The organism is Campylobacter sp. CH186 (genome assembly GCF_004378925.1).
Lineage (GTDB): Bacteria > Campylobacterota > Campylobacteria > Campylobacterales > Campylobacteraceae > Campylobacter_D > Campylobacter_D jejuni.
Window position 1 is genome coordinate 115,344 of sequence record NZ_RYYB01000003.1, and the last position, 50,572, is coordinate 165,915.

Sequence of the window (50,572 nt, forward strand, 5' to 3'; positions counted from 1 at the left end):
TAAACAATCTTTCTCGTAGACTTAATGAAAGCTTGAAAGAACTTGAACCCTATACTCAAAATGCCAAGCTTAATCAAGCAGAACTTAAAAATCTCGAACACAAACTCAATCTTTCTACCAAAGATCTAGCGCAAATTAAACCAAAAACAGAACAAGATATAGCTGAATCTTTACATCATGATGTAAAATCAACACTTTTGCAAATTTCAAATTTGGCTAAAAATGAAGGCAATGAAGCTGTATATAATCAAGCTAATCGTCTTTTAGCACAAATTGAAATCAATCAGCTTATGTCTTTAGCTAATGATTCTATCAATACTTATCTGCCTTTTTCTTGGGATGATTTAAATGATTCTAAAATTATGTTTAGACGCGGAAAAAAGGATAAATTTTTTGCTCAGATTAAACTCGAATTTGCAAAACTTGGGGATTTGGAAATTCTTATTTCTTTAAATAATGAAAAATATATAGATATTAATATTATGGCAGAAAATATTGAATTTAGAAAAACCATCTATGAAAATGCCCATGAGCTTAAAAGAAATATCAATAAAGCAGGACTTTTAAGTGCAAATTTCTTTGTAGGTGATATCATAAGAAGTAAATTTGATACTAGAAATATGAAAAATTTAGATCTTGAAATGGGTATGGATAAAAAAGTATGAGCAAAATCAAAAGATCGATTAAAAAAGCTGTAGCTCTAGGCTATCAAAAAGAAAAAAACTCTGCCCCAAAAGTGCTTGCAAGTGGCAAAGGTGAAAGCGCTGCTAAAATTATTTCTTTAGCCAAGGAACACGGAGTTCCCATTAAAGAAGATGAAGATTTAATAGAAATTTTAAGCAAACTTGACTTAGGCGATGAAATTCCACCTAATATGTACAAAGCTGTAGCTGAAGTTTTTGCCTTTATCTATCAAATGGCAAATAAAACTCCTAAAAACTAATCCGCTATTTTTTCTCCAAATTTAATGCCCTGCCCTGCTTTTAAATTAAAATTTAAAATCCCTTTTTGAGAGATTAAAACTATAGTAGAACCCAGTTCAAAATTTCCTAGTTCTTCGCCTTTTTTGAAATTTAAATTTTCATATTTTCTAGTAAAATTATGAGAAATTTTAGCATTGGTTTGTATGCTTGTATCAAAATTAAAACGCATTTTTCCTACATTTTGCGCTCCTACAAAAACAAGCCAAAAAATACCTTTTTCATTTTGACATTTTAAACTCACTCTTTCATTTTTTACATACAAATTACTAATGCGTTCTAAATACTTTTCATTTACACTATAAAGGGCGCCGCTTGTGTAAGTTGCACTTAAAATTTGCATATCACAAGGGCTGTGATAACGATGATAATCTTTTGGAGAAAGATAGATATTGACATAATCAAGCCCATTTTTAAGCTCATCTTTTTCAAAGCTATCTTTTAAAAGCTCCTCAACGCTATAAGTATGCCCTTTTATAGAAAAAGCAAAATGTTCTTCATTTGCCAAAAAAGTACTTCCACACTCTAAAATTTTACCATCACTTGGACTGATAAAACCTTCTTCAAGTTTTCTTGGAATGTGCAAAGTTCTTGTAAAAAGAGCATTTAAACTCTCGTATTCACAAGGAGATTTAAATTCACTCATATCGATATTAAAATACTTAACATAATTTTCATTAATAACTTTTTGTATCATTTTAGGAAATTTAATCCCTGCTACAAAACCAAAAAGCCTCGAACTTTCTTTTGAAAAACTCATTTTTTTCCTTTTAAATTTAAAATCACTATTTCACTCGGAGCAAAAACTCTAAGACTTGGCCCCCAAAATCCTGCGCCACTACTCACATAAAGCTTAGTTTTTTCTCCTAAATTATAAAGCCCATGAACAAAACCTTGCTGAAGTTTAACTAAAAACATAAAAGGAAAAATTTGCCCTCCATGCGTATGCCCACTTAAAACAAGGTCAAAATCACTTAAATCATAAAGCAAAGCTGTTTTAGGTTGATGTGTGAGTAAAATACTAGCTTTACTTGTATTTAAATCCACTTTTATTCTTGCTAAATCAGGAGCATATAAACCCTTATCAAGTCCGGCTAAATCTCCAAGTCCAGCAATATTTATAAAACCTAAATCTAAATTTTGATTGACTAAAATTTTCATATTAGTATGTTTTCTAAGTAAATCCAAAACTTCATTGATACCATGATAATACTCATGATTTCCCAAAGCATAAAAAGTTCCGTAAGTGGAGTTAAAATCATTAAGTTTTGAGATGTAATTTTTTAAATCTTTAGGATTAGCATCAATCAGATCTCCTACTATTACAACCATATCAGGACTTTGCAAATTCACTTTAGTGATGAGCTTATCTAAAAAATTTTCATGCAAATTTTTACCCAAATGTATATCGGTAAGCATGGCAATTTTTAGATCTTGTTTAAGATTTGGTATTTCAACATCAACACTCTTTACTTCAGGTATTTTTAGAGCATTATTTATACTTATATAAATTAAAAACACACTTAAAACTATAAGAGAAAGCTCAAAAATCAAACGCAAAATAAGATTATATTTTTTATCTCTTTTACCCATAAGAGCTAAAATCAATTTAATAAAATCCCAAGCTAAAGTCATAAAAAACAAACAATAAGTCGGCGCATAAAGCATGGCTAAAATTTCATACCAAGTATCACTTAAATATTCATCTCTACGAAATATTAAAAACACAGCTTGGGCTAAAAAAAGCACAATAAAAATAAAGGCAAAAATTTTATAAAAATACTTAAAAAGAGTAATTTTCTTGATTAATCTTTTATAAATATAAACATTTGCTAAGCCAAAAATCAATAATACAATGAAAGAAAAAATTAAAAATATCATAAAAGTATTATAACCAAGTAAAATTAAATATCCGTATAAATTTTTCTGTTATAATAAGCTTTTAAATAATTTTAAAGGCTATAAAATGTACCGTTTTGCACCTTCTCCCACAGGTGATATGCACATAGGAAATTTACGCGCAGCAATTTTTAATTATATCTGTGCAAGACAAAAAAATATGGATTTTATCTTACGTATTGAAGATACTGATAAGGCTAGAAATATAGCAGGAAAAGAAGAAGAAATCAAAGAAATTTTAAATCTTTTTGGTATTTCATGGCAGCATTACTATATACAAAGTGAAAATTTAAAATTCCATCGCCAAATGGCTTTAAAACTTGTAAGCGAAAAAAAAGCTTTTGCTTGTTTTTGTACTGAAGAAGAACTTGAAGCAAAAAAAGAGTTAGCCAAAAAACAAGGTAAAGCTTATCGCTACGATGGCACTTGTGAAAAACTAGCCGATATTGATGTTTTAGAATGTGAAAAACCCTTTGTTATCCGTCTTAAAAAACCTACTCATACTATGAAATTTACTGATTTTATCAAAGGCGAGCTTAGTTTTGAGCCTGAAAACATAGACTCTTTTGTCATCATGAGAACAGATAAAACTCCAACTTATAATTTTGCTTGTGCGGTTGATGATATGCTTGAAAATGTCACTTGTATTATACGCGGAGAAGATCATGTTTCAAACACTCCAAAACAAGAACATATCCGCGCAAGCTTAGATTATAATAAAGCTATGACTTATGCACACTTGCCTATCATTTTAAACGAAGAAGGTGTTAAAATGAGTAAGAGAGAAGCACATTCTTCTGTAAAATGGCTACTTGAAAGTGGAATTTTACCTAGCGCAATCGCAAATTATCTGATCATGCTAGGCAATAAAACTCCTTGTGAAATTTTTACCTTAGAAGAAGCTATAAAATGGTTTGATATTTCTAAAGTTTCAAAAGCTCCCGCAAGATTTGATCTTAAAAAACTCTTACAAATCAATCGTGAACATATCAAAATGATCAAAGATGATGAGCTTAATAAAATTTTAGATTTAAACAAAGATCTTGCACAGCTTGCTAAATTTTACACTCAAGAAGCAAGCACCATAAAAGAACTTAAAGAAAAAATGCAAGCTATTTTTAGCACAAAAGACTTTGGAGAGTTTGAAACAGAATGTAAAATTTTAAAAGAACTCTTAAAAGGTATTGAACTTTTTGAAAACTATGAAGATTTTAAAAATGAACTTTTAAGCAAAAGCGACTTAAAAGGTAAAAAATTTTTCATGCCTTTAAGGATAATTTTAACAGGAAATATCCACGGACCTGAGCTTAGTGATCTTTATCCTTATATTAAAAATTTTATTCACGAATTAGCAAGGATTTAATTATGGTTATAGACTCTTTTATTATTTCTATTTTTCAAGTACTACAAATTGTCATTAACATTTATACTTGGATTATTATCATCACAGCACTTTTAAGCTGGGTAAACCCTGATCCTTATAATCCCATAGTGCAAATTTTATATAAATTAAGTTATCCTGCTTACGCCTTAGTTAGAAAAATTCCAACACGCATTGGTAATATTGATCTTGCGCCTTTGATTATAGTCTTAGCATTGCAGTTTCTTGGCATTTTTCTTGGGAATATCTCAAGGAGTATATTGTGATAAAAAAAATACTCGTTTTTTTATTTATTTTTTCAAGTTTAAATGCTACACAATATAGCATAGAAAAACTCAAAAAGGAAGAAAATTCACTTGCTAAGGATTATTATATTTATAGGCTTTTAGAAAAAAATAAAATCAGTAAAAAAGATGCACAAGATTTAAATTCTCATATTTTTCGCTATATAGGAAAAATTAAATCCGAACTTGAAAAAATCATCCCTTTAAAGCCTTATATCAACCCAAAATATGCTAAATGCTATACCTATACAGCAAATACTATCTTAGATGCAAATTTAACTTGTCAAAGTGTGCGCTTAAATTCATTAGTTTTTATAGCGAGTTTAAATTCCAAAGACCGAACCACTTTAGCTCAAACCTTTAAAAATCAAAGACCTGATTTGACAAATTTATTGCTAGCTTTTAATACTTCTGATCCTATGAGTTATATAGTACAAAAAGAAGATATTAATGGTTTTTTTAAACTTTATAATTATTCTAAAAAATACGACTTAGACTTAAATACAAGTTTAGTCAATAAACTACCAAACCACATTGGTTTTAAAGATTTTGCGCAAAATATTATTATTAAAAAAGAAAATCCAAAATTTAGACATTCTATGCTAGAAATAAATCCTGAAAATGTAAGTGAAGATTCTGCTTTCTATTTAGGAGTTAATGCCTTAACTTATGATAAAACAGAGCTTGCTTATGACTTTTTTAAAAAGGCGGTTCAAAGTTTTAAATCGCAAAATAATAAAGACAATGCTATATTTTGGATGTGGTTGATTAAAAACGATGAAGAAGATTTAAAAACTTTATCGCAAAGTTCTTCTTTAAATATTTATAGTCTTTACGCAAAAGAACTTACTAACACACCTTTTCCAAAGATAGAAAGCCTTAATCCAAGCAAGAAAAAAAATAATTTTAATATGCAAGATCCTTTTGCTTGGCAAAAAATAAACAAACAAATTCGCGATGCTAACGCAAGTCAACTAGATGTCTTGGCAAAAGAATTTGACACGCAAGAAACCTTGCCTATTTATGCTTACATATTAGAACGCAAAAATAATTTTAAAAAACATTATTTTATAATGCCTTATTATGACAATATAAAAGACTATAACAAAACAAGACAAGCTTTAATTTTAGCTATTGCCAGACAAGAAAGTCGTTTTATTCCAACTGCTATTTCAGTTTCTTATGCTTTAGGCATGATGCAATTTATGCCATTTTTGGCCAATCACATAGGGGAAAAAGAATTAAAAATTCCAAATTTCGATCAAGATTTTATGTTTAAACCTGAAATAGCATATTACTTTGGAAACTATCATCTAAATTACCTTGAATCACGTTTAAAATCTCCACTTTTTGTCGCTTATGCTTATAATGGCGGTATAGGATTTACTAACCGTATGCTTGCAAGAAATGATATGTTTAAGACGGGCAAATTTGAACCTTTCTTGTCTATGGAGCTAGTTCCTTATCAAGAAAGCCGAATTTACGGAAAAAAAGTTCTAGCTAATTATATTGTGTATCGACATCTTCTGAACGATAGTATAAAGATTTCGGATATTTTTGAAAATTTAATTCAAAACAAGGCAAATGATCTAAACAAATCTTAGCTACAAGCCTAGTCTCTTCCTTGACACTAGGAAGAGATACTTTAAAATAATCAGTATAGTTGTTTTGTATTATATATTTTAAATACTCATCATCCAGTTTTTCAATATTGGCTTTTTTATTATTGATAAAAACTTCTAAATTTTGAATTTTTAATGTATTTGGAGTAAAAGATAAAGCTAATATATCATCTTTACTTGTCTTCTCTAGAATTGGGTTTAAATAAGACATGGTTATAATGGCATTAATCTTATCTTGTGTGATTTTATATTTTTGAGTAAACATTAAAGTTTGAGATTTTAAATTTGTATCCACAATCGCCTGATCTTTTAAAGAACAAGCTCCAAGCAAAAAAGCACCTAAAATTACACTATAAATTTTCATTCTTTTTCCATATTTTTTAGCATTATTGTAACCTTTTAACCCTATTTTTTGGTTTAAAAAGATATAATTTTACAAAAAAATTAAGAGTATATTTTATGAAACAACTTATTATAGCTTTTAGCGGGCCTTCAAATTCAGGAAAAACCACACTCATCACCAAAATAGCTGATAACTTTTTGCAACAAAATTTAAAAGTTTTAATCATCAAACATGATCCTGCTGATAAAGCTCAATTTGATTTTAACGGTAAAGATAGTTTTAAATTTTTTCAAAGTGGAGCTGAAGTCATGGTTTTAAGCCCTACAAGAACAACTTTTTTCTCTCATGAAAATAGAGATATTTTAAAAGCTTTAAAATTAAGCCCTGATTTTGACATTTGTTTGGTTGAAGGATTAAAAACTCTTGATTTACCACGCATTAGCGTATTTTGCAAAGAAATTGATGAAAGTTATTTTACTTTCTCAAACGCCATTGCAAGCTATGAAAAAATTTCTCACCCTTATCTTACTTGGCTTGATTTAAACGATATACAAGCTATTTGCCAATACATACTTAAAAATGCTAAAAATTTACAAGGAGAATTATAAAATGCAAGAAGTGATTTCTTATATACAAAAAGCGGTTTTAGAAATTTCTAACGCTTTAAAATTTCCCGATACAAGCTACAGTCAAAATCAAAATTTTACAGGCGATACCCAACTCAAATTTGATGTTTTAAGCGATGAAATCATCACAAAAACTCTAAGTCAATGTTCAAGCATTAAAGCCATCATAAGTGAAGAAAAAGACGAAATTTTAACGCTTAATGAAAAAGCAAATTTTATCGTAGCTTATGATCCTTTAGATGGTTCTAGCTTAATGGATGTTAATTTTGCCATAGGTTCTATTTTTGCTATCTATGAAGAAAAAGCAAATGCTAAAAATTTAAGAGCTGCACTTTATAGTATGTATGGAGCGCGCTTAGAACTTGTGATTTGCAAAGATCAGCCAAAACTTTATCGCTTAAATGCAAATAATGAATTTATTTTTATAAAAGATCTTAAAATGAATGAAAAAGGCAAGATTAATGCTACAGGTGGAACGCAAAAATTTTGGGAAGAAAAACACGCTAAATTTATCAAAAGTCTTTTTGATGAAGGCTATCGCTTAAGATATTCTGGAGCCATGGTAAGCGATATCAATCAAATTTTATTAAAAGGGGGTGGCATTTTTAGCTATCCTGCAACACAAGATGCGCCTAATGGCAAACTTCGTGCCTTTTTTGAAGTCTTTCCTCTAGCCTTTATCATAGAAAAAGCAGGCGGAAAAACTACAAATGGAAAAAACCACTCCTTACTTGAACTTGAATTTGATAAAATCCATGCGACAACTCCTTGTTTTTTTGGCTCAGGATATGAAATTTCAAAACTTTTAAAGGCTTACAATGAATGAAGCTAGAGATGAATTTGAGCAAGATATGGATAAAAAAAAAGAAATTTTACTTTCATGTCAAAACTCAAAAAACCTAAACTCTTGTTATAATTGCGATGAAATTTTTAACTGCCAAACTAGAAAAAATTATGTTGATGCAGTCTATAACAGTATGTCTAAGGGTAAAACCGAAGGCGGATTTGACTTTTAAAGGAAAAAAATGCGTTATATTACAACACCAATTTATTATGTAAATGATGTGCCTCATTTAGGTCATGCTTATACTACCATCATAGCCGATACTTTAGCAAGATTTTATCGTTTGCAAGGACATGAAACAAGATTTCTAACAGGAACAGATGAGCATGGACAAAAAATCGAAGAAGCTGCCAAACTAAGAAATTCCACTCCTCAAGAATATGCTGATAAAATCAGTTTTGAATTTAAAAAATTATGGGATGAATTTGAAATCACCTATGATATTTACGCAAGAACAACTGATACAAGGCATATTGAATTTGTTAAAGCTATGTTTTTAAAAATGTGGCAAAAAGGCGATATTTATAAAGATGAATACGAAGGACACTATTGTATTTCTTGCGAAAGCTTTTTTACTCAAAGTCAGCTTATCAATGATTGTTCTTGTCCAGATTGTGGCAAAAACACTACGATTTTAAAAGAAGAGAGTTATTTTTTTAAACTTTCAAAATACCAAGATAAAATTTTACAATGGTATGAAGAAAAAGATCCCATCCTACCAAAAAACAAAAAAAACGAACTTATAAATTTTGTCCAAAGCGGCCTTAAAGATCTTTCCATTACAAGAACAAGTTTTGATTGGGGGATTAAACTGCCTCAAGAAATTAATGATGATAAACATATTATTTATGTATGGCTTGACGCACTTTTTATCTATATAAGCTCTCTTGATTTTCAAAGCAAGGGAGAAAATGCTAAATTTTGGCCTGCGCATGTGCATTTAGTAGGAAAAGATATTTTGCGTTTTCATGCCATTTATTGGCCAGCTTTTTTAATGAGCGTAGATTTACCTTTGCCAAAATTTATAGGTGCACATGGCTGGTGGACTAAAGAAGGCGAAAAAATGAGCAAATCTAAAGGCAATGTTGTAAAACCTAAAGAAGTGGTTGATGCCTATGGAAGCGAAGCTTTTAGATATTTCTTGCTTAGAGAAGTACCTTTTGGTAATGATGGGGATTTTAGCGAAAATATGCTGATAAATCGTATCAATGCTGAACTAAGCAATGAATTTGGGAATTTACTTAATCGCATTATAGGTATGAGTACAAAATATTCTCAAGGAAATATTTCAAAAGAAGGTGTTTTAAAATTTTACAATGCTGAATTAAATCAAGCAAAAGAACACTTAAATTTAGCGGTAGAATTTTTAGAAAACTTGCAGTGTAATCGTTATTTAGAAGAACTTTTTAAAGCCTTAAGCGTAGCAAATTTAGCCATTAGCAAATACGAACCTTGGAATTTAATCAAAGAAAACAAACACGAACAAGCTAACGCTTTAGTTGCACTTTGTGCAAATATTTTAGCCAAAACAAGCCTTTTATTAAGCCCTACTCTACCAAAGTCTTGTCAAAAGGTGGCCTTAGCTTTAAATTTTGAAATTTCATCTACAAATTACGCAAAAATGATACTTGATAATGAACTTTTAGATTTTAAAGCAAATCCTTGCGAAACTTTATTTCCAAAAGTAGAAAAAGCTCTTTTAAAACAAGAAACTAAAAAAGAAGAAAGTTCTAAAATAAAAATCGATGATTTTGCAAAAATTGAAATCAAAGTTGCTAAGGTGCTTGATTGTCAAAATATAGAAGGGAGTGAAAAACTTTTGAAATTTCAACTCGAACTTGACGATAAAGAAATCCGTCAAGTACTCTCAGGCATAGCAAAACACTATAAAGCCAGTGATTTAATCGGTAAACAAGTTTGCATTATAAGCAATCTCAAAAAAGCTAAAATTTTTGGACATGAAAGCGATGGTATGATACTTTCTGCAAAAAGCGGAGATAAACTTGTTTTAATCACCCCTGAACAACTTGTGCAAAACGGTTCTTTAGTAGGCTAAAATATGCAAATTAGCAATTTAGGTGAACTTTTAAACGCGACACTCATTCATGAAGGTAGCGTTTTAAGCGTGGAAGGTTTTGTCATAAATTTAAACGAACTTAAAGCAGGCTTTGCCTTCTTTAATAACGATAAAAAAGAAATTGCCCAAGCTATAAAAAAAGGCGCTTATGCCATAATTACAGAAAATGACATTACTATTGAAGATAAAGAAATTTTTTACTTTAGAGTAGAAAATCTAGAACAAGCTCTTGTAAGATTTTTACGCTTTTTTTGTGAAGATAAAGAATATGAATTTTTACTTTTTAAATCTTACGAACTAAGTCTTTGCAAGGCTTTTTATTTTAACATTTTAAAAGGAAATATTTTTGCTGATTTTGAAAAACTAATCAAAGCAAAAAAGGGTGAAATTTTTTGCTACTGTGAAGAAAATTACTTAAATAAACTTTGTGCCTATTCTCATAGTCTAAAAGATGCTAATTTTACCTTATTATCGCGATCTAGCTTCTTTTTTACAACTTTGATTTGTGAAAATTTATATTTTAAAAATCTTAATTTGCCTTTTTTTTACGCAAATAGTTTTGCAAAAATTATTTCTTTTTTAAAAGAAAAAAGTCAAAAAATAATATTTGACTTTAATAAGATTGATGATTTTAAAATTTATTTTATTGATGATAAATTTGAAATCACTCCTTTTGGTTCAAGCTCTCAAGCGTTTATTGTAAGCAACAACCAAAATACCTTTGAATTCTGGAAAGAAAAATTTAAAAACATAAAAGACTTTAAAATTGCTTCTAAAAATTCTTTATTTTGTGATTTTTCCTATAATCAGCTTTCAGATTTAAGAAAATTAAAAAATTTTAAATATTGTTTAATTCTTGAAAATTATGATATTTTTGAACAAGAATTTGAAAACAAAGAAAATCAAACCCCAAGCTTATTTTAAATTCACTCCTTCATTTTCAAGCAAAAATCTTTTTATTTCAAGCCCTCCATTATATCCTCCTATGCCATTGCTTGCAATAACTCTATGACAAGGTATAAAAATAGGAATTTGATTTTTAGAATTTGCATTTCCGACAGCTCTAAAAGCTTTGGGATGATTAATTTTTTCTGCTATATCTTTATAAGTAGCTATTTTGCCATAAGGAATTTTCATTAAAGCCTTATAAACCTTTGATTCAAAATCTGTACCTTGTATCAAAACAGGAATGCTAAATTTTCTAAGCTTATGAGTAAAATATAAATCAAGTTCATATTTTACTAAGTCAAGCAAACTACAATTTTTTTCTGATCTTTTATTATCACAAAAATCGACTCTAGTTAAAAATTTTCCATCGCTATGTAAAGATAGGTAACATAAAGGCATTTTATAATAAACTTTAAACATTTTTTATCCTTCAAAGAGCTACAATTATAATAAAAAATATTTAAGGAGTAGAAAATGTCTTTTATGCAAGAATACAATAAACTTGTTGAAGAAAGAGCCGCTTTGGGTATACCACCCCTTCCTTTAAATGCAAATCAAACTAGAGAACTTTGTAAATTACTTGAAAATGAAAATAATGAAGAGCTTTCAAATCTTTTAGAAAATAGAGTAAATCCTGGTGTTGATGATGCAGCTTTAGTAAAATGTGAATTTTTAGATTCTATACTTAAAGGCAAAATCAGTGCTCCAAATATAGACAAAAAAAGAGCCTTAAGAATGCTTGGAACTATGCTAGGCGGATATAATGTTAAAGTTTTAATCGATGCCTTAAAAGATGAAAACATAGCCAAAGATTCTGCAGAAGTGTTGAAAAATATTATTTTTGTTCATGATAATTTTCATACCATAGCTGAACTTAGCAAAAACAATCCACACGCTAAAGAAGTTTTACAAAGCTGGGCAAATGCGGACTGGTTTAACAAAAAAGAAAAATTACCTCAAGTGATTAAATGTATAGTTTTTAAAGTAGCAGGGGAAACAAATACCGATGATCTAAGCCCTGCAGGAGATGCTTTTACAAGAAGCGATATTCCTTTGCATGCAAATGCCATGCTAAAGGTAAGACAAGCAGGATCCTTAGAAAAAATCAAAGAGCTTAAAAAAAGCGGTCGCGAAGTGGTTTATGTAGGTGATGTTGTAGGAACAGGTTCGAGTAGAAAATCAGCAATAAATTCTATACAATGGCACTTAGGAAAAGAAATAGAAGGGGTACCAAACAAGCACAGCGGTGGAATAGTAATGGGTTCAACCATAGCACCGATTTTCTTTAACACTGCTCAAGATAGTGGGGCTTTACCTATCATCTGTGATGTAACAAACTTAGAAATGGGCGATGAGTTTGAAATTCATCCTTATGAGGGAAAAATCATAAAAAATGGCTCTACAATTGCAGAATTTACACTCAGTCCAAACACTCTCTTAGATGAAGTTAGAGCAGGAGGAAGAATCCCACTTATCATAGGTCGTGGGCTTTGTGCTAAGGCTAGAGAATTTTTAGGAATGGAAAGTGAAAATATCTTTACCAAACCTGAACAACCTAAATCTTCAAGCGGTGGTTATACCTTAGCTCAAAAAATGCTAGGTCGTGCCTGTGGAGTTGAAGGTGTGCGTCCAGGTATGTATATAGAACCTATGACTTTAACTGTAGGCTCTCAAGATACCACAGGTCCTATGACTAGAGATGAAATTAAAGAACTTGCAAGCCTAGGTTTTAATGCAGACTTTGTAATGCAAAGCTTTTGCCATACAGCTGCTTATCCAAAAGTAAGCGATTCAAATTTACATAAAACCTTGCCCAATTTCATGACAAGTCGTGGTGGGGTGAGTTTAAAACCAGGTGATGGGGTTATCCACTCTTGGCTTAATCGTTTTGTATTGCCAGATACCGTAGGAACGGGTGGGGATTCTCACACGCGTTTTCCTATAGGAATTTCTTTCCCTGCAGGAAGTGGACTTGTGGCTTTTGCTGCGGTTACTGGTTCTATGCCTTTAAATGTACCTGAAAGTGTTTTAGTGCGTTTTAGTGGGGAATTACAAGCTGGAGTTACCTTAAGAGATTTGGTTAATGCTATACCTTATTATGCAATCAAACAAGGACAACTTACCGTTGAAAAGAAAAATAAGAAAAATATTTTTGCAGGAAAAATTTTAGAAATAGAAGGCTTGCCAAACTTAAAAGTCGAACAAGCTTTTGAACTTAGTGATGCAAGTGCTGAAAGATCTGCAGCTGCTTGCAGTGTGGATTTAAGCATAGAAAGTGTAAGCGAATATATCAAATCCAATATCTCTTTAATTGAAGCTATGATAGAAGCAGGATACGAAAATAAAGCTACCCTTGCCAGAAGGGCTGAAAAAATGAGAGAATGGCTTAAAAACCCTACTCTTTTAAGAGCAGATAAAGATGCAAAATACGCTTATATTATAGATATTAATCTTAACGACATTAAAGAGCCAATCCTAGCTTGTCCAAATGACCCTGATGATGTGGCGACTTTGAGTGAAATTTTAGCCGATGATAAGCGTCCAAAAAATATAGATGAAGTTTTTGTAGGCTCTTGTATGACAAATATAGGACATTATAGAGCTTTGGGAGAAATTTTAAAAGATAAAGGCATACTTAAAACCAGACTTTGGGTAGTACCTCCAACAAAAATGGATAAAGCGCAACTTACTAATGAAGGTTATTACAGCATCTTTGGCGCAGCAGGTGCTAGAATAGAAGTTCCTGGTTGTTCTTTATGTATGGGTAATCAAGCTAGAGTAAATGATGGAGCTGTAGTTTTCTCAACTTCTACAAGAAATTTTGACAACCGTATGGGAATGGGCGCTAAAGTATATTTAGGCAGTGCAGAACTTGCAGCAGTTTGTGCGATTTTGGGTAAAATTCCAAACAAGGAAGAATATTTACAAATTGTCAGCGAAAAGCTAAGTGATGAGCATAAGGCAAATATCTATAGATATTTAAATTTCAATGAGATTGAAAATTTCAAACTTGAAAATTAATTCAAATTTAATACTTATTTGGATTAAATAACAAAATTAAAATTTTCAAAGGAAAAATATTGAAGTTATTATTCACTTCCTTTTGTTGTTTTGCAAGTTTAATGGCTAGCGATGCCATTAACTGCGACAACATTAAAAATAATAAAACATTGCTAAATGAAAGTTCAAATTTAGATTATTTAAATATAGCTTCAAGCTGTAAAGAATCTTTAAAAAATCAAGATTTTACAAAAAAACTCTATGCGATTTCCAATGAAATTCGCGGAAGCAATAGCTCTTGTAATGGTGTGGCTTATTTGCCCAAATTACAACAATTTGATTTTTTATTATTAAAAATAGCTATCGATCCCATCGCTTATCAAAAAACTTTAGATACACCCGAAAATTTAGAAAAAAAATATGATATTTTAAAATCTTATTTTAGATATTGGGCATATCAAAGTATAGGAAATTTTAGACTTTACAAAGCTTTTTGGAAAGAATATAACAATGCTATAGAACCTTTAGAAAAGTATTTTGAAAGTAATTTTAATTTTGACAAAGGTAGTAATATTTACTATACTAGCAATGCCTTAAACGAATTTTTAAATTGGGCTGTTGGTGAAACAAAAATTTACAAAGACATTAGTCCTTTAGCAAAAATCATGTCAAATAAAAATTATTCAGTATCTTATATACAAGATTTTATTTTTTCAAATAATCCAAGTCAAGATGATCTTACTATAGCCTTGCAAGCAGCGCTTTTAAATCAAAGAGAAAAAGAAATTTTAGAACTTTTGATTCGTTTTGGTGCTAGGATTGACGAAGGTTATGAAAGTGCTATTTTTTATGCATTGGAAAATTATGAAAATACAAACTTTTTAATCCAAAATGGAGCAAATGTTAATCAAGCCAATGCCTTTGGTAAAACCCCACTTTTTTATGCCATAGAGTTTAATCGTCTTGATATCATAAAACTACTTCTTGATAATGGAGCAAATGTTAATCAAAAATATATTAATAACAATGAAAAATTAGCATTAAGTGCGAACATAGGTTCAAATACGCCTTATTTTATTACATTTTGCGCTCTAGAGCACACTTCAAAAAATGTTTTAATGCATGCTGCGGCCTATGGAAATGTTGAAATTTTAAAACTTCTTATTTCAAAAGGAGTAAATTTTAATGCTGTTGATGATCTTGGTTTTAATGCACTCGACTTTGCGCTATCAGCAGGTAAAAAAGAAAATGCTGATTATCTAAAAAGCTTGGGTTTAAAAGCAAACGAAAATCTATTTTACGGAGGTAGTTTAGAATGAAAACCGCATTTATTACAGGAGCTAGTTCAGGTTTTGGTAGAGCTTGCGTTGAAGCTTTTATACAAGAAGGCTATAAAGTAATCGCCCTTGCTAGACGCAAAGAGCGTCTAGAAGAGTTAAAAAATGCTCACAAAGATAAGATTTACACGCTTTGCATAGATGTAAGAAATCAAAAAGAAATCTTTGAGGCTATTGAAAATTTACCCAAAGAATTTCAAGAAATTGATGTGCTTTTTAATAATGCAGGTTTAGCTTTAGGGGTAGATGAATTTGATAAATTAAACCTTGAAGATATTAACACTATGATTGATACAAACATCAAAGGATTTTTATATGTTGCAAAAGCTGTTATTCCTATACTTCGTAAACAAAAAAATGCTTATATTTTTAACTTAGGTTCGGTTGCGGGACGCAATCCTTATTTTGGAGGCAATGTGTATTGTGGAACCAAAGCCTTTGTAGGACAATTTTCATTGGCCTTAAGAAATGATCTTAGAGGAAGCAATATCAAAGTAACAAACATTGCTCCAGGACTTTGCAAAACTGAATTTAGTGAAGTGCGTTTTAAAGGAGATATCCAAAAAGCTGATGCAGTGTATGAAAATACGCAATTTATCAGTGCTAATGATATTGCCAAAGTGGTAATGTCTATCATTAACCTACCAAGCCATATTAATGTTAATGAAATCGAGCTTATGCCGGTAACACAAACTTGGAATGGATTTTATATAGAAAGAGATGAATGAATAAATTTTTAGTTTTATTGTTTTTACCTTTAGTTGCATTTGCAAACTCCTCAGAAGCAGCTGCAAATGCTAATTTATTTGGAGCTTTTACGCTTATACCGCCTTTAGTTGCTATTGCTTTAGCCTTTATCACAAAAGATGTTATTTTGTCACTCTTTGCTGGAGTTTTAAGTGGAACTTTTCTACTTAGCCTTTCTGCAAATATTTTTAAAGCACAACATTTAGCTTTTGTAAATTTTTATAATACTGCAGTAGAATCTTTTTCAAAGATTATTTCTTATATCTTAGGTTCAACTTCTGATCCAGTAAATGCGGGAATCATTTTACAAATTCTTTGTATAGGTGGTCTTGTGGCGCTTATCACAAAAATGGGTGGCGCAAAAGCTGTAGCATTAAAATTTGCCAAAAGAGCCAAATCAGCTGTATCAGCTCAAGTTAATACTTGGTTTTTAGGGCTTTTAATATTTTTTGATGATTATGCTAATTTACTGATCGTAGGTCCAATTATGCGTCCTTTGGCGGATAAATTTAAAATTTCTCGTGAAAAATTTGCCTTTATTATCGACTCTACCGCAGCTCCTGTAGCAGGAATAGCTGTAATTTCTACTTGGATAGGCTTAGAAGTTTCTTTAATTAAAACCGCTTATGAACACATAGGCATTAGCGATATTAGTGCTTTTGGAATTTTTGTTGAAACCATACCTTATCGTTTTTATAATATCTTCATGCTTTTTTTTGTAGTCATGACTGCAATCATGGGACGTGAGTTTGGTTCTATGTATAAGGCTGAAGTGCGTGCAAGAACCACAGGACAAATTGCTCCTCTACCTAAATCAGGCACACTAGATACTGCTGAATTAGAAGATCAATTTTTAGCACCAAAAGAAGGTATTAAAATTCGTGCTTTTGATGCTATTGTTCCTATTTTTACTTTAATCATTTTAGCTATATTAGGATTTTATTTTAATGGACTTAGCACTTTAGAAGGCGAAGAACTTGCAAAAGCAAGTGCTAATCCTTTGTCTTTTGAAACTTTTAGGGCTGCTTTTGGAAATGCTGATTCTTCTGTGGTGTTATTCCAAGCTGCTTTGTTTGCTGCTATTGTAGCGATTTTTATCGGGGTGCGTCGTAAAATTTTCAATCTTAAAGAAGCGGTAGAAACTTGGATATATGGCTGGAAAACCATGATTTTTACCATAGTATTGCTTTTATTTGCTTGGTCGCTTTCAAGTATAGTAAAAGATCTAGGAACTTCTTTATTTATCACTAGTTTGCTTGCAGATAAATTGCCTGAGTTTATTTTACCTGCTACTATTTTTGCTTTTGCTTCAGCCATTTCTTTTGCCATAGGAACAAGCTATGGAACTATGGGGATTTTAATGCCTTTGGCTGTGCCTTTAGCTCATGAAATCGCTAAAATCAATGGTATGGATGCAAATGCTATGCATCATTATATGGTTATTAATATAAGCTGCGTTTTAACAGGTGCGATTTTTGGAAACCATTGCTCACCAATTTCAGATAATGTAATCCTTTCATCTATGAGTGCAAAATGCGATCATATGGAGCATGTAAGAACACAAATTCCTTATGCTTTATTTATCTGTGGTATTTCTTTAATCGCTGGATATATTCCTGTATCTTTAGGACTTAGCGTTTGGTTTGTCTTGCCTTTAAATTTCATACTTATTGCACTTTTATTAAGACTCATCGGAAAGAAAGTTCCATGAGTCTTGAAAATTTTGGAAATTTTCTCACTTTAAATGAAAAACACTCTTTCATAAAAAAATATTTTAAAGAATTTTATACAAAGGATTTTAAACTTTTTGCCTCAAAAGATAAGCATTATCGTATAAGAGCTGAACTTTCATTTTATCATGAAAATGATACGCTTTTTTATGCAATGTTTGATCCAAAAAGCAAAAAAAAGTACATTATAGAATATTTAGATTTTGCTGATGAAAAAATTTGTGCTTTTATGCCAAAACTTCTAGAATACTTGCGTCAAGATAATAAATTAAAAGAAAAACTTTTTGGCGTGGAGTTTTTAACCACAAAGCAAGAACTTAGCGTAACCTTACTCTATCATAAAAATATAGAGGATATAAAGTCAAATTTAGAAAATTTAAGCAATATTCTTCATATCAACCTTATAGCAAGAAGTAAAGGCAAAAAACTTATTTTTAAAACAGAAAATCTAAGACAAACTTTAAATATTCAAGATAGAAAAATATTTTATGAATTTAACAACGATTGTTTTATTCAGCCTAATACTGCTATAAATGAAAAAATGATTACTTGGGTGTGTGAAATTTTAAATACTCAAAAAAGAATGGATTTACTTGAGCTTTACTGTGGATATGGAAATTTTACTTTAGCTTTAGCACCATTCTTTTTTAAAGTTTTAGCCACTGAAATTTCAAAAAACAATATTAATTTTGCTTTAAAAAATTGCAAACTTAACAATACAACAAATATCTACTTTGCAAGACTTTCAAGCGAAGAATTAAGTCTTGCTATCAAAAAAGAAAGAGAATTTTTTCGTTTAAAAGATATTCGATTAGATGATTTTAATTTCTCTCATGTTTTAGTTGATCCACCCCGTGCAGGACTTGATAAAAGCGTAATTGACTTAATAAAAAAATATGAAAATATTATTTATATTTCTTGCAATCCTATCACTTTAAAAGAAAATTTAAAAGAATTAAGCCTAACACATAGAGTGGAAGAGTTTGCTCTTTTTGATCAATTTGCCAATACTCCACATCTTGAATGTGGAGTATTTCTTAGCAAGGTATAAAAAAATAATTCATTAATTTAGCCAGTATTACTATCGCGATACAAAGCACAAATACAAAAGGGTGGATAAAAGCACCAAGCGGGTTTTTCTTCTTTAATATAAAATGACAAAATAAAGAAAAAACAACTAAAGATAAAATTCCAAAAGCCAAAATAATTTTTACAGCAAAAAGTAAATTTAAAGGTTTGAAATGAAAACCTGCCAAAGCACCTCCGCTTAAAAAAAGCAAAAGAACCACAAAAGGCATTATTTTAACCCCAGTAGCACTAAAAAGACTTTTGTCAAAATTAGGATTTTTCTTTTTAACTACGCCCAAAACAAATACATCAACAAACAAATAACCTATAAACAAAATAGCACAAAGAAGATGGATTGTTAAAGTATATGGATAAAATTCTTCCATTTTTCCCTCCTTATTAAACTTCGGAATTTGCTATATTATAACACTTTTTTCATTTTTTGAATTCACTTTAGTTAATTTTTTAATCATTTAAGATAAAATACCAAAACAAAGGTCAACAATGAATGAAAAAGAAACTATCTCTTATATTATAAATGCAAGTAAAAATATTGCCATATTTGCTTTAAGCCCAGATAAGACAAAAGCTTCTTATAGGGTAGCAGAATTTTTACAAAGAAAAAATTATAAAATTTTTCCTATTTATCCTAAAGAAGAGTTTATTTTAAATGAAAAAGTTTATAGAAATTTAGATCAAATAGAAGAAAAAATCGATACACTTATACTTTTTAGAAAAGGCGAAGTGGCACTAGAAATTCTTCCTAAGCTTGTTGAAAAAAATATTAAAAACCTATGGCTTCAACTTGGTATTAGTAATGAAACAGCCAAAGAAGAATGTAAAAAATTAGATATAAATTTTATACAAAATCGTTGCATTATGCTAGAATATCCGCATTTTAAAACAAAGGAAAAATAGTGTTAGAGCTTAATAAAATTTACAAAGCAAAACAACAAATTTCAGAGTTTGTAAACAAAACTCCTTTCATATACTCTTCTTTTTTAAGTGATATTTGTCAAAGTGAAATTTATCTTAAAAATGAAAATTTACAAATTACAGGTGCTTATAAAATTCGTGGAGCTTATAATAAAATAGCCAATCTTAGCGCTGAACAAAAACAACATGGAGTCATTGCCGCAAGTGCGGGAAACCATGCTCAAGGCGTGGCCATTAGTGCAAAAAAATTTGGCATTAAAGCAGTTATTGTAATGCCAGAATCCACTCCGCTCTTAAAAGTTTCTGCTACAAAAGCCTTAGGAGCAGAGGTGATACTCAAAGGGGATAATTTTGATGAAGCCTATACTTTTGCAACCTCTTATGCTAAAGAAAATAATCTTAGCTTTATTCATCCTTTTGAAGATGAATTTGTAATGGCAGGACAAGGAACTTTGATGCTTGAAATGCTTGATGAAATAAGCGATCTTGATATGATTATCGCACCTGTTGGAGGTGGAGGACTTATAAGTGGTATCGCAAGTGCAGCTAAACAAATCAATCCAAACATTAAAATCATCGGAGTTGGAGCCAAAGGAGCTCCTGCAATGTATGAAAGTTTTCATGCTAAAAAAATCAAAAATGCAAAAAGCGTACGCACTATAGCCGATGGTATTGCTGTGCGTGATGCAAATCCTATTAATTTTAACATTATTTTAGAATGTGTAGATGATTTTATCCAAGTTGATGATGAAGAAATCGCTAATGCGGTATTGTTTTTACTCGAAAAACATAAAATCATAGTTGAAGGCGCAGGAGCTGCGAGTGTAGCCACCCTGCTTCATCAAAAAATAAATACACAAAATCATAAAAAAATTGGCGTAGTTTTAAGCGGAGGCAATATCGATGCACAAATGCTAAATATCATCATAGAAAAAGGTTTATTTAAATCCTATAGAAAAATGCAAATTCATGTTACTTTAGTAGATAAACCTGGGGCATTATTACACCTTACAGACAGCTTAAAAATAGCCAATGCAAATATAGTAAAAATCGACTATGATAGATTTTCCACCAAGCTTGATTATGGCGATGCGATGATTTCAATTACCCTAGAAACCAAAGGTAAAGAACATCAAGAAGAAATAAGAAAAATTTTAACCCAAAAGGCCTTTAATTTCTATGAAAGTTTTTAATAACATATACGGCTTAAATAAAGCCCATTTGGTGGTGCTAAAAAGTGATTATATTGCTTTTTGGCCTCAATCTGTTCTTTGAGCTCTTTTTCACTCATTTTTCCTTCTAAAACCTTTAAAACACTTGCTACACTTAATCTAATTTGCCCTCTTAAAAAACCATTAGCTTTAAAATGAAAAATGCTAAAATCTTTATAAGCATAAGCTCTAGCAATAAAAATTTCTCTTAAAGTCGTTTTATTATCCCCTCCACTTTTGCAAAAAAACTTTAAATCCTTTTTTCCCACAAAAAAACCCAAAAGCTCGTTAGCCTTATCTAAGTCAAATTTAGGATAAAAATGTACATAAGAAGCCATAAAAGGACTATAAGAAGAATGAGAAAATATATAGCGGTATTCTCTACTTTTTACATCAAATCTTACTTCAAAATCATCTTTTACTTTTTCAATTTTTTTGATATGGATAAAAGGATGGGAAAATTTATTAAGCTGTTTTTGAAGATATTCTAAATTTACAAAATGATCTCCACACTCCACACTAGCTACAGCATAGCTTGCATGTACTCCTTTATCTGTACGAGAAGCCATCAAAAGAGGTGAAACAATACCCAAATGCGATAAGGCCCCACTTAAAGCATCTTGAACACCTTTTTTATGAGGCTGAGTAGCAGAACCTAAAAAAGCAGAGCCATCATAAGAAAATATAATTTTTATTTTCATCAATAACGACTCAAAATCATTTTCTTAAAACAATAAGCCGAAACAAATAAACTTAAAGAAAAAATTCCAAGGCAAGCCAAAATTGGAGGTTGAGAAAAAGAACTTAAAAGTCCAAAATATATAGCAATCACTCCAAACATACCTAAATACACATAGCCTTTTTCATAACGATAAGTAACCAAACCAAAACAAAGCGCAAAAAGCGTACTAGCAAGTGGAAACAAGGCTATAGTTGTATAAATCACAAATTCTCTTGCTCTTTGTGGATTTTCGTTTAAATCATTCCAGTATTCATAAAATTTCTTTGTTTGAAGATTGTCTGTATTAAACTGAGTATTTACTACTAAAGTGTCAAATTCTCCACTAAAAATACTTTGACCTTGCTCAAAATTATACATTTTGCCTTGATTCAAGCTAAAAGCAAAGCTATCATCTTTTCTTTGCACATGCGCTTCTTTGGCTATGATAAGTTGTTCTTTATCATCTGCTTTATGTTTAGGGCGATACATAATTATGTTTTCATACTTATCGCTATCTTGTTTTTCTATAAAAATCATCCAGTCTAAAAATTTTTGTCCAAATTCTCCTGTTTTGTAGTTAAATTTCACTTGAGTGCTTTTATAGTTTACAAAGTTATCCTGAAGTTCAAATACTATAGGTATCATTACCAAAGCCACAACAAGCATAAAAGCACTAATCAAGCTTGCAATTTTAAGGAAAAATTTTGCCAAAATCATTGGTGAAAATCCCAAAGTAAAAAGTACTATGCTTTCATTTTCCTTAGAAAGCCTAAACAAAGCCAAAGTTAAAGAAATAAAAAAAGATATAGGCAAGGTAAAAATTAAAATTCTAGGCAACATAAACCCATAAAGCTTTAAAAGATCCAAAAAACTAATCTCTATGCTTGAAGTAAGTTTTGCAAGTTGAATAAAAAACACCATAGATACAATAGCAAAAAGTACGAAAAATATAGACAAATTCGTACTTAAAAATTGATTTAAAACATATCTTAAACTAAGCTTCATTAGAATAATCCTAAGTTTTTATAAAATAAAACTGCCACAAAAGCGATATTTAAAAAGGGTATCATAGCAAGTTCTTGCTCTTTTATTGCTTTAATTTTAAAAAAAATAAAAAAAGGCAAAGTTAAAATAGAAGCTATAAGTAATACTAAAAATCCATACTCAAAACCTAAAATTCCACCTATACAAGACATAATGATAATATCAGCATCACCCAAATTTTCTAAAATTTCATCTTTTTTTCGGAAATTCATTAGAAAAAAAACCAAACTTTTTAATAAAAAAACAAATCCTCCAAAACTAAAAGCATTTAGCAAAAAACCTCCGCTAAACTCTTTAAAAATCAAAAAATGTAAAATTTCACTTTCCCTAAAGGCGCAAAAAAAAGCAAATAAAAAAGCGCTCCAAAGTAAAATTTGTGGTACGGCTTTGAGTTTAATATCAATTAAAGAAAGCAAGAAAAGATTAAATAAAAATAGAGATAAAAATAAAAAATCATAAAAATTTTGACTTAAAGAATAAGCCAAAATAAGCAAAATTATGCCTAAAATTTCATTAATTAACAAAGAAATAGGCAAATGACATTTGCAAGTTTGACATTTTGCCTTTAAAAAAACATAAGAAAAAATAGGAATAATTTCATAGTATTTTAATTTTGTATCGCAAGAAAAACAAAAAGAGCGCGAGATAAAAAAGGGCTTTTTTTCAATTATCCTACTTGCCAAACTTGTGCAAAAAGAACCCAAACAAGCCCCTAGAATTATTATGAAAAATATCATTTTCCAAAAGTTCTTTCTCTATTTCTAAATTCTTTAATAATCCTTTTAAATTCTCTCTTGGTAAGAGATGGAAATAAAGTTTCACTAAAATAAATTTCAGCATATGAACACTGCCAAAGTAAGAAATTTGAAAGCCTTTTGGCATTTCCAACGCGAAGCATCAAATCCACATCTAAAGGTAAATCTAAATTTTGCGTTAAATTTTCTTCATTTAGCTCAAGTTTTTTTTCAATCACACGCTTAGCAGCTCTTATAATTTCATCTCTTGCACCATAACTTATAGCCAAATTAACACAAAGTGCGTCACAATGCTTTGTTTTTTCTTCAACTAAGGTAATTTTTTCTCTTACTTTATCTTCCAAACGCGATAAATCACCTATAGCTCTTAAACGCACATTATTTTTTTCAAATTTTTCTAAAGCTTCATCCAAACAACGATCTAAAAGTTCAAAAATAAAATCAATTTCATCTTTAGGGCGCTTCCAATTTTCCGTACTAAAAGCAAAAAGGCTTAAATTTGAAATATTTTCTTCCATGCAAACTTCCATCAATTTTTGCATAGTTTTAACTCCTTGGGAATATCCAAGTTTTGCCAAAAAACCCTTAGCCCTAGCCCAGCGCCTATTACCATCCATAACAACAGCAAGGTGTTTTAATTCATTCATTTTTCATCCTTTAAAATCAAAAAGCCTTTTAAAAACAAACAAAGGTTCAATCTTGTTTTCTTGTGATACATTAAAATCTAAATGTTCGTTTAAAAATTTTTGCACCTTAGCAAAAGGTGTAAAAACACTAACACCTTGTGAATCTATCAAAATTTTCAAAGCTCCAAAAACACTAAAATATAAGTAAATTTCTAAATATTTTGCTCTTTTACGCATTTGAAATAAGCAAGATTTATTTTCAAAGATAAAAGGAATATGATAAATATTTTCAAAACTTGCAAAAAGCATTTCTTTTAATATCTGATAACGCTCTATATCTTTACAATCTAAAAGATTTTGTATGATGAATTTTTTATAAGAAATTTTATCCTCTAAAATAGCGATTATCAAAGCCAATCCCTCTTCAAAAGGTTTGAAATTAGGACGCTTTGAAAGATGTTTAAATTGTATAACTCCACCATTTTGCATATAAAGTTCGGCTAAATATTCAGCGCCAATTTCAAGCTCTATCATGCTTTTGGTTTGAATCTTTTTGTGATTTAACAAAAGCGTATAATGTCCATAGCCTGATTTAGCTAAAACTTTCATTTGTATAGGCAAGGTAGAATTAATCATACTCATAATTTTTCACACCATTTTACTAATTCAAATGCCAATTTTTCTTTGCTTTGCAAAGTGCTTTTATTTTCATTGTTTAAAGTGATAAAATAAAGCTCATTTTGATCACTTCCAAAATAATTTTTTTGATCAATGATATTAAGGCAAACCATATCAAGTTGCTTATCTTTTAAAGATTTTTTCGCATTTTCTAAGGCATTTTGAGAATCAAATTCCATCTTAAAACCTATCTTTTTACCTTGAAATTTGCAAGTTTTAAGCAAATCTTCATTTAAAGATAGGTGTAAATTTAAACCCTGTAAATGCTCATTTTTTTTAATTTTCCCTTTTACACTTTGAGGGATAAAATCACTCACTGCAGCCGTCATAATCAAAAAGTCATGATTTAAATTTTTATCCAAAAGCTCCTTTAAATCCTTAGAACTTTCAAATTTGCAAAACTCATAAGGCGTATCAAATTCCACAGAGCTTAAAAGTTTTACCCTAGCTCCTAAAAAATAAAAAGCATCAGCTATGGCTTTTGCCATTTTTCCACTTGAAAAATTACTCACACAACGCACATCATCGATTCTTTCCCTTGTGCCGCCACCTGTGATAACTACACTTTTATCGCACCAAAACTTTTCTTTTAAAAGTTCTCTTTTGGTGATATTGAAAATATCCTTAACTTCAGCTAAGGCTCCTACGCCTTCATCTTTACAAGCTAAAACTTTACAAATAGGCTCTATAATCAAAGCTTTATTTTTTTTAAGTATCTTTAAAGAATTTTGTGTGCTAAAATGATGAAACATATTTGTATTTGCCGCAGGAGCTATGATAAGAGGTTTATTTGCTGCGATTAAGGTTTGGATAAAAAGATTATCCGCTATACCAAAAGCAAGTTTATTGATAGAATTAACACTTGCAGGGGCAAACAAAACAAGATCTGCATCCTTACTAAAAGCTATGTGATTGTTTGAGTTTTGCCAACTTTCATTTTCCTCGCATAAAATCTCATCAGCCAAGGCTTCAAAACTCATTTTGCTAGCAAATTTTAACAAACCATTAGAAAGCAAAACTTTTACCCTAAAGCCTTCTTTTTTAAACAAAGAAATAAGCTCGTAAGATTTATAAAAAGCTATACTGCCACTAATGGCTAAAAATATGGTTTTCATTTTTGAAATTTCTTATAATAATAATCTTTTATCATTTTATGCTCTGCTCTATTGATAAATAAAGCACCTTTTTCTACATTAACACTTACTGTGCTTCCTGCTGCTATGATCGCTTCATCTTCGATTTTTACAGGTGCGATAAATTGCGTATCAGAACCTACAAAAACATTTTTTCCTATGATGGTTTTATGCTTTTTTACCCCGTCATAATTACAAGTGATAGTCCCACAGCCTATATTAGTTCCACTATCTATCTCACAATCTCCCAAATAGCTCAAATGCCCTGCTTTTACGGTATTTAACTTCGCATTTTTGCATTCTACAAAATTTCCTATATGAGTGTTTTTTAACTCACAATTTGGACGCAAATGTGCCAAAGGCCCTACATCGCTATTTTCTACAATGGAATTTTCTATCACGCTTGAACTTTTAATGATAGAGTTTATAATCTTACTTTTACCCTCTATCCTTACATTTTCATATACTTCGCATTCACCTACAAATTCAACATCTGCACCTATAAAAGTGCTTTGCGGTAAATGAAAAATCACTCCCTGTTGCATCCAGTGTTTTTTAATTTTTTCTTGCATGAAATTTTCAGCTATACTGAGTTCAAATTTATCATTAATCCCCATAAATTCATCTTCATCTACAAAAACCGCTTTAATCATCACATCTTTTTCTTTTGCTAGTTTTACAATGTCGGTTAAATAATACTCTTTTGCCGCATTATTGTTATCAATCAAAGGTAAAAGCTCTTTTAAAAGCCTCGAGTCAATCACATAAACCCCAGAATTGCAAGTATTTATCTCTTTTTCTTGTGTATTTGCATCTTTAAATTCAACAATTTTTTCAACGCTATCGTTTTTTATCACCACTCTACCATAACTTTTAGGATCTCTTGCTTTAAAAACTGCTAGATTTAATTTTGCATTATTACCCAACAAAGCTTCCAAACTTGTTTGCTCAACCAAAGGCATATCGCCACAAAGAATCAACACTCTTTCATTTTTAGGCTCAAACCCCCTTAAAGCTCCCGCAGTTCCTGGATAATTTTGCAAGTCTTGCTCTAAAATTTGTGTTTTTGGAAAATGTTCTAAAATTTCTTTTTCAACGCGTTCTTTTTGATGCGATAAAACTACACTTACATCATCACTTAAAGCAAAAGCCTTTTTTAAAATGTGTAAAATCATACTTTTTTGACAAAGCTCTTGCAAAACCTTTGGCTTTTGTGATTTCATTCTAGTGCCTAATCCTGCCGCTAAAATCAAAATAGAAGTTTTCATTTTTTACCTTTGTTATTAAGAAGTCTAAAAGACTATTTTAGCAGTTTAAAGTTAAAATCCTAATACCCTTAAACTAGTTTTTAGTCATCAAAAGATAAAATTTAAATTTCTTTAATAAAAAACAAAAAAAAGGTTTTTAAATTTTGAAAAAAATATTATTATTTTTACTTTTAAGCATGAGCTTATTTGCTGCTGAAGCAACTATCCCTACAGTAAATTTAAGCTTAAGTGCACCCAATACACCTAATCAGCTTGTTACTACTTTAAATATAGTGATTGTTTTAACCATACTTGCACTCGCTCCAAGTATAGTTTTTGTTATGACTTCTTTCTTGCGTCTTATTGTGGTATTTTCATTTTTGCGACAAGCTATGGGGACGCAAAGTATGCCACCTAACACTATTTTAGTAACCTTGGCTTTAATTTTAACTTTTTTTATCATGGAACCTGTAGCTACAAAATCTTATAATGAAGGTATAAAACCTTATTTAGCAGAAAAAATAGGCTATGAAGAGGCTTTTATAAAAGGAGCAAAGCCTTTTAAAGATTTTATGCTTAAAAATACTCGCGAAAAAGATTTAGCCCTTTTTTATCGCATACGCAATCTACCCAATCCCAAAACCATAGATGATGTTCCCCTTACGGTTTTAGTTCCTGCTTTTATGATTTCAGAGCTTAAAACTGCTTTTGAAATAGGGTTTTTAATCTACCTACCTTTTTTAGTCATAGATATGGTTGTAAGCTCAGTTTTAATGGCTATGGGTATGATGATGCTACCTCCTACTATGATCTCTTTACCTTTTAAACTCTTAATTTTTGTATTAGTGGATGGATGGAATTTGCTAGTGCAAAGGCTTGTGGAAAGCTTTGTAACCTAAGAAGGAAAATCCTTCTTAGAAAAAGAATTCTAAATTATTCTTTTTAAAAGTATCTTTAACATCTTTAAGATATTTTTCTCCTAAAGAATCAAAAAGCCCATCTTTTTTGCTTTCTGCAATAAATTCATCAAGCTCTTTTTTAAGTTCTGCATTACCTTTTTGCACTGCTATACCCCAAAACTCAGGATTTTCTTGAAAAGGTGCCAAAATGGCTCTAGTTGTATCTTGATGTTTTTGCCAAGTGCGATAAATCGTAAGTTGATCATAAAAAAATCCATCAGCCTTACCTTGAATCACTTCCAAAATAGCAGTATTTTCTTTATCAAATAAATTAATAGTTGCATTTTTTAAATTTTTAACCGCATATAAATGCCCTGTAGAACCACGCTTTAAAGCCAAAACTTTGCCCTTTTTATCTAAATCTTTGATATTTGTAATATCAGAGCCCAAAGGAGCTAAAATAGCCAAATTTGCCTTAGCATAAGGAATGCTAAAATCCACCACTTTCTTTCTCTCATCGGTAATTGTCATAGAAGACATGATAAGATCTATCTTGGCTGTTTTTAAAGCAGGTATTAAACCATCCCAAGCGATATTTTTTACTACAAGTTTATAGCCGTTTTTCTTTGCAAAAGCTTCTAAAAAATCCACACTAATTCCACTTGCTTTGCCTGTTTTATCGCTCATTTCAAAAGGCGGATATCCAAGCTCCATTCCTACAACCAAATCTTTTGCACTCAAATTTAAAGCAAAAAAAGAGATAAAAATCAAAATAATTTTTTTCATAATTTCCTTTCAAATTTTTTTGTAAAAAAATTATACTAATTTTATCTTATTTTGTTATTAGCAATTTGCTTCAAACTTAAAAAATTAATACTTCCTAAACCCTAGTTTGTCCTATAAGATTATTAAGTCTATCCGCTATAGAATCAGCAAAAGAATTTATACTTTCACTGCTTACTTTCCAACCATTAGCTTTTGCTTGATTAAACTGATTATCAAACCAAGCTCCACCATAACCTATGCTTGTATTTTGCCATTTAACCCCTTTATCCATTGCATATATATCTGCATCAAGCTAGCCATCTTGTGCATAACCTTTTAATAAACTTGCAAAATCTACTTTGCCTGTCATGATGTCATCTAAGGAAGTTAATGATCCATCAAAGCTTTCTTTAGCCATAGCTTCAGCATAAGACTTAGCTATAGGATTTAATGTTGCACTACCTTCTCTTGGCAATACACCCGTTGATTTTAAAAAACTCATAAACAAAGCTTCTTTAGAGTAGCTTCCATCTTCATTTTGTGGATAAACTGACATATCAGGATTAAAAGTATCTATTGCAGTGTCTTTATCTAAATTTTGAGTTTGCATACTTTGCGGAGTGAAATTTAATGGTTGTAAGCCTATATTAATATGTCCAAACATTCCTAATTGTTCTGCTTCATTATATTGCTCTTGTGTATTATAATAGTTTGTTATTGTTAGCTTATTATAATTTTTCGGCATAATACCTATAGTTTTAGATGATAATTCACTAATTCCCTTAGGCATAGAATTTATATCTGCTTCAGTGAAACTTGTTTTATTGGTATCATTAAAAGTATGATTAACAATTTGATTAAATTGATTATAGTATTGTTTTATGGTATCAGCCATATCGATATTGGTAAAATAGCGAGAAATTCCTAGCTGTTCTTTTATGTCTTGATATTGTGCTTCATTAAAGTTATATATCTCATCTAAAGTAGATTTATGTATCTTAAAATCTTCAGGAAGTCCTGCGGCTTTGTTAAAATTCTCCCATATAACCATTAGCATCTACTCCATAACCATAAGCTAAAGATACTCATATTAATTCCTTGATTTAGATTTTTTTGCCTTCAACCTAAATATATTAAAATAATATAAGCAAAATCTGTTCCGTTTTGGGGTGGAGTTATTTTTCTAAATAAATTTTTAAAGCCCTTTCATAGTCTTCTTTAGTATCAATCCCCATGCTTGTTGTTGAAATTTCAAGCATTTTGATTTTTTTACCATTTTCTATAGCTCTTAATTGCTCTAATTTTTCCGCTCTTTCAAGTGCAGAACTTGATAAAGAACAAAATTCCCTTAAAGCTTTGACACTATAAGCATAAATGCCTAAATGCCCTTTAAAACTTTCCTCGTAATTTTCTCTTTCATAAGGGATTTTAGCTCTTGAAAAATACAAAGCATACCCTTCTTTATCACAAAGCACTTTAACCAGATTAGGATCCATAGCTTCTTCTTGAGTAATTTTTTTATAACAACTCGCCATAAAAGCTTTTTTATCCAAGCAAGAACTTGCAAATTCTTTAAATTTTAATAAATTTTCACATTCTATAAAAGGCTCATCAGCTTGGACATTGATAATAATCTCATCATCTTTTAAAGCTAGTTTCTTACAAGCTTCATTAATCCTATCCGCACCACTTTCATGATCTTTGCTTGTTAAAACCGCATTTAGACCATATTCTTTAGCGATACTTAAAACCTTTTCATCGTCTAAAGCTATACAAACTTCATCTACATTACTTACCCTTCTTGCAGTAGCCACAAACATAGGCACTCCACCTATATCACATAAAATTTTCTCATGAAAACGACTTGATTTTAATCTTGCAGGGATAATAATCATTTTTGCATCCAATCTAAAATTTCTTTTTTTATATTTCTGGCTTCAAATACCTTTTCATCGCTATTTTTCAAATCAAATAAAGCCAAAATTTCATCTTTAACTTGGACATTAAACTCTTTAGCTATAAATTTTAAATCTTCTTTTTCATTCTTAGAATCCCTATCATATAAAGCTTTTATCATACTTGGAGTAAATTTTGTCCATTCTGCTGTAGAAGTGATAATGCTAGGTTTTAAAGGATCAAGCATTTTAAAACAAGTTGCGGTATGCGGATCGATTAAAATCTTGCTTTGTTTGATAAATTGCATACATTCTTCATCGGTGCAAAAATCCGCCTCAAAATCTTCTTGCAAACTTTGTAATTCTTCTTTTTCAAGTTTAAAATATCTCTCATTTTTTAACAAATTCATCAGTTCTTTAGTTCTTTTATCTTTAAATTTCGCAAACAAAAGTCTTTCGATATTAGATGAAATAAGTATATCCATAGCTGGAGAAATAGTCTTCTTAAGACTTTTTTCACGCAAATCATAAACGCCCTGATTAAAAAATTCACTCAAAATATTATTCGCATTTGAAGCGATTTTGATTTTTGAAATTTTAGCTCCCATTTTTTTAGCATAAAAAGCCCCTAAAGCATTGCCAAAATTTCCACTTGGAACGATGATTTGTACTTCTTCTAAAAACTCATTAAAAAGTTTTAAACTCGCATAATAATGATAAATAATCTGAAATAAAATACGCCCAAAATTTACAGAATTAGCTGCACAAAGCTCATAATTTAAAGCTTTAATTTCGTTTTGAAAATCTTTTGAAAAAAGCAATTCTTTTAAAGTGCGTTGCGCTGCGTCAAAATCCTCATCTATGGCAAAAACTTTCAAATTATCCTTATCTAAAGCTTGCATTTGCAACTCTTGAACTCCACTTGTGCCACCTTTTGGATACATACAAGCTACTTTAACATTTTTTGCATTTTCAAAACTTTTTAAAGTTGCAGGCCCTGTATCGCCACTTGTAGCACAGATAATTAAAATATTCTTATCCTTTGAAAATTCGCTTAAAAGTACGCCAAAAGGCTGTAAAGCCATATCTTTAAAAGCTCTTGTAGGCCCATGCCAAAGCTCGTTAATATAGGTTTTTTCAGAGATTTTTTGCAAAGAAATAGGTGTATTTTTATCATCAAAGCTTTCATAACTTTTCAAAGCCTTTTTAAAAAGCTCTTCTTCGCCAAAACCAAAACTTTCTATAAGCTTTAAAGCAAAATCTTTATAAGATAAATTGGCATATTTTTCTCCTTCAAAAATAGGTAAATTTAAAGGCGAATAAAGTCCTCCTTCTGGAGCGTTTGGGTTAATCAAAGCTTCCTTAAAGCTTGATACATTATTTACATTTCTACTCTCGACCAATTTCACTGTTCAAACTCCTTGATATAAGTTTTTATTTTTTCTCTTAATGAATCTTTTAATTCTATATTTAATTCTATAATTTGACATTTAAAACCAAAATCTTTAACTTTAACAAAATCCTTAAAAGTAAGCATTAGTGTATCGCAATTATGTTTTTTTAGCAAATTTTCTAATTCTTCTTTTTTAAACTCATAATGATCTTTAAAAAAATAACAAGCCCTTGCTTTAATAAAATGCTCATACAATCTAAAAGGTTTAGCAATAGCAGTTACCAAAACAGCCTTTGGATTTTCTTTTACAAAAGAATAACGCACAAAATCTCTACCTTCTAATGCAATAAAATCAGCCCTTTTTTCATAAAATTTTGGCAAACGATAAGCTCCACTTGGTAAAGTAAAATTAAAATAAGGTTTGATTTTACTTTCAAGTAAAATATCAAATTTTTTAATATGAAATTTAGAAAAAGCATCATCAAGTACAACGATTTTAGCTCCCAATTCAAAAGCTTTTTCAATACCTTTTACTCTATCTTCGCTCACAATCACACCTTTGATATTTTCTTCAAAAGCATACTCCATAGCTTCATCGCCACTTTGTGTTAAGGTGCATAAAATTTCATTTTGATTTTTAACAACAAACAAACCTTTAGACTTTCTTTTATAGCCTCTAAGTACTATAAAAACGCCATCAAATTCCCTTGCTATAGCTTTGCAAAGCGGGGTTTTTCCATTACCCCCAAAACTTAAATTACCAACGCTAATAACAGGTTTTTTAAAAACTATTTTTTTACGAAAAAAAGTATTTAAAATCGCAAAAAAAGCATAAAACACACTTAAGGGAAAAAGTATAAAAGCAAGGCATTTTTGCCAAAAATTAGGCTTAAAAAAATAATTATCAAGCCAAAGTTCATAATTTTTTTCTTCACTCATTGTTTAAATTTCCAAAATTTCAGGCATTTTTCCCTTAAAAGCATTTTTTTGCATGCGATTTTTTAATATAGCAATCAAAGAAGGATCAAGCGTTCTTAAAAGTTTTTCATCATTAGCTTCTAAGGCTTTTAAGCCTTCATCGATTTTTGCATAAGAAAAACCTAAATCCCCCTCATCGCTTTGATTTTCCCAAAGATCCGCACTTGGAGCTTTTTTAATAAAATTTTCATGCAAGTTAAGGTATTTTGCTAAGGCATAAATTTCACTTTTATAAAGCGATCCTATAGGATTAAAAGCACAAGCTAAATCCCCATAAATCGTACCATAACCCAAAAGTAATTCGCTTTTATTAGAAGTGCCTATGACTAAAGAATTTTTCAAAGCAGAATAATCATAAAGCAAACTCATTCTAATACGAGCTGCAAAATTTCCTAACGATACTAGAGTAGTATTTTCACTTTGCTTTATAAAAGCATCTAAAATGCTTTGAATCTCTATGATTTTATATTCAAGATTTAAATCCGCACAAAGCCTTAAAGCATCTTCAAGATTGGCTTTATTTGAAATTTGAGTTGGCATTAAAAGAGCAAAAACATTCTCTTTTAAAGCTCTTTTACAAAGCGTTGCTACCAAAGCAGAATCAATCCCGCCACTAAGCCCCAAAACCACACCTTGACTTTGAGAATTTTTCACTTTTTCTTGTATAAAATCACACATTTTTTCCGTAATCTTTTGCCAATCCATAAAGCTTGCCTTTTAAAAATTTAATGTATAATTATATTTATTTAAGGCAAATTTTTCGTTAAAGAGGTAAAAAATGCAAATTATCAAACAAGCTTGTGGAGTTTATGAAACTAATTGCTATATTTTATTTACCCCAAAGGGTGAATTTATCATTGATCCAGGAACTGATGCACTTTTATTTATCAAACAACATGTAAAAAATCCTTTAGCGATTTTAAATACTCACGGGCATTATGATCATATTTGGGATAATGCCAAGGTTAAAAAAGAATACAACATCCCCATTTATATTCACAAAAATGATGCTTTTATGCTACATGATGATTTCAATCAAGGCTATGATTCTAGCGATGCGGATTTTTTAGTAGATAATGAAGATATTTTAAATATTTGCGGAGTTGATTTTAAATTTCACTTTTTACCAGGACACACACCAGGTTGCACTATGATAGAAATTGTAGGTAAAAATATCATGTTTAGTGGAGATTTTTTATTTTATAGAAGCATAGGAAGATGGGATTTTCCTTATTCAGATGCAAATTTAATGAAACAAAGTTTAGAAAAAGTTATGACTTACAAAGAAGATTTTAAACTTTTACCAGGACATGGACAAGAGACTACTTTAAAAGAAGAACAAGTCCATTTACCCTCTTGGCTTAGATACTTTTAAGGTATATTAAAATGGAATTAGATCAAATTTTATTATATGCTTTTATTTTTTTAAATCTTTTTGCCCTTTTTGGTTTATTTTTGGGAAATAAAAAGAAAAATCAATTTAACGATAAAAAATTTTATAAAATCTGCCCATGTAAAAAAATGGCAGAAAATGGATCTTTAAGTACGATTTGTATTTATTCAGCTGTGGGAGGATTTTTTTACAGCGTATTATCTATAGGTTTTGTAGGTTTTGGCAATTGGACTTTAAATTTTATTTTTTTACTTGCATTATTAAGTGTTTTTTTAGGATGGAAATTAAAACTTGATTGAAAAATATTTTTAAGAAAAATCCATTGATTTTTCTTAATTTTTATTTAAAAGTTGTACCACCATCAACGATGAAAGTATGTCCTGTTACCCAACTTGCCTTACTTGAACAAAGAAAAAGACATGCTCCAGCCAAATCTTCAGGCTGCCCCATGCGATTTAAAGGGCTTAAATTTATAGTAGCCTGTTTTACTTCTTCATAATTTGTAAAAGCTCTTAAAGCATCAGTTTCAATAGGCCCACCACTTACGACATTTACACGGATATTTTTTTCTCCAAGTTCAGTAGCCGCATATCTTGCCATAGCTTCTACGGCAGCTTTTGCTGTGCCATGACCTGAATAATTTTCTATATACACTAAATTTCCTGTAGATGAGATAGAAATAATGCTTCCACCTCCTACTTTTTCCATTCTTTTAGCTGCTTCTTGTGCGCCCACAACAAAAGCATTAACTGTGGCTGTAAAGATGTTATTAATTCCTTTTGGTTTTAATTTCATAAATTTAGTATAACCACCTACAACCGCACGTCCTGAAATGATAGCATTTGAGATGAAATAATCCACTCTATCAAAATCCGCATCAATTTTTTCAAAAAGTTCTTTATAAGTTTCAGGTTCTAAAATATTAAATTCATAAGCTCTAGCTTTGATTTTATAATTTTTCTCCAAATCTTGCACCATTTCGTCAGCAATTTGTGCATTAGAATTATAAGTAAAAGCTATATTTGCACCCACTTTAGCAAATTCATAAACTATAGCCTTACCTATCCCACGAGTTCCACCGCTGATTACTAAAGTTTTTCCTTGAAATTCTGTATTCATTAAAATCCTTTGATCTTATATTTTTTCATCACTTCTTCAATTTTAGCAAAATTTTCCTTACTTGGAGAACAAAGAGGAAGTCTAAACTCCAAACTTTCTATCAATCCAGCTATATGCATAGCCGTTTTAATAGGAATAGGATTACTTTCGCAAAATAAAATTTTATTGATATTATAAAGCTCATCATTGATTTTTTTAGCTTCTTTATAATTTTCATCTAAAGCAAAATGAGTTAAAGCGCTAATCATATCGGGTAATAAATTTGAAGTTACTGAAATCACTCCCTTTCCACCATTTGAAAGTATAGGATAATTGATCGCATCTTCTCCCGAAATAAGCATCATTCTAGGTTCGTGCGCAAGCAAATCCACACACTTATCGATATTTCCACTCGCTTCTTTTACTCCATAAATATTTTCACAATCTCTAAAAAGCTTGATAATAATATCTGTTGAAATTTCACAACCTGTTCTTCCTGGAACATTATATAAAAGCACAGGAATATCTACACTTTGCGCAATAGCCTTATAATGCTCATAAAGTCCTTGTTGTGTAGGTTTATTATAATACGGTGCCACACTTAAAATCCCATCAGCACCATGTTCTTTAGCAAATTTAGCCAAACCCACTGCCTCATGAGTTGCATTACTTCCCGCACCTGCTAAAACCTTAACCTTAGTTCCTTTGCAAGTTTCAACGGCTATTTCTATGCAAGTTCTATGTTCTTCATGGGTTAAAGTTGCACTTTCTCCTGTTGTTCCTACTGGAACTACTGCATCGATGCCATTTTCTATTTGTCTTTTAATCAATCTTGCATAACTTTGCTCATCAACTTTTCCATTTTTAAACGGTGTAATAAGAGCAGTCATCGCCCCAATGATAATATTTTTATCCATTTGAATCCTTTCTTAGAATTACCATAGTTGAATTTTCTTGAATAAAATATTTTTTAGCACAAGAAATCAAATCTTTTAATTCCAAATTTTGTATATCTTTCTCATAATTTAACAAAGGATTGATATCTCCTCTTGCTAGATATGAACCATAAATATTTGCCACTGCACTAGCATTGTTAAGCGAGAAAATAAAATCACTCTTGACATTATTTTTCACTCTTTGCAAATCTTTTTGAGAAATTTTACCCATTTTAAGTTTATCAATGATTTTTAAAAGCTCTTTTTCTACTTTTTCTGCATTAACATTGGGGTTACAATTACAAATAAAAATAAATAAATTTTCATCTATACAATCATTAACATAAGCATAATAATCATTGATTAAATTTAATTTATCAATCAAAATTTCACTCATTAAAGAACTTTTCCCACTTCCTAAAAGCTCGGATAAAGCATTTAAGGCAGGTATATCTTTGTGCTTGAAATTTGGAATTTTATAAGCAAGGGCTAATAGTTCAGTATCTGAGTTTTTATGCAAATATATTCTTTTTACTCCATCTTGCTTAGGCTCTTTTGTGTGAATTTTAGGTATAGTCTTAGTATTTTTAATCTTTTCAAAATGTTGTTTTGAAAGCTCAAAAACTTCTTTACTTTCTATATCGCCACTTACAAGTAAAATCGCATTTTTAGGTTGATAGTAAATACTGTGAAATTCTTTAATATCTTCAATACTCCAATTTTCTATATCTTTAAAAAAACCTATAGGAGTCCAATGATAAGGATGATACATAAATGCATGATTAAAAAGTCTAAAATAAAGATATCCTAAAGGGTTATTATCTGTTCTCCATCTACGCTCTTCTAAAACCACTGCTCTTTCAGGCTGAAATTCTTCATCTTTTAAATTTAAATTCGCCATAAGTTCCGCAAAAAGCTCTAAAGCTTTATCTAAATTTTTCTTCGCACATTTAATATAATAATGAGTATAGTCAAAACCTGTGCTTGCATTATCCACACCACCAAAACCTTTAACAATCTCATCAAATTCGCCAGCTTTTAAATTTTTAGTACTTTTAAAATTTAAATGTTCTAACATATGAGCTATGCCACTTTTTCCCATGATCTCATTTCTTGAACCCACTTTATAAAAAATATCAACGCTAATCACATCGCTATTTTTATTTACAGGCAAAGCATAAATTTCAAGCTTGTTTTTTAATTGAATTTTTTCATAAGCAATCATTTTAAATTTACCCCAACAGCTTCGCTAATGTGTAAAAAACCATCTTTTCTTAAAAGTTCTATAAGATTTTGATTGATATTGTTTACCAAAGAAGGACCTTTAAAAATCAAAGCTGTATAAACTTGCACTAAATTAGCCCCATTTTTAATACGCTCATAAGCAATATCAGCACTATCAATCCCTCCACTTGCAATAAGCAAGGTTTTGCCAAAAAGAATTTTAGCTACTTCTTTGAAAAAAATACCACTTTTTTCCGTAATCAGTCTTCCACTAATACCACCAAAGGTACGATTATTATCTAGCAAGCTATAATCAATACTAGTATTGGCCAATATAAACCCATCTGCACCTTTTTTAATGGCATTTTCACATAAATTTAAAGCATCATCTATTTTCATATCAGGAGCAATTTTTATCAAAATAGGCTTAGAAGTGATTTTTTTGGCTTCTTCAAACAAGGTATTTAAAAAATCATCATTTTGCAACTCTCTTAAATTTTTAGTATTAGGAGATGAGATATTAACGATAAAATAATCACACAAATCCTTAAAATCTCTAAACAAAGTAAAATAATCCTCCAAGGCTTTGTCATTTGGAGTGATTTTATTTTTCCCTATATTTACCCCTAAAGGCAAAACAAAAGGATAAGTTTTTGCAAGCCTTAAAGCAATCTTTTCAGCACCTTCGTTGTTAAAACCCATAGCATTTTGTATACTTTCTTGTTTTACAAGTCTAAATAGGCGTGGCTTTTCATTGCCTTCTTGAGGTTTTGGAGTAAAAGTTCCCACTTCTAAAAAGCCAAATCCTAAAGCACTCAAAGGTCTTATCATAGTGGCATTTTTATCAAAGCCTCCTGCTAAACCTACAGGATTATTAAAATCAAGTCCAAGTAAATTTTGCCTTAAACTCTCATCATCAACTATATATTTGCGTGCTAAAAAACTTAAAGCTCCTGGAAAACTAGCACTTAAAGCCCTTAAGCTATATTCAACCAAAGCATGTGCATGCTCAGGGTTTAACTTAAAAAGTAAAGGTTTTATCATTTCATAAGCCATTTTTTAATCCTTTTTGAAATTCTAACTAAAATTAACTAAAGCTAGGCTTTGTTTTTTCTTTGCTTTTAAATTTTTGATATAAAGAACAAGCTTGCAAAAGCTCTTCATCTTTACCTATTGCCAATACCTTACCCTTATCCAATACTACTATTTTATCCGCATTTTCTATAGTGCTTAAACGATGTGCAACCACTAAAATCAATCTATCTTGTTTTAAATTTTCTATAGTTTTAACTATTGCTTTTTCACTTTCATTATCCAAAGCTGAAGTTGCTTCATCAAAAATAAGCACATCAGGATTTTTATATAAAGCTCTAGCGATTGCTATTCTTTGTTTTTGCCCTCCACTTAAGTTCTTACCATGTTCTTTCACTTCAGCCCAAATCCCGCCCATTTCTTTAACAAATTCATAAGCATTGGCCAATTTTAAAGCTTGGATGACTTTTTCTTCTTCTAACTCTTCGCTATAAGCAATATTTGCAGCAAAACTATCATTAAAAAGATAAATATTTTGCGTTACAAGTCCTATTTTAGCATGTAAGCTTTCTATGGTAAAAGTGCTAATATCTTCTTGATTGAGTAAAATTTTACCTTTTTGCTTTTCATAAAAATACATCAAAAGATTAATAATAGAAGATTTACCACCCCCACTTGTCCCTACAAGAGCAAGCATTTGCCCTTTAACAAAATCAAAATTTACGCCTTTTAAAACACTTTTATGCGGGTTTTCATAAGCAAATTCAACATTTTCAAAGCTAATTTTTTCAATGTTTTTTAATTCTTTGCTTCCACCTTTAATTTGAGGTTCTAAATCCAATAAATAAAAAGTTCTTTCACTTGCCGCAACAGCACCTTGAAGTTTTCCATATAAAGACGAAAGACGCTTTAAAGGAGTATATATCGCAAAAAGTGCCGAAACAAAACTGATAAAACTTCCCACACTCATAGAACCATTGATAACCTCTCTACCCCCTACAATAATCACCACAGCAACCCCAACAGAGCCCATCATATCCATTAAAGGACTTGTAAGTGCATCAATACGTGCGGATTTTAGGTTTAATTTACATAAAGTATCATTATGCTTAGCAAATTTATCACTTTCTTTTTTTTCATTATCATTAGCTTTGATCAATTCAATATTTGAAAAAATTTCACCCAAATAAGAAAGTAAATCCGAATTTGTTTCTTGTATATTTCTTGCATATTTTTTAAGTTTTTTAGCAAACCATACCAAAGGAAAAATAGCTAAAGGCAAAATCACTAAAGCAAAAAAAGCCAAAGTAGGACTTTGATACAAGACTATCGCAAGCAGTCCTATAGCAGTTAAAAGCTCTCTAAAAAAATCAGGAATAATGTTTGATACTATGCTTTGAAGTGCATTAATATCATTAGTACAACGACTTACAAGCTCTCCGCTTCTATAGCGTTTAAAAAAATCCATATCCAAGCGTAAAACATTTTTCAAAACCCTAGCACGCAATACTCTTAACATATCTGTTCCTATAAAGGAAACATAAAAACTTTGTAAATAAGTTCCAAGATTTTTAAAAAAATACATCAATACTAGCAAAAAAGGCACTGTATAAAGTAAAGCTTCATTTTTTTCAACGAAAATATAATTTAAAATAGGCTCTAAAGCATAAAAACTTCCAGCAGTTCCTCCGCTTGCTAAAATCATACCGAAAATAGCTATAGCAAATTGTTTCCAATATCTTTTATAAAAGGGCTTAAAGCGTATTAAAACCTCTTTTAAATTCATCTCATTATGCATTTATTTTCTCCCAAATTGTTCCATTTGGAGTATCTAAAAGAGTGATTTTTTTACTATTTAATTGCTCTCTTATTGCATCAGCTGTGTTAAAATCTTTGTTTTTCTTAGCCTCAGTTCTTTCTAAAATTAACTTTTCAATCTCTTCTCGTTCTTCTTTGCTTACACCCCATTGAAAATATAAAGTTGTATCCATAAAACCAAAGCCAAAAATTTTAGCTAGCTCGCTTAAAGCTTCTTTGATATTTTGTTTTAAAATTTTATTTTTGCTTTCTTTATCCAACTCTAAATTTGCACTACTGATAAAATCATCCAAAAGAGCTAAGGCTTTAGAAATATTTAAATCATCATTTAAAATCTCTAAAATTTGCTTAGTAATTTCGCTTTTTATTTCAATATCATTTAAAACATCAAAATCAGAAATTTCACCTAAATCCAACCTTTTTTTAAGGCGATAAAATTTATCTAAACGTTTTTTAGCATTTTCTAAATCCGATAAAGAATAATTAAAATGAGATCTATAATGAGAACTCAAAAGATAAAATCTTAAAGCCTCGCCCATAAATTCTTTTAAAGCATCTTTTATAAAAAAACTATTATTTAAACTTTTACTCATTTTTTCGCCATCGATTTTTACAAAACCATTGTGAAGCCAAATATTTGCTAATTTTCTCTTACATCCACAACGACATTGCGCAGCTTCATTTTCATGATGAGGAAAAAGCAAATCTATCCCTCCAGCATGTATATCAAGAGTATTTTCAAAAATAGAATCAATCATAGCAACACATTCAGTATGCCAACCTGGACGCCCTTTGCCAAATTCACTTTCGTAAAAATTTTCATCAAATTTCCAAAGCGCAAAATCGCTTTCATTTCTTTTTTGCACTTCATTACTTAGACGAGAGATATTTTCTTCTAAATTGCGATTTAATAGGCTTAAATATTTTTCATCTTTACTTATATCAAAATAAATTCCATCTTCTAGAGTATAAACAAACCCATCCTTAGCAAGCTTTTTAATCAAATCAAGCATAGCTGTTATATAATGCGTTGCACGAGGTTTAAAATCAGGATCTAATACATTTAAAACCCTCATATCCTCTTCATAACTTTTGATATAAAATTCCGTAATTTCCTCTAAAGTTTGACCACTTTGAGCCATTTTTTTCAAAATCTTATCATCAATATCTGTATAATTTCTAGCAAATTTTACCCTATTGCCCTGAGCAAGTAAAACCCTACGCAAAAGATCAAAACAAACACTACTTCTTGCATGTCCTAAATGTGCATCATCATAAACCGTAGGTCCGCATAAGTAAATACTAATATCTTTTTTATCAAGTTTTATTTTCTCTTTTGTTACACTGTCTAATAATCTCATTAAAAAACTCCTTTAAAACTTGTAAAAATTCCTATAAAAAAACTTAAAATATAAGGTTTAATCAAAATAAGTAAGATTGTAAAAACAATCAAAGCAACTATAACCAATAAGCAAATTTTAATAGATATTAAAACAAAAAATTTCTTAAAACCAAATTCTTTGATATTAGCTCCAAGCAAATAAAAAGCACTAATAGAGCTTGAAAGTGCTACTGCAATAACCTTTAAACTTTCATCTTTAATCAAAAATATAAAAGCCATAGAACATAAAGCACTGATAATTAAAGATTTTACCGCGATCCAAGCTGCTGTTTTTTGTTTAAATTTTGCATAAAGCCACAAAGAAAAAAGCTTTTGCAAACCAAAAGGTAAAAGCCCTATAAGATAAGCAATCAAAACATAAGCCGTAATCACACTATCTTCATGGGTAAAATTTCCCCTTTCAAATAAAAGCTTTGAAATTTCCAAAGCAAACACAGAACCTACAATACTAGAAGCAATAAGCAAAATGCTTAAAAGCGCTAATGCTCTTTGCATAAATTTTAAAGCTAAATTTTCTTGACCACTTTTTAAATGTTTTAAAATTTTTGGAAAAGAAACTTGAGTTAAAGCGATAGCAAAAAGTGCAAGGGGGAGTTGGAATACACGATTTGCATAATAAAGATAAGAAATACTCCCGCTCATTAAAAAACTAGCTATGGTTGTATCAAGCAATGAGCTAAATTGAGTCGCAGAAGAACCTAAAACTCCATGAAAAAAATTGCCATAAAAACCTTGTAATTTCGCCTTGGCTTTTTTAAATTTTACACTTAAAGCCATAGCACGGATTACAGGATTGTTTTTTAAAACAAGCAAATGTAAAACAAGCTGTGCCACCCCACTTAAAACCGTTGCATAAGAAAAATAATAAAGTGTATTTTGCGGTGCATTTTTATCCACAAAAAAGGCAGCTATAACAATACTTAAATTAAATAATGCCGCAGAAAAAGAGGTAATGAAAAATTTTTGTCTATAATTTAAAATAGCTCCTAAAAAAGTAACTAAAAAAATAAAAAACAAATACCAAAAATTAATCGCCACCAAAGGAGCCGCTAAAGCTATAGTATCTGCGTTAAACCCAAAAGCAAAAAGCTTAGTAAAAAAAGAGGAAAAAAAACTTACCAAAAGACAAAATAAAAAAACTATAAGGCTAAATTGCATCATTACACTAACGCAAAAAGCTCCCTTTTTTTTCGCTTTTACAAAATTAGGCAAAAAACTTTGTCCAAAAGCCCCTTCTGCAAAAATTCTTCTAAAAAAAGCAGGCATTTTTAAAGCCACAAAAAAAATATCACTATAAAGCCCTGCTCCTAAAAAAAGCGCTATTAAAACATCTCTAGCAAGCCCTAAAATTCTTGAAAATAAAATTCCTAAAGCATTGATAATAAAATTTTTAAATACTAAACTCTTCATTAAATTTTTTCATAAATTTCAAAATATAAAGAGAACTATTTTAACTAAAATTGATTAAAAATTGACTATAATTACATTCTTAATTTTTTACAAGGGGAAAGTTTTGGCTTTGGATGAAAAAATTATTGCCTATACAGAAAATCCAGCTCGAGAGCTTTTAAGCGTAGCTTCACGAACAAACCTTAGCTTAAATGAGCTTGATTTTAGTTTATTGGCATTTTCTACACAATATCGTTTTGGAGATTTAGAATGGGAAAAAATCTCTGAAAAAGAATTAACTCTTTTTGATAAAGATGAAATTTTTTTAAAAAATGATCTTCAAATCAAGCAAGAATACAAAATAGAAATTTTCCATGGTATAAACCAAAGCAAAGCATCTCAAGCAGTCAAACTAGTTGCAAATAAAAATTTAACCAAAATAGTTGCTCAAATTGATTTTACAAATTTAGACTTTCATGAAAAACTAGCACTAGAACTTTTGCAAAATATTTATAAAAAGATGTTGAAACTTAAATTTTTAATAGGTATCCGCATTTTTGATTTTAAGAAAAATTTAATGTCTTTTTGCAACCAACATAAAAACACCCCTTTAAATAAAACTATACAAATTACCGTTGCACAAGGTATTGATCCTATAGAAAGTCAAGATGAATCCCTGATCTTGACTTATAAAGAAAAAACCAAAAACTACACTATCGATGAAAAACGCTCAGGTATTATTGTTGTTGATGAAAATGAAGTTGTTTTAAAACACGCCAAATTTAAACAAGGTAAAGAAGGAAAAGACTTAAATTTACACACCTTAAAAGTTTTAGCCGCAAATGAAAATAAAGTTAAATTTTCTTGTTCTTCGGCTTTTAAACAAGTAGAGCAAGATGGATACACAGAATATATAGCTTTAAAAAAAGGTTATGTAGTACAAGATGGTGAAAAATTTGATATTGCCAATGAACTAGATTTTAATGGGGTAGATTTTAAAAATATAGGGATTATAAGAGCTGGACTAGACAAAAATGTCAAAATCAATATAAAATTTCTTTCAGAAGTAAAAGATGCTGTAAATTCTGGTATTGGGATAGAATGTGAAGAATTAAATGTAGTCGGAAGCGTAGGAAGCAACACTCAACTTAATGCCACCAAAATGAAAATTGAAGGCACTACACACTCTAAAGCCAAAATTCAAGCCAAACAAGCCTATATAAAAACTCATAGAGGATTTGCAGAAGCCGAAATTTTAAATATAGATTTGCTCGAAGGTGGAACAATCAAAGCCAAAGAAGTGAGAATTAAAAAAAGCTTAGGTGGAAATATACAAGCTGATAAAATCTATATAGAAAATTTAGAAAGTAATAATTCTTGTGTGTTTTTTGAAAACACCACAATAGAACGCATTAACGGGGATAACAATAAATTTCATGCTAAAATTAAAACTCTTGATAAAAATTATGATGAAGAATTTGCGATTTTAGGAGAGCAAATTTCTAAGTTAAATCATAAAATAAATAAAATAAGACAATACATTTTATCAAGCAAAAATGGAATTTTAAGCATTGAAAAAAAGATAACAGAACTTAAAAATCAAGGTCAAAATGTTCCTGTACAATACGAAAAAGCCCTAAAAGATTTCTCTTTACAAAATCTTGAATTAAATAAACTACAAAATGAAGAAAAAGAACTTCTTGAACGCAAAAAATCTTTACAATTAGAATTAATCAATTTGCAAAAAATGCTTTTTGAAGCAACTTTTATAAATAAAAGCGGCAAATGGACTGATATGAATGAAATCAAATTTTCACTTCTAGAGCCTAAAGAAGATATTTTTTACTCTTCATTTGTTAATGAAAGTGCTAAATTTATAGGCATTAAAAAAGTCATACAAAACAACCAAGAAAGTATAGAAATACATAAAAAATTAGATTATGAAGAAAAGGATATAGCATGGTTGTCGGCATCGAAGGAATAGTCACAAAAAAAGAACCTACTTTTATCATTGTTAAATGTGCTAGTGGTTTAAGCTATGGGATATTTATTTCGCTTTTTTGTTCTGCTAAAATTCAAACTCAAGAAAAGCATGAGTTTTTTATCACTCAAATCATCAAAGAAGATTCTAATAAATTTTATGGCTTCTTGGATAAAGATGAACAAAAAATGTTTGAAATGCTTTTAAAAGTCAATGGAGTGGGTGCAAATACTGCTATGGCGGTATGCTCTAGTCTTGATGTAAATTCTTTTTACAAAGCGTTAAGTTTGGGCGATGAAAGCGTGCTTAAAAAAGTACCTGGTATAGGTCCAAAAAGTGCAAAACGCATTATAGTAGAACTTTCTGACACAAAAACCAAACTTGAAAATGTAAGCGATGATAAAAGCGAAGCCTTAGCCGCACTTCTTACTCTAGGCTTTAAACAAGAAAAAATCATAAGTGTTTTAGCAAGTGCTCAAGCAACAAACACAAGCGAACTCATCAAAGAAGCTCTTAAAAAACTAGGATAAAGGAATAAAATGAAATTTGCAATACTTTTTGGCGGAAATTCTTATGAACACGAGATCAGTATAGTAAGTGCTGTAGTACTTAAAAAAGTTATCAATCAAAATTTAGAATTTGTTTTTTGCGATGAAGAAAGAAGATTTTATCACATTCCAAGCGAAAAAATGAATTCTAAAACTTTTAGCGCCAAAGCTTATAAAAATGAAAAAGAACTCTTCATCAAACAAGGAGGTTTTTTTAGCAAAGGCTTTTTAAAAGAAAATAAACTAGAGTGCGAATGCGTGATCAATCTTATCCATGGTAGAGATGGAGAAGATGGAAAAATTGCGGCTTTATTTGAGTTTTATTCTATTAAATTTATAGGACCTAGGCTTGAAGCTAGCGCATTATCTTTTAATAAAGAACTTACCAAACTTTATGCCAAAAGCGTTGGAGTAAAAACACTTGATTATACCATGCTAAGAAAAAACCAAAACTCTAAAGAAAAGCTTAGTTTTCCTTGCATTATCAAACCTGCAAGACTTGGAAGTAGTATAGGTATTAGTATAGTAAAAGATGAAAAAGATTTAGAATACGCCAAAGATGTAGGTTTTGAATTTGATAATGATCTTGTAGTAGAAGAATTTAAAAACAATATCAAAGAATACAATCTTGCAGGATGTATGATCAATGATGAGTTTGTTTTTTCCATCATAGAAGAGCCAAAGAAAAAAGAATTTTTAGACTTTGAACAAAAATATCTTAGCTTTTCAGGACACAATGAGCTTATAGAAGCGGATTTAAGCGAAGAATTAAAAGAAAAACTCAAAGACAGTTTTAAAAAGATCTACAATCCTTTGTTTAAAGGTGCTTTAATACGCTGCGATTTTTTTATACTGGATAATGAAGTATATTTAAATGAAATCAACCCAAATCCTGGTTCTTTGGCTAATTATCTTTTTAAAGATTTTAATACCACTTTAAACGCTTTAGCTGATCAAATTTCACTTGAAAAAATGATAAAAATCAATTACAACTTCCTTCACTCCATCAACGGACAAAAAGGAAAATTATAAGCTTTTAAGTCAAAATACGCTAAATTATACATAAAATTTAGCGTATTTTAGGAAGAAAAATGCTCTCTTTTAAACAAGATGAAATTTACACTGCCACCGAAGTGGTAAGAAATTTTAGCCCCATTATGGAAAAACTCAAAAAAAGCGAAAGTGGAAAAATAGTTATTTTAAAAAATAACAAATTTGAAGCTGTAATGCTTAGTATGAAAGAATTTGAACGCTTACAAAACGCCATGCAACTTTTAGAAAATATCTACAAAAATCAAAAGGCTTAAAATGGCTCAAACACAACTTTCTTATAAAAACAAAACTTATCAAATTTCTTATGAAATTTTAGGCGATCTTGCCTTACCGCAAATACTTATCTTGCACGGCTGGGGAGCCAATAAAGAACTTATGAAGCAAAGTTTTTGTCCTTTTTTGAAAGATTTTTGTCAAATTTATATGGATTTGGCGGGTTTTGGAAATTCAAGCGTGGAAGAAATTTTAAACACTCAAGATTATGCCAATATCACAGAACTTTTTTTAAAGCAAAAAAAACTCGATGTCTGTTTTTTCATGGGGCATTCTTTTGGTGGAAAAGTAAGCACCCTACTCGCAAAAGAAAAAGACACTCTAATCTTACTTTCAAGTGCAGGAATTTTGGCTAAAAAATCCCTAAAAGTACGTTTTAAAATCCGTATTTTTAAAATTTTAAAACTCTTTGGTTTTGGAAAATTTTATCGCTATTTTGCTAGTAAAGATGGAGCAAATCTTAGTCCTATAATGTATGAAACCTTTAAAAGGGTTGTTGATGAGGATTTTAGTGAAATTTTTGCCAAGCAAAAGGCTAAAAGCTTGGTTTTTTGGGGGAAAAGCGATGAAGCTACGCCTTTATATTGTGGCGAGAAAATGCATCAATTTTTAAAAAATAGCACTTTTTATCCTTTAGAGGGAGATCATTTTTTCTTTTTAAAACATTCTGCTTTCATAGCTCAAAAAATTAAGGAAATTTAAATGCTTATCAATACTCTTTATTTTATTAATTCTTTATTTTTTAATTTTTGTATAGCTTTTTATCTTATGAGTGCTTTACAATGGTATTCTTATAAATTTAAACGCGTGTTTTTTCATTATCATAAACCTTTGTGGCATTTGTATTTTTTATTTATTCCTTATTTTTTATTCTTAGCTTTTCCTTTATACTCTTTGGCATATTTTGCATTGATCCATACTCCAATTTTGTATTTTTGGAACAAAGGTATAGATAAAAAGCTTGTTTTTACAAGCAAGGTTAAATGGTTTTTTGTTTTTGTTTTTGTTTATAATGCTATTTTTGCTATCCTTGCTTTGCGTTTTTCTTTTCTTTTTAATCTTTTTAGCCTTCCTTTTGCTTTATTGAGTCTTAAAATTTATGAGTTTTTTACAAATTTATATTATAAAAAACAAGCCAAAGCCAAACTAAGAGCCAATGAAAATTTAAAAATCATACTCATTACCGCAAGTTTTGGAAAAACAAGTATTAAAAATTTTCTATACGAACTTTTAAAAGATGACTTTAAAAGCTACAAAACACCACGCTCTGTCAATACCTTGCTAGGTATAGTTGCTGATATCAATACCAATTTAAGCCAAGATACTCAAATTTACATAGCTGAAGCAGGTGCTAGACTTAAAGGCGATATTGATGAAATCACTCGTTTTTTACAACCTCACATCAGCATAGTAGGAGAGATAGGCAATGCACATTTAGAGTATTTTAAAAGTGTTGAAAATATCCGCTCAACCAAACTTGAAGCCTTAAATTCCAAAAGATTAAAAAAGGCTTTTTTACACTCTAGCACCCAAAAAGAAGAAGATAAACTCATCAGCCTTTATGATGATAAATTAAGTCTTATTCATTCAAGTCTTGAAGGTTTAGAATTTAAAGTCGATATAGAAAATAAATCCTATGATTTCAAAAGTCAAATTTTAGGGGATTTTAGCGCGCAAAATCTTTGTGTTTGTATACTTTGTGCTCATTATCTTGGTATAAAACTAGAAAAAATTCAAAAGCAAGTTTTAAATATAAACTCCGTAGAACATCGCTTGCAAGTGCTTTCAAGAGAGCCTAAATTTATCATAGATGATGGTTTTAATGGAAATTTTAAAGGTATGAGCACAAGCTATGAACTTTGTAAAAGCTATAAAGGACGCAAAGTTTTAGTAAGTCCTGGTATAGTGGAAGTAAGCGAAGAAGAAAATATAAAACTTGCTAAAATCATTAATGAGTGTTTTGATCTTGCTATCATTAGCGCACAAATCAATGCTGAAATTTTCAAAAAAGAGTTAAAAATAAAAACCATTATACTTAAAGAAAAAAGCCAGCTAGTTCAAACTCTAGCTAAAGAAACAAAAAACGGAGATTTGATACTCTTTTCAAACGATGCACCTAGCTTTATGTGATTCGCATAAGTATTTGCAAATATCATCATTTTTAATTTGACTTCGTGCAAATACTTCTTTAAACCCTAGTCTGCCCTAAAAGATTATTAAGTCTATCCATTATAGAATTAACATAAGAATCTATACTTTGGCTACTTGCTTTCCAGCCATTAGCTTTTGCTTGATTAAACTGATTATCAAACCAAGCTCCACTATAACCTATGCTTGTATTTTGCCAAGCAACTCCTTTATCCATTGCATATATATCTGCATCAAGCTAGCCATCTTGTGCATAACCTTTTAATAAACTTGCAAAATCAACTTTACCTGTCATAATGTCATCGAAATCTACATTAGAGTATTTTGGAATACTTTGTTTGGCAACATTAAGATTATAATTCATTGCTTGCGGTGCAATAGTTGTATTTTTTCCTGCAACCATATAACCACCTTCTGATTTTAAAAAGCTCATAAAAAAAGCTTCTTTAGAATAACTTCCATCTTCATTTTGTGGATAAACTGACATATCAGGATTAAATCCACCTTCCATTAAAGCTCCTTGTGATAAACTTTGAGTTGATATATTTAATTTTTGCGGATAAAAATCAATACCCATCATTCCCATTTGTATTGCTTGAGCTTCATGAAATTCATCATCTGTTTTAAAAACATTAGTTACTTTTGTGTTAGAATGATTAACTAGTCCTAATGCATTATAAGGATTGGATTGATCTGAAAAATCTAAACCTTTATAGCCAACAGAAATATAACCCTTAGGCATAGAATTTATATCTGCTTCAGTGAAACTTGTTTTATTGGTATCATTAAAAGTATGATTAACAATTTGATTAAATTGATTATAGTATTGTTTTATGGTATCAGCCATATCGATATTGGTAAAATAGCGAGAAATTCCTAGCTGTTCTTTTATGTCTTGATATTGTGCTTCATTAAAGTTATATATCTCATCTAAAGTAGATTTATGTATCTTAAAATCTTCAGGAAGTCCTGCGGCTTTGTTAAAATCTTCTCCCATATAACCATTAGCTAAAGATACAATATTGCTTGTATCTGCTTGTTTATATTTTAGAGTATAAATAGAGTTTTTAAATTCACTTGATATATCATAATTAGGAGAACTTGTCTTGCT

The 50,572-nt window shown here is 30.2% G+C and carries 50 protein-coding genes and 2 pseudogenes (1 of these 52 running past the window's edge); 26 read left to right on the forward strand and 26 right to left on the reverse strand.

Going from position 1 to position 50,572, the window contains the following annotated elements; all coding sequences use genetic code 11:
* Together ELQ09_RS04395 and ELQ09_RS04400 are read left to right on the forward strand one after the other, a co-directional pair.
* Positions 1 to 665 carry the 3' portion of a flagellar hook-length control protein FliK gene (locus ELQ09_RS04395; RefSeq protein WP_134224699.1) on the forward strand. 1,585 nt of this gene lie to the left of the window's left edge, so the window shows 665 of its 2,250 coding nt (coding positions 1,586–2,250); the start codon falls outside the window, past its left edge; its stop codon occupies positions 663 to 665.
* Positions 662 to 943, forward strand: a complete 282-nt coding sequence (locus tag ELQ09_RS04400; protein ID WP_002852641.1) for a FlhB-like flagellar biosynthesis protein — start codon at positions 662 to 664, stop codon at positions 941 to 943. The genes ELQ09_RS04395 and ELQ09_RS04400 overlap by 4 nt, the downstream gene beginning before the upstream one ends.
* Here the strand turns inward: ELQ09_RS04400 and ELQ09_RS04405 are convergent.
* Positions 940 to 1,740 carry a phosphatidylserine decarboxylase gene (locus ELQ09_RS04405; protein ID WP_088303874.1) on the reverse strand — a complete coding sequence of 267 codons (801 nt, stop codon included), beginning with the start codon at positions 1,738 to 1,740 and terminating at the stop codon, positions 940 to 942. The two genes, ELQ09_RS04400 and ELQ09_RS04405, sit on opposite strands and share 4 nt — an antisense overlap.
* Positions 1,737 to 2,861 (reverse strand): metallophosphoesterase, encoded by a 1,125-nt coding sequence (locus tag ELQ09_RS04410; protein ID WP_032583708.1) that lies wholly within the window; start codon positions 2,859 to 2,861, stop codon positions 1,737 to 1,739. The genes ELQ09_RS04405 and ELQ09_RS04410 overlap by 4 nt, the downstream gene beginning before the upstream one ends.
* An 85-nt stretch (positions 2,862 to 2,946) precedes the next feature.
* On the opposite strand from ELQ09_RS04410, the gene gltX reads away from it, so the two are divergent.
* Genes gltX through ELQ09_RS04425 form a run of 3 tightly spaced genes read left to right on the forward strand, consistent with a single transcriptional unit; the run spans position 2,947 to position 6,148 of the window.
* A complete protein-coding gene (gene gltX / locus ELQ09_RS04415) occupies positions 2,947 to 4,242 on the forward strand; it encodes a glutamate--tRNA ligase (protein ID WP_134263791.1) in 1,296 nt (431 codons plus the stop codon).
* A gap of 2 nt (positions 4,243 to 4,244) precedes the next feature.
* The gene (locus ELQ09_RS04420) at positions 4,245 to 4,526 is read left to right on the forward strand and encodes a YggT family protein (RefSeq protein WP_134263792.1); all 282 of its coding nucleotides are present in this window, start codon (positions 4,245 to 4,247) and stop codon (positions 4,524 to 4,526) included.
* Positions 4,523 to 6,148 (forward strand): lytic transglycosylase domain-containing protein, encoded by a 1,626-nt coding sequence (locus ELQ09_RS04425; protein ID WP_079862156.1) that lies wholly within the window; start codon positions 4,523 to 4,525, stop codon positions 6,146 to 6,148. Before ELQ09_RS04420 ends, ELQ09_RS04425 begins: the two co-directional genes overlap by 4 nt.
* Here the strand turns inward: ELQ09_RS04425 and ELQ09_RS04430 are convergent.
* On the reverse strand, positions 6,045 to 6,530 hold the full coding sequence (locus ELQ09_RS04430) for a hypothetical protein (protein ID WP_070317200.1): 486 nt from the start codon (positions 6,528 to 6,530) through the stop codon (positions 6,045 to 6,047). The two genes, ELQ09_RS04425 and ELQ09_RS04430, sit on opposite strands and share 104 nt — an antisense overlap.
* 95 nt (positions 6,531 to 6,625) lie before the next feature.
* Here ELQ09_RS04430 and mobB point away from each other — a divergent pair, with 95 nt between their 5' ends.
* The 5 genes from mobB to ELQ09_RS04455 are packed head-to-tail and all read left to right on the forward strand — an operon-like array spanning position 6,626 to position 10,980.
* Positions 6,626 to 7,117 (forward strand): molybdopterin-guanine dinucleotide biosynthesis protein B, encoded by a 492-nt coding sequence (mobB, locus tag ELQ09_RS04435; RefSeq protein WP_002861481.1) that lies wholly within the window; start codon positions 6,626 to 6,628, stop codon positions 7,115 to 7,117.
* Position 7,118: 1 nt separating this feature from the next.
* Positions 7,119 to 7,961, forward strand: a complete 843-nt coding sequence (locus ELQ09_RS04440) for a class 1 fructose-bisphosphatase (RefSeq protein WP_134263793.1) — start codon at positions 7,119 to 7,121, stop codon at positions 7,959 to 7,961.
* The gene (locus ELQ09_RS04445; RefSeq protein WP_002892523.1) at positions 7,954 to 8,151 is read left to right on the forward strand and encodes a hypothetical protein; all 198 of its coding nucleotides are present in this window, start codon (positions 7,954 to 7,956) and stop codon (positions 8,149 to 8,151) included. The genes ELQ09_RS04440 and ELQ09_RS04445 overlap by 8 nt, the downstream gene beginning before the upstream one ends.
* A 9-nt stretch (positions 8,152 to 8,160) precedes the next feature.
* Positions 8,161 to 10,035, forward strand: coding sequence for a methionine--tRNA ligase (gene metG / locus ELQ09_RS04450; RefSeq protein ID WP_134263794.1), 1,875 nt, complete (start codon positions 8,161 to 8,163; stop codon positions 10,033 to 10,035).
* A gap of 3 nt (positions 10,036 to 10,038) precedes the next feature.
* Positions 10,039 to 10,980, forward strand: a complete 942-nt coding sequence (locus tag ELQ09_RS04455; protein ID WP_134263795.1) for a hypothetical protein — start codon at positions 10,039 to 10,041, stop codon at positions 10,978 to 10,980.
* Here ELQ09_RS04455 and ELQ09_RS04460 read toward each other — a convergent pair.
* Positions 10,972 to 11,424 carry a methylated-DNA--[protein]-cysteine S-methyltransferase gene (locus ELQ09_RS04460; protein WP_002866952.1) on the reverse strand — a complete coding sequence of 151 codons (453 nt, stop codon included), beginning with the start codon at positions 11,422 to 11,424 and terminating at the stop codon, positions 10,972 to 10,974. The two genes, ELQ09_RS04455 and ELQ09_RS04460, sit on opposite strands and share 9 nt — an antisense overlap.
* A gap of 54 nt (positions 11,425 to 11,478) precedes the next feature.
* Between ELQ09_RS04460 and ELQ09_RS04465 the strand changes: the two genes are divergently transcribed.
* Genes ELQ09_RS04465 through trmA form a run of 5 tightly spaced genes read left to right on the forward strand, consistent with a single transcriptional unit; the run spans position 11,479 to position 18,869 of the window.
* Positions 11,479 to 14,025, forward strand: coding sequence for a bifunctional aconitate hydratase 2/2-methylisocitrate dehydratase (locus tag ELQ09_RS04465; protein WP_134263796.1), 2,547 nt, complete (start codon positions 11,479 to 11,481; stop codon positions 14,023 to 14,025).
* Between the two features lie 59 nt (positions 14,026 to 14,084).
* Positions 14,085 to 15,323, forward strand: coding sequence for an ankyrin repeat domain-containing protein (locus tag ELQ09_RS04470; RefSeq protein ID WP_134263797.1), 1,239 nt, complete (start codon positions 14,085 to 14,087; stop codon positions 15,321 to 15,323).
* The gene (locus ELQ09_RS04475; RefSeq protein WP_002872837.1) at positions 15,320 to 16,069 is read left to right on the forward strand and encodes an SDR family NAD(P)-dependent oxidoreductase; all 750 of its coding nucleotides are present in this window, start codon (positions 15,320 to 15,322) and stop codon (positions 16,067 to 16,069) included. The genes ELQ09_RS04470 and ELQ09_RS04475 overlap by 4 nt, the downstream gene beginning before the upstream one ends.
* Positions 16,066 to 17,799 (forward strand): Na+/H+ antiporter NhaC family protein, encoded by a 1,734-nt coding sequence (locus ELQ09_RS04480; RefSeq protein ID WP_002857112.1) that lies wholly within the window; start codon positions 16,066 to 16,068, stop codon positions 17,797 to 17,799. The genes ELQ09_RS04475 and ELQ09_RS04480 overlap by 4 nt, the downstream gene beginning before the upstream one ends.
* Positions 17,796 to 18,869 (forward strand): tRNA (uridine(54)-C5)-methyltransferase TrmA, encoded by a 1,074-nt coding sequence (gene trmA, locus ELQ09_RS04485; RefSeq protein ID WP_134263798.1) that lies wholly within the window; start codon positions 17,796 to 17,798, stop codon positions 18,867 to 18,869. Before ELQ09_RS04480 ends, trmA begins: the two co-directional genes overlap by 4 nt.
* Here the strand turns inward: trmA and ELQ09_RS04490 are convergent.
* Complete coding sequence (locus tag ELQ09_RS04490; protein ID WP_002856751.1) at positions 18,856 to 19,272, reverse strand: membrane protein; 417 nt, start codon at positions 19,270 to 19,272, stop codon at positions 18,856 to 18,858. The genes trmA and ELQ09_RS04490 overlap by 14 nt on opposite strands.
* A 118-nt stretch (positions 19,273 to 19,390) precedes the next feature.
* On the opposite strand from ELQ09_RS04490, the gene ELQ09_RS04495 reads away from it, so the two are divergent.
* Complete coding sequence (locus ELQ09_RS04495) at positions 19,391 to 19,804, forward strand: CoA-binding protein (RefSeq protein WP_002877179.1); 414 nt, start codon at positions 19,391 to 19,393, stop codon at positions 19,802 to 19,804.
* Positions 19,804 to 21,015, forward strand: coding sequence for a threonine ammonia-lyase (ilvA, locus tag ELQ09_RS04500; RefSeq protein ID WP_134263799.1), 1,212 nt, complete (start codon positions 19,804 to 19,806; stop codon positions 21,013 to 21,015). The genes ELQ09_RS04495 and ilvA overlap by 1 nt, the downstream gene beginning before the upstream one ends.
* Here ilvA and truA read toward each other — a convergent pair.
* Genes truA through glmU form a run of 7 tightly spaced genes read right to left on the reverse strand, consistent with a single transcriptional unit; the run spans position 21,012 to position 27,258 of the window.
* Positions 21,012 to 21,737 (reverse strand): tRNA pseudouridine(38-40) synthase TruA, encoded by a 726-nt coding sequence (gene truA, locus ELQ09_RS04505; RefSeq protein ID WP_072225843.1) that lies wholly within the window; start codon positions 21,735 to 21,737, stop codon positions 21,012 to 21,014. The genes ilvA and truA overlap by 4 nt on opposite strands.
* The gene (locus ELQ09_RS04510) at positions 21,734 to 22,759 is read right to left on the reverse strand and encodes an LptF/LptG family permease (protein ID WP_002856798.1); all 1,026 of its coding nucleotides are present in this window, start codon (positions 22,757 to 22,759) and stop codon (positions 21,734 to 21,736) included. The genes truA and ELQ09_RS04510 overlap by 4 nt, the downstream gene beginning before the upstream one ends.
* The gene (locus ELQ09_RS04515; RefSeq protein ID WP_070317194.1) at positions 22,759 to 23,535 is read right to left on the reverse strand and encodes an A24 family peptidase; all 777 of its coding nucleotides are present in this window, start codon (positions 23,533 to 23,535) and stop codon (positions 22,759 to 22,761) included. The genes ELQ09_RS04510 and ELQ09_RS04515 overlap by 1 nt, the downstream gene beginning before the upstream one ends.
* Positions 23,532 to 24,200, reverse strand: coding sequence for a polyprenyl diphosphate synthase (gene uppS, locus ELQ09_RS04520; RefSeq protein WP_002852565.1), 669 nt, complete (start codon positions 24,198 to 24,200; stop codon positions 23,532 to 23,534). The genes ELQ09_RS04515 and uppS overlap by 4 nt, the downstream gene beginning before the upstream one ends.
* Positions 24,201 to 24,203: 3 nt before the next feature.
* Positions 24,204 to 24,821: a hypothetical protein gene (locus ELQ09_RS04525; protein WP_002892499.1), complete on the reverse strand. Its 618-nt coding sequence runs from the start codon at positions 24,819 to 24,821 to the stop codon at positions 24,204 to 24,206.
* Positions 24,818 to 25,972, reverse strand: coding sequence for a bifunctional phosphopantothenoylcysteine decarboxylase/phosphopantothenate--cysteine ligase CoaBC (gene coaBC / locus ELQ09_RS04530; RefSeq protein ID WP_134263800.1), 1,155 nt, complete (start codon positions 25,970 to 25,972; stop codon positions 24,818 to 24,820). The genes ELQ09_RS04525 and coaBC overlap by 4 nt, the downstream gene beginning before the upstream one ends.
* On the reverse strand, positions 25,969 to 27,258 hold the full coding sequence (gene glmU, locus ELQ09_RS04535; protein ID WP_134263801.1) for a bifunctional UDP-N-acetylglucosamine diphosphorylase/glucosamine-1-phosphate N-acetyltransferase GlmU: 1,290 nt from the start codon (positions 27,256 to 27,258) through the stop codon (positions 25,969 to 25,971). Before glmU ends, coaBC begins: the two co-directional genes overlap by 4 nt.
* Before the next feature lie 143 nt (positions 27,259 to 27,401).
* Here glmU and fliP point away from each other — a divergent pair, with 143 nt between their 5' ends.
* Positions 27,402 to 28,136, forward strand: a complete 735-nt coding sequence (gene fliP, locus ELQ09_RS04540; protein ID WP_002852529.1) for a flagellar type III secretion system pore protein FliP — start codon at positions 27,402 to 27,404, stop codon at positions 28,134 to 28,136.
* A 15-nt stretch (positions 28,137 to 28,151) separates the two neighbouring features.
* Here the strand turns inward: fliP and ELQ09_RS04545 are convergent, their stop codons facing one another.
* The 6 genes and pseudogenes from ELQ09_RS04545 to ELQ09_RS04570 all read right to left on the reverse strand — a co-directional run bounded on the left by ELQ09_RS04545 (position 28,152) and on the right by ELQ09_RS04570 (position 33,872).
* Positions 28,152 to 28,922: a transporter substrate-binding domain-containing protein gene (locus ELQ09_RS04545; RefSeq protein ID WP_134263802.1), complete on the reverse strand. Its 771-nt coding sequence runs from the start codon at positions 28,920 to 28,922 to the stop codon at positions 28,152 to 28,154.
* A gap of 94 nt (positions 28,923 to 29,016) precedes the next feature.
* A pseudogene (locus ELQ09_RS04550) lies at positions 29,017 to 29,983 on the reverse strand (hypothetical protein); the annotation flags it as partial.
* Between the two features lie 93 nt (positions 29,984 to 30,076).
* A complete protein-coding gene (gene kdsB / locus ELQ09_RS04555) occupies positions 30,077 to 30,796 on the reverse strand; it encodes a 3-deoxy-manno-octulosonate cytidylyltransferase (protein ID WP_134263811.1) in 720 nt (239 codons plus the stop codon).
* Positions 30,793 to 32,205 (reverse strand): threonine synthase, encoded by a 1,413-nt coding sequence (gene thrC, locus ELQ09_RS04560; protein WP_002933584.1) that lies wholly within the window; start codon positions 32,203 to 32,205, stop codon positions 30,793 to 30,795. The genes kdsB and thrC overlap by 4 nt, the downstream gene beginning before the upstream one ends.
* On the reverse strand, positions 32,202 to 33,128 hold the full coding sequence (locus ELQ09_RS04565) for a tetraacyldisaccharide 4'-kinase (RefSeq protein ID WP_002933583.1): 927 nt from the start codon (positions 33,126 to 33,128) through the stop codon (positions 32,202 to 32,204). Before ELQ09_RS04565 ends, thrC begins: the two co-directional genes overlap by 4 nt.
* A 3-nt stretch (positions 33,129 to 33,131) precedes the next feature.
* A complete protein-coding gene (locus ELQ09_RS04570) occupies positions 33,132 to 33,872 on the reverse strand; it encodes an NAD+ synthase (protein WP_134263803.1) in 741 nt (246 codons plus the stop codon).
* Positions 33,873 to 33,945: 73 nt separating this feature from the next.
* Here ELQ09_RS04570 and ELQ09_RS04575 point away from each other — a divergent pair, with 73 nt between their 5' ends.
* The gene (locus ELQ09_RS04575; protein WP_070301009.1) at positions 33,946 to 34,542 is read left to right on the forward strand and encodes an MBL fold metallo-hydrolase; all 597 of its coding nucleotides are present in this window, start codon (positions 33,946 to 33,948) and stop codon (positions 34,540 to 34,542) included.
* Positions 34,543 to 34,553: 11 nt separating this feature from the next.
* The gene (locus ELQ09_RS04580) at positions 34,554 to 34,859 is read left to right on the forward strand and encodes a hypothetical protein (RefSeq protein WP_002852583.1); all 306 of its coding nucleotides are present in this window, start codon (positions 34,554 to 34,556) and stop codon (positions 34,857 to 34,859) included.
* A gap of 40 nt (positions 34,860 to 34,899) precedes the next feature.
* Here ELQ09_RS04580 and ELQ09_RS04585 read toward each other — a convergent pair whose 3' ends face one another.
* From ELQ09_RS04585 to murJ, 7 genes are read right to left on the reverse strand one after another with little or no spacing between them, the layout of a single operon-like run.
* A complete protein-coding gene (locus ELQ09_RS04585; RefSeq protein WP_002938094.1) occupies positions 34,900 to 35,679 on the reverse strand; it encodes an enoyl-ACP reductase in 780 nt (259 codons plus the stop codon).
* Positions 35,679 to 36,575, reverse strand: coding sequence for a 4-hydroxy-tetrahydrodipicolinate synthase (gene dapA, locus ELQ09_RS04590; protein ID WP_134240066.1), 897 nt, complete (start codon positions 36,573 to 36,575; stop codon positions 35,679 to 35,681). The genes ELQ09_RS04585 and dapA overlap by 1 nt, the downstream gene beginning before the upstream one ends.
* Positions 36,568 to 37,818 (reverse strand): pitrilysin family protein, encoded by a 1,251-nt coding sequence (locus ELQ09_RS04595; protein WP_134263804.1) that lies wholly within the window; start codon positions 37,816 to 37,818, stop codon positions 36,568 to 36,570. The genes dapA and ELQ09_RS04595 overlap by 8 nt, the downstream gene beginning before the upstream one ends.
* Positions 37,815 to 38,873: a quinone-dependent dihydroorotate dehydrogenase gene (locus ELQ09_RS04600; RefSeq protein WP_134263805.1), complete on the reverse strand. Its 1,059-nt coding sequence runs from the start codon at positions 38,871 to 38,873 to the stop codon at positions 37,815 to 37,817. The genes ELQ09_RS04595 and ELQ09_RS04600 overlap by 4 nt, the downstream gene beginning before the upstream one ends.
* A gap of 31 nt (positions 38,874 to 38,904) precedes the next feature.
* Entirely contained in the window at positions 38,905 to 40,647 is a 1,743-nt protein-coding gene (locus tag ELQ09_RS04605; RefSeq protein ID WP_134263806.1) for an ABC transporter ATP-binding protein, read from the reverse strand.
* Positions 40,640 to 42,028: a cysteine--tRNA ligase gene (gene cysS / locus ELQ09_RS04610; RefSeq protein ID WP_134263807.1), complete on the reverse strand. Its 1,389-nt coding sequence runs from the start codon at positions 42,026 to 42,028 to the stop codon at positions 40,640 to 40,642. Before cysS ends, ELQ09_RS04605 begins: the two co-directional genes overlap by 8 nt.
* The gene (gene murJ / locus ELQ09_RS04615; protein ID WP_134263808.1) at positions 42,028 to 43,479 is read right to left on the reverse strand and encodes a murein biosynthesis integral membrane protein MurJ; all 1,452 of its coding nucleotides are present in this window, start codon (positions 43,477 to 43,479) and stop codon (positions 42,028 to 42,030) included. Before murJ ends, cysS begins: the two co-directional genes overlap by 1 nt.
* 103 nt (positions 43,480 to 43,582) lie before the next feature.
* Between murJ and ELQ09_RS04620 the strand changes: the two genes are divergently transcribed.
* Genes ELQ09_RS04620 through murF form a run of 6 tightly spaced genes read left to right on the forward strand, consistent with a single transcriptional unit; the run spans position 43,583 to position 49,443 of the window.
* Entirely contained in the window at positions 43,583 to 45,442 is a 1,860-nt protein-coding gene (locus ELQ09_RS04620; protein ID WP_052782904.1) for a flagellar assembly protein A, read from the forward strand.
* The gene (gene ruvA, locus ELQ09_RS04625; RefSeq protein ID WP_070316482.1) at positions 45,418 to 45,969 is read left to right on the forward strand and encodes a Holliday junction branch migration protein RuvA; all 552 of its coding nucleotides are present in this window, start codon (positions 45,418 to 45,420) and stop codon (positions 45,967 to 45,969) included. Before ELQ09_RS04620 ends, ruvA begins: the two co-directional genes overlap by 25 nt.
* A 9-nt stretch (positions 45,970 to 45,978) precedes the next feature.
* Positions 45,979 to 47,019, forward strand: coding sequence for a D-alanine--D-alanine ligase (locus ELQ09_RS04630; RefSeq protein ID WP_134263809.1), 1,041 nt, complete (start codon positions 45,979 to 45,981; stop codon positions 47,017 to 47,019).
* A gap of 59 nt (positions 47,020 to 47,078) precedes the next feature.
* On the forward strand, positions 47,079 to 47,294 hold the full coding sequence (locus ELQ09_RS04635) for a type II toxin-antitoxin system Phd/YefM family antitoxin (protein ID WP_002852622.1): 216 nt from the start codon (positions 47,079 to 47,081) through the stop codon (positions 47,292 to 47,294).
* Between the two features lies 1 nt (position 47,295).
* Entirely contained in the window at positions 47,296 to 48,015 is a 720-nt protein-coding gene (locus tag ELQ09_RS04640) for an alpha/beta hydrolase (RefSeq protein WP_070316484.1), read from the forward strand.
* Entirely contained in the window at positions 48,016 to 49,443 is a 1,428-nt protein-coding gene (gene murF / locus ELQ09_RS04645; RefSeq protein ID WP_134263810.1) for a UDP-N-acetylmuramoyl-tripeptide--D-alanyl-D-alanine ligase, read from the forward strand.
* A 58-nt stretch (positions 49,444 to 49,501) separates the two neighbouring features.
* Here the strand turns inward: murF and ELQ09_RS04650 are convergent.
* A pseudogene (locus ELQ09_RS04650) lies at positions 49,502 to 50,572 on the reverse strand (hypothetical protein); the annotation flags it as partial.

Coding starts and splice junctions, on each gene's coding strand:
- ELQ09_RS04400 (WP_002852641.1), top strand. CDS start 662: ATGAGCAAAATCAAAAGATCGATTAAAAAAGCTGTAGCTCTAGGCTAT.
- ELQ09_RS04405 (WP_088303874.1), bottom strand. CDS start 1,740: ATGAGTTTTTCAAAAGAAAGTTCGAGGCTTTTTGGTTTTGTAGCAGGG.
- ELQ09_RS04410 (WP_032583708.1), bottom strand. CDS start 2,861: ATGATATTTTTAATTTTTTCTTTCATTGTATTATTGATTTTTGGCTTA.
- gltX (WP_134263791.1), top strand. CDS start 2,947: ATGTACCGTTTTGCACCTTCTCCCACAGGTGATATGCACATAGGAAAT.
- ELQ09_RS04420 (WP_134263792.1), top strand. CDS start 4,245: ATGGTTATAGACTCTTTTATTATTTCTATTTTTCAAGTACTACAAATT.
- ELQ09_RS04430 (WP_070317200.1), bottom strand. CDS start 6,530: ATGAAAATTTATAGTGTAATTTTAGGTGCTTTTTTGCTTGGAGCTTGT.
- mobB (WP_002861481.1), top strand. CDS start 6,626: ATGAAACAACTTATTATAGCTTTTAGCGGGCCTTCAAATTCAGGAAAA.
- ELQ09_RS04440 (WP_134263793.1), top strand. CDS start 7,119: ATGCAAGAAGTGATTTCTTATATACAAAAAGCGGTTTTAGAAATTTCT.
- ELQ09_RS04445 (WP_002892523.1), top strand. CDS start 7,954: ATGAATGAAGCTAGAGATGAATTTGAGCAAGATATGGATAAAAAAAAA.
- metG (WP_134263794.1), top strand. CDS start 8,161: ATGCGTTATATTACAACACCAATTTATTATGTAAATGATGTGCCTCAT.
- ELQ09_RS04455 (WP_134263795.1), top strand. CDS start 10,039: ATGCAAATTAGCAATTTAGGTGAACTTTTAAACGCGACACTCATTCAT.
- ELQ09_RS04460 (WP_002866952.1), bottom strand. CDS start 11,424: ATGTTTAAAGTTTATTATAAAATGCCTTTATGTTACCTATCTTTACAT.
- ELQ09_RS04465 (WP_134263796.1), top strand. CDS start 11,479: ATGTCTTTTATGCAAGAATACAATAAACTTGTTGAAGAAAGAGCCGCT.
- ELQ09_RS04475 (WP_002872837.1), top strand. CDS start 15,320: ATGAAAACCGCATTTATTACAGGAGCTAGTTCAGGTTTTGGTAGAGCT.
- ELQ09_RS04480 (WP_002857112.1), top strand. CDS start 16,066: ATGAATAAATTTTTAGTTTTATTGTTTTTACCTTTAGTTGCATTTGCA.
- trmA (WP_134263798.1), top strand. CDS start 17,796: ATGAGTCTTGAAAATTTTGGAAATTTTCTCACTTTAAATGAAAAACAC.
- ELQ09_RS04490 (WP_002856751.1), bottom strand. CDS start 19,272: ATGGAAGAATTTTATCCATATACTTTAACAATCCATCTTCTTTGTGCT.
- ELQ09_RS04495 (WP_002877179.1), top strand. CDS start 19,391: ATGAATGAAAAAGAAACTATCTCTTATATTATAAATGCAAGTAAAAAT.
- ELQ09_RS04510 (WP_002856798.1), bottom strand. CDS start 22,759: ATGAAGCTTAGTTTAAGATATGTTTTAAATCAATTTTTAAGTACGAAT.
- ELQ09_RS04515 (WP_070317194.1), bottom strand. CDS start 23,535: ATGATATTTTTCATAATAATTCTAGGGGCTTGTTTGGGTTCTTTTTGC.
- uppS (WP_002852565.1), bottom strand. CDS start 24,200: ATGAATGAATTAAAACACCTTGCTGTTGTTATGGATGGTAATAGGCGC.
- ELQ09_RS04525 (WP_002892499.1), bottom strand. CDS start 24,821: ATGAGTATGATTAATTCTACCTTGCCTATACAAATGAAAGTTTTAGCT.
- coaBC (WP_134263800.1), bottom strand. CDS start 25,972: ATGAAAACCATATTTTTAGCCATTAGTGGCAGTATAGCTTTTTATAAA.
- glmU (WP_134263801.1), bottom strand. CDS start 27,258: ATGAAAACTTCTATTTTGATTTTAGCGGCAGGATTAGGCACTAGAATG.
- ELQ09_RS04545 (WP_134263802.1), bottom strand. CDS start 28,922: ATGAAAAAAATTATTTTGATTTTTATCTCTTTTTTTGCTTTAAATTTG.
- kdsB (WP_134263811.1), bottom strand. CDS start 30,796: ATGATTATTATCCCTGCAAGATTAAAATCAAGTCGTTTTCATGAGAAA.
- ELQ09_RS04565 (WP_002933583.1), bottom strand. CDS start 33,128: ATGAGTGAAGAAAAAAATTATGAACTTTGGCTTGATAATTATTTTTTT.
- ELQ09_RS04570 (WP_134263803.1), bottom strand. CDS start 33,872: ATGGATTGGCAAAAGATTACGGAAAAAATGTGTGATTTTATACAAGAA.
- ELQ09_RS04575 (WP_070301009.1), top strand. CDS start 33,946: ATGCAAATTATCAAACAAGCTTGTGGAGTTTATGAAACTAATTGCTAT.
- ELQ09_RS04580 (WP_002852583.1), top strand. CDS start 34,554: ATGGAATTAGATCAAATTTTATTATATGCTTTTATTTTTTTAAATCTT.
- ELQ09_RS04585 (WP_002938094.1), bottom strand. CDS start 35,679: ATGAATACAGAATTTCAAGGAAAAACTTTAGTAATCAGCGGTGGAACT.
- dapA (WP_134240066.1), bottom strand. CDS start 36,575: ATGGATAAAAATATTATCATTGGGGCGATGACTGCTCTTATTACACCG.
- ELQ09_RS04595 (WP_134263804.1), bottom strand. CDS start 37,818: ATGATTGCTTATGAAAAAATTCAATTAAAAAACAAGCTTGAAATTTAT.
- ELQ09_RS04600 (WP_134263805.1), bottom strand. CDS start 38,873: ATGGCTTATGAAATGATAAAACCTTTACTTTTTAAGTTAAACCCTGAG.
- ELQ09_RS04605 (WP_134263806.1), bottom strand. CDS start 40,647: ATGCATAATGAGATGAATTTAAAAGAGGTTTTAATACGCTTTAAGCCC.
- cysS (WP_134263807.1), bottom strand. CDS start 42,028: ATGAGATTATTAGACAGTGTAACAAAAGAGAAAATAAAACTTGATAAA.
- murJ (WP_134263808.1), bottom strand. CDS start 43,479: ATGAAGAGTTTAGTATTTAAAAATTTTATTATCAATGCTTTAGGAATT.
- ruvA (WP_070316482.1), top strand. CDS start 45,418: ATGGTTGTCGGCATCGAAGGAATAGTCACAAAAAAAGAACCTACTTTT.
- ELQ09_RS04630 (WP_134263809.1), top strand. CDS start 45,979: ATGAAATTTGCAATACTTTTTGGCGGAAATTCTTATGAACACGAGATC.
- ELQ09_RS04635 (WP_002852622.1), top strand. CDS start 47,079: ATGCTCTCTTTTAAACAAGATGAAATTTACACTGCCACCGAAGTGGTA.
- ELQ09_RS04640 (WP_070316484.1), top strand. CDS start 47,296: ATGGCTCAAACACAACTTTCTTATAAAAACAAAACTTATCAAATTTCT.
- murF (WP_134263810.1), top strand. CDS start 48,016: ATGCTTATCAATACTCTTTATTTTATTAATTCTTTATTTTTTAATTTT.